This is a genomic window from Anaerotruncus sp. AF02-27, assembly GCF_003465835.1.
Classification (GTDB): Bacteria; Bacillota; Clostridia; order Oscillospirales; family Ruminococcaceae; genus Anaerotruncus; species Anaerotruncus rubiinfantis.
Map to the genome: position 1 here is coordinate 1 of NZ_QSBX01000019.1, position 56,885 is coordinate 56,885.

A 56,885-nucleotide genomic window follows, 5' to 3' on the forward strand; every position below is an offset into this window, starting at 1 on the left:
TGCAGCCCATTGGGCTGCACGCCTCTTATGCTTTTTGGAAAACCTAGCGCACTTTGCGTGCTTTGGCAAGTCCGATATAACTGGCTGCCCGGTCCCGCAGCTCGTCGAAACGCCCCTCGGCCGCAAGCTTCGGATCAAAAAGGCTCGAGCCGACGCCGACCGAGCAGGCGCCCGCCGCAAAAAATGCGGGTGTGGTATCGAGCGTCACGCCGCCGACCGGCATCATGCGGATCTGCGGCAGCGGTCCGCGCAGATCCTTGATATAGGCAGGCCCAACGCTGCCGCATGGGAACACTTTGACAATCTGCGCGCCCGCCTGCCAGGCGGTGAGCACTTCGGTTGGGGAGAAAGCGCCTGGGATGGCGAGACAGCCGTAGGTGAGACACATTTCGATCATTGGGAGCGAAAGGGTAGGCGCCAGCACAAAGTCCGCGCCCGCGATGATTGCGGCGCGTGCGCTGGCCGCTTCGAGCACGGTGCCCGCGCCGACCGCCATCCGATCGCCATAAAGCTCCCGGCTGCGTTCGATCATCCGCAGCGCGCCGGGGGTGTTCAGCGTAATTTCGACGGCGCGCACGCCTCCTTCGTAAAGTGCCGCGAGCGTTCCTTCCAGATCCTTTTCCGCGATGCCGCGCAGGATCGAAACGACGCCGGTTTCGCGTATCTGCTCAAATGCCGTCTGTCCCATAAATATCTCCTCCTTTATCGATAGATCACGGTTGCTTTTTGCCGGATGCGGTCAAACTGCTCCCGGTTGGGGAGCCCCTCCACGTCGCCGTTGGCGGAAACCGCCGCGCCGCCCATGATGGAACCCATTTCGCCGCATTCCCGCACGCCGCAGCCTTCGAGGATGCCGCACAGGAAACCGGCGTCAAACGCGTCCCCCGCGCCGACATTGTCGACGACCGGCCCGTCTACAATCGGGATCATAAAACTTTCGGACTGGTCCGCGACCATCGCGCCGCGTTTGCCCATCTTCACAGCGATCCACCGCGCGCCTTGCGCGCGCAGCGCCGCGATGATCCCCTCCGGTTCCCTTTCCCCCACCAGCATTTCGCCTTCGTCCTGCCCGATGAGTACGATGTCGCTTTGGGCGAACAGCGGCGCGAGGGTTTGTTTTGCGCGCGCGGCGTCCCAGAGCCGCAGACGGATATTGGGGTCGAAGCTGACCAGCGCGCCTGCCTCCCTGGCAATCCGCATGATGTGCGGCACGGTTTCGGCGCAGGATGCGGAAAGCGCTGGGGTGATGCCGCTCAGATGGACGATCCGCGCAGAACGGATGTAATCTGCGTCGAGATCCTCCGGACAGAGGGTGCTCGCGGCGGAATCGCGGCGGTAATAAAAGACGCTGGTCTCGCCGCCGGAACGAAACTGCTTAAACATGAGGCCAGTGGGATTGGTGCCCGAGCGGAGCACCCGGGAGGTATCCACCCCCTCGCCGCGCAGTTCACGCAGTAAAAATTCCCCGAATTCGTCGTTGCCGATCTTGCTGATCCAGCCGCTCGAATGCCCAAGCTTGGCAAGGCCGATCGCTACGTTGCTTTCCGCGCCGGCCGTCTTTTTGGTAAATTCCGAGACATAGCGCAGATAGCCGCTTTCCCTTGGAATAAAGACCACCATCGTTTCGCCAATGGTAACCAGGTCCAGCATAACAGTCCCTCCGTTTTCGCATATAAGAAAATAAAACGTATTTACGAATAACATTTACAAACGCATTGTACCAGCGTTTTCAGCAGTTGTCAATGCGCTTTTGGATGGACTCCCGGAAAAATTTTGATTGGGCGCAATTGACAAGGCCAAACCAGGCGGGCTATAATGATCTCACAATATGAAACTATATTTGTATATGAGAAAGGCTGCGAACATATGGCCAGTGAACATAAACCCACTCTCCGGGTACTTTCGGTGCTGGAGCAGGTGTCGGCGGGCACGGGAAAATATACCCTGTCCGAGCTTTCCCGAAGCCTGGATATCCCGGTGAGCACCCTTTTTCCAATCGTGCGCACCCTGCGGGAACATCAATATCTCGATTACGACCAGGCGGCCCAGACATATTCGCTGGGATACCGCCTTTTTGAAATCGGTAGCCGCATCCAAAATACCAACGCTTACGAAAGCCTTGTGGAGATGATGTGGAAGATTGTGGATGGCTGCGGAGAGACCTGCCATTTTGGGATTCTTGACAGAGGGGATGTGCTTTATCTGGCGAAGGTCGATCCCAAGCAGCAACCCATCCGGATGTATTCAATGATCGGGCGGCGGCTGGCGGCCTATGGCACGGGAATCGGCAAGGCGCTTCTGCGCGATTTTACCCTTGAGCAGCTTCGTGAGACCTATCCGGACGGGCTCAGGCCCCTGACCGCCCATACAGTTACCGACTTTTCGGAACTTTACCGGCAACTTCAGGAGATCAAAGCCACCGGTTTCGCGTATGAAAATGAAGAGTCGAACGAATCGGTCCGCTGCATTGCCGTTCCGGTCGAATCGGGTGGGCGGGTGGCCGCCGCGCTCAGCGTGGCGATGCCGGTCTTTCGTTATGACGACCGAAAGAAGCGCTGCGCCGAACAGCTTTTGCGGGACGCGGCGGGCTATGCCGAAAAAATTGTTCCGCACCTGCATTTTTAAGCGGTTTAGAAATTCCACTGGATGCGGATCTCCTGGCTTGCGTCCGTTTGGCGTTCCCCAATTTCGATCCGTCCCACCACCAGCCCGATGACTGCGCGCGGGATGGGATCAAATCCCCACAGCTTTTCGATGCGCCCGGCGATGCCGGGCGCGTTTTGCTGTTCGCGTCGTTGGGATTCAAGCGCCGTCAGACGCGCTTGCAGCGTTTCGCGTTCGGCACAGAACTGTCCGAGGAGCTCGCGGAAGGTTTCCGGGGGAACAAGCCCCTGCGCATGGTCGAGATAGAGAGAACGCACCGCCGCATCCCGCCGCGTAATCTGCCCGCGCAGGGATTTGGCGTTCCGCTCCAGTATCAGCGCTTCCCCGTCCCGCACATGCGAAAGACGGCGCCCATCCGGCATCCGGCAAAGTGAATGGGCATACCCGCGGATGCGTGCAGCCACCGCGTCCTCCAGCCGGTCAAGCCGGATCGAATGCCGTGTGCAGTGGGGGATTGCCCGATTCGCTGCATAGGCGGAGCATTGCAGATAGCTGTGTTTTTGGCCCTTGTAGACATGGGAAACCTTGATCATCGGCGCGCCGCAATCAGCGCAGAATACCCGTCCTGCCAGCAGATGGACCGATCCGCTGCCATCCGAGCGGGTACGCGCGCAGAGCAGCCGCTGTACCGCTGCGAAGGTTTCCGGCGCAATGAGCGGTTCGTGCGTTCCGGGGACCCGGACCCATTCCTCTTTTGGAACAGCGGAGCACCGGTCGGATTTGTAGCTTGGCTTGCGTTTGACCCCCTGCACCAGCGTGCCGCAGTAGACCTCATTATGTAAAATCCGACCCACAGTGGTGCGGCTCCAGCGTCCGCTGCCGGAATCGGCGCCATTCTGATAGGCGAGCCCGGCCTGCCGCTTATAAGCGGTGGGGTTCGGGACGCCGCGGCTGTTGAGCAGATCGGCGATCCGCTGCTTGCCCATGCCGGAGAGACAGTGCGAAAAGATCTCCCGCACGATGGCGGCCGCCGTCGGGTCCGGGATGAGATGGTGCCGGTCTGCGGGGTCTTTCTGGTAGCCGTAAAGCGGGAAACTGCCGATGTACTGTCCATCCCGGCGCTTCTGGTCAAGGACTGCCCGGATGTTTTCTGAAAGGTCTTCCAGGTACCATTCGTTGACCAGCCCGTTGATCTGGCGGGCTTTTTTGTTGCCGCGCGCCGCGGTGTCCGCGTTGTCCACCACCGCGACGAACCGGACGCCCCAGAGCGGGAACAGACCGTGCAGATATTTTTCCACCAGTTCCATGTCACGGGTGAAACGGGATTGGTTTTTGCAGAGCACCACTTGGAATTTTCCCGCTTGGGCATCCCGGAGCAGTTCGTTGAAAGCGGGCCGGGCGCGGTCCGCGCCGGAATAGTCCTCGTCGCTGTAAATCCGGCAGATCTCCCAGCCCTGCTTCTCGGCATAGGCGATGAGCAGGGCCTTCTGGTTCTGAATGCTTTCGCTTTCCGCCGCGCCGCGCCCCTCGTCCTCGCGGCTCAGGCGGCAATAGACGGCGCAGGTCATCTGTCCCGCCTGCTTTCCGCATCCGACTGGGCTTCAAGCATCAGGGCGAGGCAGGTCTCCAGGAGCTGCTGTAAATTCTGGGCGCGTTCGGCTTCTTTCTCGGAACGGAATTCTTCCCGGAGGATCAAGTCTGGTTGTTTCATGCTGGATCACCTCAGCGTATCCTTATGCGCTGGACAATCCCGCGTATGCGGGTTTTTGAGAACGGTCCTCCCGTCATGGGGCGCGGTACCATCCGCAATTGAGGTTTTGATATCTCCGAGGATCACGCCGTCAAGCGAATCAACGTCGGAGGAGCAGTGGATGAGTTCCACATGGGAACAGCGTCCGCCGGCATGTTCGGCGACCTTTTTCATCAAGGAAGATTTGCCGGTGCCGGGCCCGCCTTTGATGACAAATTCACGCCAGCCGTCATTCGCATCGGCAAGCTGGTCAAAGCGGGAAACAAATCCCTGCGGCGTATTCGCGCCCAGGAAGAAGTGGTAAGGTTTTGTGCTGTTATTCATAGAAAAATCCTCCCAAAACGATTGTTACCACATGGTATTCGTTTGGGAGGCGTTTGGTGAAAAGAATTGAAAAACTGCCTAAACCATAAGGAATCCGGCGTTTTTTTAGAAAGCTCAGTCTGGCAGGCTGTCCAGTTTTTCGCGCAGTTTCAGAAAATCTTCAAGTGCGGCGGGCTTGCTGCCCGGGTTTCGCAGCAGGGCCGCCGGGTGGAAGGTGCCCATCATCAGAGTACCGTTTCGGTCGTAGAACTCGCCGTGCTGCTTGGTGACCTTGAAGCCTGGGTCGATGATCGCGCAGGCCGCGATCCGGCCCAGGCAGACGATGATTTTCGGGCGGATCAGATGCACCTGGTTGCGCAGATAGCCGATGCAGGCTTCGAGCTCGTCCTTTTCCGGGTCGCGGTTTTTGGGCGGGCGGCATTTGACCATGTTGGCAATATAGACGTTTTCATTGCGTGAGAGGCCGACATGGGTGAGCATCTTGTCGAGCAGCTGTCCGCCGCGGCCGACAAACGGCTCGCCCTGCAAATCCTCATTTTCGCCCGGGCCTTCCCCAATGAACATCACCTTTGACTGCGGATTGCCCACGCCAAAGACGACGTTGTGACGGGTCTCGCAGAGCTTGCAGTTTTTGCAGGAAAGAACGGTCTGTCGCAGGGCTTCAAAATCTTCTATCATAATCTGCTCCTTTATCCGAGTTAAAACTTGTTGTCTTTTATTATACCACAAGCGCGAAGCGCGCGGTGGGATAATGGCGCATTGGGACAGCAGCGCCAAAGGCGCGGATCGTCCTGCGCATAAAAAGGTATAATAACTGCTCTGCGGTTATTATACCATACGCAGGGCAGGAATAAAGTATTGTTAATAGTTTAACAATACTTGCAAATGGCCCTCTAACATCGTAAAATAAACAAAGAAACCTAGCAAATTTTATCATATGGAGGAATACCTAAATGGCAGGAAAATTTATTGTTGAAACTTCCGCGCGGCATGTTCACGTGACAGAGCAGGATCTGGAAACTCTGTTCGGCAAAGGAGCCAAATTGACCCCGAAAAAGGATCTTTCCCAGCCTGGACAGTATGCGTGCGTCGAGCGCGTTGATGTGGTTGGCCCCAAGAAAACCATCTCCGGCGTTTCGATCCTCGGACCGACCCGCCCGGCAACCCAGATCGAAGTTTCCCTCACCGATGCCAGAACCCTCGGTGTGAGCGCGCCGGTTCGTGAATCGGGCGATATTGCCGGAAGCGCTGGCTGCAAGTTGGTCGGCCCGTGCGGCGAGGTCGAGCTCAAAGAGGGCCTGATCGCGGCCAAACGCCACATTCATCTCACTCCGGAAGCTGCCACCGAACTTGGCGTCAAGGACAAGGAGATCGTTTCGGTCAAGGTTGATCCGGCTTCCCGCCCGCTCGTTTTCGGAGATGTCGTCGTGCGTGTCAGCGAGAAATTCTCTCCGGCAATGCACATCGATACCGACGAGGCCAATGCCGCTGGCTGCGCTGGCGAAGTCTGGGGCGAAATCGTAAGATAATTGGCGCCTTGCATGCGCCGCGGCTTTGCGCTCTGTGAGCGTTGGCATTGCGCCCTCCGCGCGCCCGGGGTCCATTTCTTGCTTGTCCAAGAAATGGACGAAAGAAGACACGCGGGGACACCCCGCGGCCCCGTGCGCGCGATTTCGTTGCCTGCGGCAAAGATCGCGCGCAATCTGCTGAGACAAAACGTTGTGTCCCGCGTGATGAAAAGCACGCGGGACATATTTTTGCGCCCGGCGCAAAAATGCGCTGCGCGCAAAGCGGACAAGCCGATTTTAAATTGCGCTCCGCGCTCGATGAATTTCCCGTTGGTCGGTTCTGTTAAGGATGTAATCTGTGGGAACATCGTAAAAAATCGAAAGCTGCACCAGCTCATAGTCGTAAATGTGCCCCGTGGTTTCCATTCTGCGGTACGCGGACAGCGAAACGCCGGTCGCGCTGGCAGCCTGCCTTTGCGTCAGCCCTTTCTCCAATCGTAATTCTTTGACTCGTGGATAAATCATGACAATCACCTCTAAAATAATTATATCGGCAGTACCTATATTTGTAAATATGGGTAATGCCGATATTTTATACTAAAGTTGAGGTGATAATTATGCTAATTAGACGAATCAAAGATTTACGAGTCGATTCAGACATGAAACAAAAAGAGCTTGCGGAGTATTTGAACGTAACGCAGAGCACATATTCTGATTACGAGAATGGAAATATCAATGTGCCAATTGAGCAGTTGATCCGAATTTGTGACTTTTACAAGGTTTCATTGGATTATTTGGTAGGACGTACAGATAAGCGCTGATTAAGAAATCGCCGCCCTGCGGCGGCGATGGCGCTTTTCGCGCCAATGCCAACAACGGGAATGTTACCGGCATCGATTGATCGCGTGATCCGCCCGGATTTTGCAGCCTGCCCATAACCTGGGAGCACAATACGTTTCCATCAGTCCTGAGCTGACCGTTTCATTGGGAGCGCTTGCGATGCAAGTCTCGAAGTCTAAGGACGCGGCCGCCGCCTTTGCGAAGCAATCAGCGGCGGTGGGGTTCCAAGGGGTTCCCCCTTGGCGTGTTCTTTCCCCCATTTCTTGCACGGGCAAGAAATGGGGCCCGGGCGCGCGGAGGGCGCCAGTGATTCTCAAGCGGCAAAGCCGCTTGATTCCCGCTTCTTGCACGGGCAAGAAATGGGGCCCGGGCGCGCGGAGGGCGCCAGTGATTCTCAAGCGGCAAAGCCGCTTGATTCCCGCTTCTTGCACGGGCAAGAAATGGGGCCCGGGCGCGCGGAGGGCGCCAGTGATTCTCAAGCGGCAAAGCCGCTTGATTCCCGCTTCTTGCCCGGGCAAGAAATGGGGCCCGGGCGCGCGGAGGGCGCCGGTGATTCTCAAGCGGCAAAGCCGCTTGATTCCCGCTTCTTGCCCGGGCAAGAAATGGGGCCCGGGCGCGCGGAGGGCGCCGGTGATTCTCAAGCGGCAAAGCCGCTTGATTCCCGCTTCTTGCACGGGCAAGAAATGGGGCCCGGGCGCGCGGAGGGCGCTCGTGATTCTCAAGCGGCAAAGCCGCTTGATTCCCGCCCGCGCGGCGACACGCGTGAATGTTTGCAGGTTTTTCAGAAAAGCCGAAATTTGCACACATTGGGAACACATTTCCATCGCATACTGAAAAACAGAAACAAAAAAGATGAGGTGCGCGTATGGACAGCAAAATTTTGATTGCAGAAGACGAAGCGAAAATCCGCCAGCTCGTGGCGAGCTACCTGGTGCGGGAGGGTTTCAAGGTAATTGAAGCCGCGGACGGGGAACAGGCGATTGAAAAGTTCGAGAACAATGAGGATGTTGTGCTGGTCATGCTGGACGTTATGATGCCGAAAAAGGACGGCTATGACGCCTGCCGGGAGATTCGGGGCCGGTCGGACGTGCCGATCCTCATGCTGACTGCCCGTGACAGCGAACATGACGAAGTACAGGGTTTCCGGATGGGTGCGGATGAATATATCTCCAAGCCGTTTTCCCCGACCATTCTGGTGACAAGGGTAAAAAACCTGTTAAAGCGCACCACGGTCAACGACATGAGCGATGTGGAGGCCGGCGGGGTAAAGATCCTGTACCGGGAACGTACTGTGACGGTCGACGGGGAGAAAATTATCACCACACCGAAGGAATTTGACCTGCTTTATTACCTGCTGAAAAATGTGAATATTGTCCTTACGCGGGATCAGATCCTGTGTACAGTATGGGATATGGATTACAACGGAGACGACCGCACGGTTGACACACATATCAAATGCCTGCGCGCAAAGCTCGGAAAGTACGCCAAAAATATCGTGACCGTACGAAAGGTTGGTTACAAATTTGAGTGGCTGGAATAAATGGAGCGTCAAACGTAAGCTTTTCTCGGTCATTTTGCTCATTTTGATTTTAAATGTTATCATTCTTCTTGTGATGGGGTCTTCGCTGTTTGAAGGGTTTTACCAGACCAACAAGCTCTATGAGCTGCGGGAGAATGCACGGGATATCCAGACGGCTTATCAGAAGAACAGCGATGAAATTTATGAGGTGCTCAGCCGGACGGAAAGCAAAAACACCGAGGTGATGCTGCTTTCGCTCAGTGGGGACGGCAAGCTTCAGATCGATTACCATTCCCGCAACCAGTGGGACAATCCGCCGCTTGGCGTGCCGCTGCCGCCGGAGATTGAAAAAAAGATCCAGGAGCGGGAAACGATGCTGCTCGAACGGATCAAGCGCACCGGGACGGATTTTCTGATCGAAACGGGCGGTGAAAACGGTAAGAGAACGGGCTGGGAAGGGAAAAAAACAGAAGGCCAGGATGACAAGTATAAAGAGGATTCACTGAGTTTGTCGGTCAGACTGGACGACAATGTTTTTCTTTACATCCAGACGCCGCGCGGATATATCAAATCGACCGCCGACCTCGCGGTGAAATATACCGCGCTGCTTTCGATTGCGATTCTGCTGTGCGGTTCGGTGGTGATCTATTTTGTAGTTGGGCGGATTACAAAGCCGCTCAGCCGGATTCAGGAGGTTGCGGGCCAGATTTCCAAACTCGATTTCTCCCAGAAATGCGAAGCGCGCGGCGGAGATGAGATTTCCATGCTCGCGGCGAGCATCAACCGGATGTCGGACGACTTGCAGCAGGCGGTCGACCAGATGCGGGAAGCAAACGCGGTGCTGCAAAGCGACCTTGTCCGCCAGCAGCAGACAGACCGGATGCGCCAGCAGTTTGTGGCGAACGTCTCTCACGATTTCAAGACCCCGCTCACCCTGATGATCAGCTATGCGGAGGCGCTGCGGGAGGATGAGAACCTTTCGGATGCCGACCGGGAATACTGTGAGATCATCGTCAGCGAAGGCAACAAGCTCTCGCGGATGGTGGGCAAACTGCTTGGGCTGTCGAAACTTGAAAGCGGCATCGATAAGGTGGAATATTCCTTTTTCTGCCTGAGCGAAGTGGTGGATGCGGTCATCTATAACCACACGATCCTCACTGAAAAGCGCGGCATCGAAGTCCGGCAGGAACTGGAGGACGCCTTCATTGTCACGGCGGACTTTGCTAAAATCGAACAGGTGGTGACCAACCTGTTTGAAAATGCGGCCAAATACGTGCCGGACGGCGGCCGGGTCCTGGTGACGGCAAAGAGAATCGAAAACCGCTGCCGCGTCGCGGTGGAAAACAGTGGGAATCCGATCAGTGAGGAGGATATCGGCAGCCTGTTCGACAGTTTCTACCGCGCGGACAAGTCCCGCACGACGGGCGACAGCTACGGGCTGGGGCTTGCGATCGTTAAAGTGATTATGGAAGCGCATCATCAGGCCTACGGCGTGGAGAACACCGAAACCGGGGTCCGGTTCTGGTTTGAGTTGGAACTGGCGGATTTCGACGATGAGGAAGATGCCGAAGAGGCGGATGAAGAAAGCGCGGACGTGTAAAAAAAGTGGCCTCCGGACCGACAAACGGTATTTGCCGGTCCGGAGGTTTTTATGTTTGATTGGACTTTTCCTGGGGAATCCTGTATGATATGGTTATCTGAAAAGCGCGTGGCGAGGAGAAGGACAATGGCGGAAATGAAAAACAGCGGTGAATTTGCAACCAAGATCGGCTTTGTCATGGCGTCGGTGGGGTCGGCAGTCGGCATGGGCAACATCTGGATGTTCCCATACCGGGTCGGGCAGTATGGCGGCGCGGCGTTCCTGATTCCCTATTTTCTGTTTGTGGCGCTGTTCGGCTGGGTGGGGCTCTCGGGCGAATTCGGCCTTGGACGGCTCACGGGAACCGGACCGATCGGTTCGTACGACTATGCGATGAAGTCCCGCGGCAAGCGCGGCGGCAAATTTTTAGGGGCGATTCCACTGTTCGGCTCGCTCGGTATCGCGATCGGGTATTCGATCGTGGTAGGCTGGGTCCTGCGTTCGATGTTCGGATCGCTGACCGGCGCGATGCTCGATTCCGACGCGGGTGAATTTTTTGCCCAGATGACCGGCCCTTTTGGCAGTGTCCCGTGGCATCTGGCGGTGATCGTGATCACCGTGCTGGTGCTTGCCTGCGGCGCGGTGGAGGGGATCGAAAAGGTCAACAAGGTCATGATGCCTTCCTTCTTCATCCTGTTTTTGATCATCGCGGTACGGGTGGCGTTCCTGCCCGGCGCGGCGGAGGGCTACGCCTATCTGCTCATCCCGCACTGGGAACAACTGCTGCGGCCTGAGACCTGGATCATGGCGATGGGGCAGGCGTTCTTCTCCCTTTCGATCACCGGTTCCGGCATGATCATCTACGGCAGCTACCTTTCCAAAAAGGAGGACATTGTCCATTCGTCCGGCCTTACGGCGGCGCTCGACACGGTCGCGGCGCTGATTGCGGGATTTGCGATCATTCCGGCGGTTTTTGCGTTTGGGCTCGACCCGCAGAAGGGACCGCCGCTGCTCTTCATCACCCTTCCCAAAGTGTTTGCACAGATGCCTGCGGGGCGGCTGTTCGCGGTGCTGTTCTTTTTGTCGGTGCTGTTCGCGGGGATCACTTCGCTCGTCAATATGTTCGAGGTGGTCGGGGAAGCGGTGCAGCGTCATCTGCGTTTGGCGCGTGTCCCGGCGATGCTGCTGGTGGGCGCGGTGGCCTTCGCGGTCGGCGTCTTTATTGAATATGAGCCGTACATGGGCAGATGGATGGATATGATCACGATCTATGTGGTGCCCGCGGGCGCGGTACTCGGCGCGGTGATGATCTACTGGGTGCTGGGCCTGCCGAAAATTCGGGCGGAACTGATGCGCGGGCGTAGTAAGCCCCTCGGGAAAGCGTTCGATTTCTGTGCGAAATATCTGTATGTTTTGCTCGCGGCGGCGGTGGTGGCGTTCAGCGTCATCTATCAGGGGATCGGATGAATCCGACTATACAAAGTGAAAAGTTTGATGTATAATTATATCACAGGGGAGCCATTGAACGGCCAATACGAAAGGAGCGGTTATCATGGCAAAACGGACGGTCATCACCATCGGAAGGGAGTTCGGCAGCGGCGGCCGCGAGATCGGCAAAAAGCTGGCGGATGAGCTGGGAATCGCGTTCTATGACAAGGAGCTGCTGGAAATCGCCGCGCAGGAAAGCGGCATCTGCAGGGAACTGTTTGAAAGCAACGATGAAAAACCGGTCAGCAGCCTGCTCTACTCGTTGTCGGTCAATCCCTATTCGGTCGGAAACATCGCGGGTGCGTCCAACATCCCGCTTACCCAGAAACTGTTCCTCGCCCAGTTCGAAACAATCCAGAAGCTGGCGAAGAAATCCGACTGCGTCATCGTGGGCCGGTGCGCCGACTATGCTCTGCGCGGCGACCCGGACTGCATCAACGTGTTCATCCATGCGCCGCTGGGATACCGGGTGGCGCGGATCAAAGAGCTGCACGAGCTTTCTTCGAACGAGGCGAAGGATCTCATTGTCAAAACAGACAAAAAGCGCGCGGCCTATTACAATGCCTATTCGGACAAAAAATGGGGTGAAACGGCCAACTACCATCTTGCCATCGACAGTAGCGTAATCGGTGGGGACAACGCGGTTGAACTGATCAAACAGTTTGCCGGGATGCGCCAGGACGCCCGTTGAAGAAGAGAAAGCTTGAAAATCAGTCCGGGACGTGGCCTTGCCTCGCCCCGGATTTTATGGAGCGTGGAGAAATATGATCACAGGCGATTTTGCAAACCGGTACACGGTTGACCGTTTTGAGGGCGGATTCGCGGTCTGCCTGAACGAGGAGAACGTCCAGCGGGAGGTGCCGCTTTTGCTGCTCCCGGAGGAGGTGCGCGAGGGCGACGTGCTGATCCTCGAATACGGCATGTGGCGGATCGACGAGGATGAGACCGCCGCCCGCCGTGAGCGGATTGAAAAGAAGCTCGAAAGCCTCTGGGAAGACTGATTTTGGAAGATAGGGACGCTGCAGATGATTCGATTATTGGTACGGCTTTTTATCAAGGATTCCAACAGGACGGAGGACCCCGCTGTGCGGGGGGCGTTCGGCGTGTTGGCTGGCGGCGTGGGGATTTTTTTAAACCTGTGCCTGTTTGGCGCGAAATTTGCCGCGGGCATGCTGACCGCGTCGATTGCAATCATGGCCGACGCGTTCAATAACCTTTCGGACGCGGGCTCATCGGTGGTGACGCTGGTCGGCCTTAAAATGGCGGGAATGCCGGCTGACAGCGAGCATCCGTTCGGCCACGGACGGATCGAATACCTGACCGGCCTTGCGATCTCAATGGCCATTCTGCTGGTCGGGTTCGAGCTGCTGCGCAGTTCGTTTGGCAAGATCCTGCGGCCGGAAGAAGTGCTGTTCCGGCCGCTTTCGTTCGCAATCCTCGTTGTGTCGATCCTGGTGAAAGTCTGGATGTGTTATTTTAACCGCACGCTCGGCAATATGATCAATTCCACCGCGATGAAGGCCACCTCCGCCGACAGCCTCACCGACGCGGTCGCGACCGCGGCCGTTGCGCTCGGCGTACTGTTCACCCGCTTCACCGGCATCAATATTGATGGCTGGAGCGGCATGCTGGTGGCGGCTTTCATTCTCTATTCTGGTTTTACCACCGCGCGCGACAGCCTGTCGCCGCTTCTGGGGCAGGCGCCGGACACCGCTTTGGTACGGGAAATTGAAGACACGGTCCGCTCTCATCCGGAGGTGATCGGTGTGCACGACCTGATCATCCATGACTATGGCCCGGGCCGGCGGATCGTTTCGCTGCATGCGGAGGTGCCCTGCAATATGGATATCCTCGCCATGCACGACGCGATCGACTTGATTGAACTGGAATTGCGCCACAAATTCAACTGTGACGTCACCATCCACATGGACCCGGTTGCGACCGACGACAAGGTCACGGCTGCGGTGCGCGGTCAGGTTGAGGAGATGGTCAAGCGGATCGACCCGGCGCTTTCCATTCACGATTTCCGGATGGTGCAGGGGATGACCCACACAAATCTCATTTTTGATGTGTCGGTGCCGCACCGTTTCCATCTCTCGGATAAGCAGGTGGCAGACAGGGTGCGCGACGGCGTGCAGTTCCTCAGTGAGAAATATTACGCGGTTATCCGCGTGGAACAGAGCTTTGTATAGAGCGAAAAAAGGCCGGGGCGCGTCAGGCTGACGCATCCCGGCCCTTTTCTATTTCTTAAATTGCATTTTTCACAAATTCTTTGACTTTGGCGAAGGTTTCCTCGCTGATCACATGCTCAATCCGGCAGGCATCCCGCGCGGCGAGCGCCTCATCGATGCCGAGGGTGATGGTGAGGTAGCGGGTGAGACAACGGTGCCGTTCGTAGATGGCGTTTGCTTTTTCCCGTCCCGCGGCGGTCAGCAGGATCCGGCCGTTTTCGTCCATTGTGATCAAGCCGCTTTCCCGCAGGATGCGCATGGCGCGGCTGACGCTCGGCTTGGTGTAGTCCAGCTCATTTGCGATATCGATCGAACGGACGGTGCCGTTTTTATCCTCGAGCAAGAGGATTGTTTCGAGATAATTCTCACCGGATTCCTGCATAAAGACCCGCCTTTCGGACAAATTGTTTCCCTGATGATATCTTAACATAATTGCGCCTTGTCCGCAAGTAAAGGACATGTTAAAATGGGAAAAAGGAGTGTTGCAGATGGCGGAATATGTCCTGGCGCTCGACCAGGGGACGACCAGCTCGCGGGCGATCCTGTTTGACCGGGAACAGAACATCGTGGAGATGGCGCAGAAGGAATTTACGCAGATCTATCCGAAGGAAGGATGGGTCGAACATGACCCGATGGAGATCTATTCGTCGCAGTACGCGGTCATGATGGAAGTGATTGCGAAAAGCGGTGTAAACGTGCGGGAAATCGCGGCGATCGGCGTGACCAACCAGCGGGAAACGACCGTCCTGTGGGATCGCGAAACCGGCCGCCCGATCCACAATGCGATCGTCTGGCAGTGCCGCCGCACGGCCGATCTTGTGGACGCGCTCGTAAAGGACGGACTCGGGGATTATATCCGGGAAGCGACCGGCCTGGTTCCGGACGCGTACTTTTCCGCGACCAAGATCAAATGGATTCTGGACAAGGTGCCCGGGGCGCGGGAACGCGCCGCGCGCGGAGAAGTGCTGTTCGGCACGGTGGACAGCTGGCTGATCTGGAAGCTGACAGGCGGGCGGGCGCATGTCACCGACTACACGAACGCGTCGCGCACCATGCTCTACAATATCAAAAAGCTCTGCTGGGACGAAACGCTGCTTCGGGCGCTCGATATCCCGGCGCAAATGCTGCCCGCGGTGCGCGATTCGAGCGAGGTTTACGGCTATGCCACCGTGCAGGACGTGCAGATCCCAATCGCGGGGATCGCGGGTGACCAGCAGGCGGCGCTGTTCGGGCAGTGCTGCTTTGAAAAGGGCGAGGCGAAGAATACTTACGGCACCGGCTGTTTTCTGCTCATGAATACCGGCCAAACGCCCTGTGAAAGCAAGAACGGCTTGCTCACCACCATTGCGGTCGGGCTTGGCGGCAAGGTGCAGTATGCGCTTGAGGGTAGTGTGTTTGTGGGCGGCGCGGTGATCCAATGGCTGCGCGACGAAATGCGCTTCATCACTGAAAGCCGCGACGCGGAATACTACGCCCAAAAGGTGGACGGCACCGGCGGAGTCTATCTGGTTCCGGCGTTTACCGGCCTTGGCGCGCCGCACTGGGATATGTATGCGCGCGGCTGCATTGTGGGGATCACCCGTGGGACCCGCCGGGAGCATATCATCCGCGCGGCGCAGGAATCGATCGCCTATCAGAGCCTCGAACTTGTGGAGGCGATGGAGAAGGATACCGGCATTCCGATGCAGGAGCTCAAGGTGGACGGCGGAGCGAGCCGCGACCGGTTTCTGATGCAGTTCCAGGCGGATATCCTGGGGAAACGGGTGCGCCGCCCGATGATCCGTGAAACGACGGCGCTTGGCGCGGCATATCTCGCGGGGCTCGCGACCGGCGTCTGGAAAAGCCAGGACGAGATCCGGAAACTCTGGAGCTGCGACACTTCGTTTCAGCCGGATATGGACGAAGATCGCCGCGGACAGCTTTTAGACGGCTGGCGCAAGGCGGTTGGCAGGAGCCTCGGCTGGGCAAAAGACTGAGCCATGGACAAGAAAAAAGCGAATGCCCGGCGGACAAAGCTTTGGAAGCGGGTGCTGTTCCTTTTGCCTCTGCTGCTTCTCCTGCCGCTTGCCGGGAACCTGGCGGCGTCGGTGGCGCTGGGCCGCTATGCCGACGAAATCTATCCCGGCGCAACGCGCCAAAGCGGCTGGCTGGCAAACTATAACCCGGTCAGCGGGCGGTACGGCGCTGTGTTTGCCGTTTCCGGGGAATCGGTCAATCTGGAATTTGACCTGATCGACGGGACGATCCAGGACCCGAAACGGTCGGAGGCTTACGAGGCGCAGACTGGGCTCTCCGATAAATTGAGGATGCTGAACGCGCGGAATGCGGGAAACTGGATCGGACTTTACCATTGCGCGCACCTATCCGATTTCGGCACGTTGAAAAGCACCCTGCACGTGGATCTTTTGGAGAGCGCGGACACGCCGCTTCCATCGCAGGCCGAAATGAGGGAAAAGCTGGCGGACCGGGCGCTCGCCGCCTGGAGCGAGCTGCACCCGCTCTGCGAGATCGAGCGGGTGCGGGCGGGTTATTCGCACGAAACGGTCAACCGTAAAAAGAACAAAAATGAATGGAACATCCTTATCATTTCCCTGCCCGGCGGTCGGGAGCTGAACCGGGAGGATTTCCAAACGGGAAAGATCAAAATCCGATGAGCCGCAAAACGCCAGAAAAGCCGCGGGTATTTTTTTATCAGGCTTTTAACTCCGCTGAAAATGGGAATGCTAGAATTTGATAATGCCAGTGTAAAGGATGGACGAACGATGGCGACCTTTGAGGAACTCTATCAGACTCTGCTAGCGGCGTCGGTGCGCCGCAATCTGCCCGAAGCGGTCAAAATGATCCGTTCGCAGGAGGACTACGATCCGAAGCAGCTTGACTGCCTGCTCAATCCAAAGAAATATCCGGTTGTCTGGCGGATTGCGGAATGCGACTGCCCGGACGGCAAAGGCGCTTGCGCCGACGCCTGTGAATTCGGCGCGATCGGCCCGGATGCCCAGGGCAAGCGGGTCGCGATTGACCTGACCCGGTGCGTCGGCTGTTCGGCCTGCATCGAGGCCTGCCGCGGCCATAAATTGATCGCCAGCAAGGATGTGCTGCCGGTCACCGAGATGCTCCGCAACCACAAGGGACTGGTCTATGCGCTGATCGCCCCCGCGTTCCAGGGGCAGTTCAGTGATGCGGTCACGCCGGGCATGCTGCGAAGCGCCTTTTCACAGCTTGGATTCGACGGCATGGTCGAAGTGGCGCTCTTCGCGGACATCCTCACTCTGAAGGAAGCCTTTGAATTTGATCAGAACATCCAGCATGCGGACGACTATCAGCTCACAAGCTGCTGCTGCCCGATGTGGATCGCCATGATCCGCAAAATCTACAGCCAGCTCATGCCGCACGTGCCTGGCTCAGTTTCCCCAATGGTGGCCTGCGGCCGCGCGGTCAAGGAACTGCATCCGGACGCGGTAACCGTATTTATCGGCCCGTGCCTGGCCAAAAAAGCGGAAGCGCGTGAAACCGACCTGCTCGGCGCGATCGACTATGTGCTCACCTTTCAGGAGATGCGCGATATCTTTGAGGCCGCCGGGATTGACCTTACAAAACAGGAGGACAGGCAAAAGGATCATTCCTCCCGCGCCGGAAGGCTATACGCCCGTACCGGCGGCGTGAGCGAGGCGGTGCGCAGTACGGTCGAACGCCTGAACCCACACCGGAAGGTCGAAATCCGTGCGAGGCAGGCGGATGGCGTGCCCGCCTGCAAAGCGATGCTGAACGAACTTATTGCGGGAAAGGCCGACGCCAACTTTTTTGAAGGCATGGGCTGCGCCGGCGGCTGCGTCGGCGGGCCGAAACGGCTGATCCCGGTGGAGGAGGGCACGCGCAATGTCGACGCCTACGGTGAGGCGGCTGCCGCGCCTACCCCGATCGACAATCCCTATGTGATCGAGCTTCTGCACCGGCTGGGGATTGATACGGTCGAGCAGCTCCTGGAGCAAAGCGACATCTTCACCCGCAACCTGCACTGAAAGAAAAAAAGGCCGCCGGAAAATTTTCCGGCGGCCTTGCTGATTTGGCGGGATCAGGAATTCCAGATTTTGATCAGCCCGCGGTCCTGCAGCTCTTTGATGAGGATGAGGGTCAGCGGGAAAAGGAACATGCCGAAAATCCCCATGATGTGCAGGCCAAGATACATAAAGACCAGCGTGACCAGCGGATGCAGCCCGATACGGTTGCCGATGATCTTCGGTTCGAGGATGTTGCGGATGATGGTGATGAGGACATAAAGCGCCAGAATCCCGGCGCCGAGCCCGGTCCTGCCGATGAGCAGGCAGATGAGGCCCCAGGGGATCAGGATGGTTCCGGTTCCGAGGACCGGCAGGATATCGACCACCGAGATGAGCGCCGCGATCAGAACAGAATAGTTCACCTGCAGGAAGGTCAGGCCAAGGGCCAGCTCGCAGAAGGTGCAAAACATGATGAACAGGTAGGAGGTGAGCATCCGCACCACCGTCCGGCCAAAGGTTTCCCAGGAGTTGAGCACCAGGACCCGGTACTTTTCCGGGATCTGCAGCTTGATAAATTTCTTGATATTGTCGAACTCCACGCTCATAAAGAAGGTGGCGACCACAGTGATGATGATCGAAATGAGCAGCGACGGAAGCTGGGAGGCCTTGTTGGCGACCCACGAAAGCGCCGTGGAGGAGAAGGAGATGAGCTTTGACTGGATGTACTGGATCAGGTCGTTGGAAATCGAAATGACCTGCTGTTCCACCTCATCCGGGAGATTGGCAAGCAGCGATTCAAATTGGGTGTTGATCGCCTCGCTGACCACCGGCGCGGAGTTTTTGTACCAGCTGGGCAGGCGCGAAATCAGGTCGCCGAGTTCACCGATCGCATTGTAGGTGCCCATGACCACAAAACAGGCCACCACCGAAACCAGAATGAAAGCAAGGATCGGCGAAATGAGCTTTTTTTTGAGTTTTGTTTTTTTGCAGATCCAATTGATTGGCGGCTGCAGGCAGGCGGCCGCGATGAGACCGATTACGAAGGGCAGCATCCACGCAAGCAGATACTTAAAGGCAATGTAGGCAATCGCAACGAGGCACGCGAAGAACATGCAGTTGATAATAAAGGCGCGTTTGCGTTCGGTTGTCAAAGTTTTTCCCTCTTTCATGAGATGTCCGGGCGAATAAGGCCGCCGGCCAAAAGCGGATAGCGCCGAAAGGCCCGTATCCATTGTAAAGGACAGCCGTCACAGTGTCAACATGAATCCGGGCTTTCTGTGGAAGAAAATTCCTGCAAGAGCCGTCCTGTTTATAAAACGACGCAGCCGCCCCGCAGATTTCAGTATGGGCATAACTTTCCGAACCGATACCGGGAAATCGGGAAATCCGGATTTTTCAGGCCGGATTTTTTTAAAAACCTGTGAACCGGTCCCTTGACGGGATTTCCCGGACGCTTTATACTGGAACAAACGGAGGGATGACAATTGAAACTGCTGACCTATCAGTATTACACCGGCACCCAGGTGGGCGTGCTTTCAGAGGATGGAAAAACCGTTTATCCAGTGGAAGGCTATGACGACATGAACCAGGTGATCGATACCGTTTCGATGAACGAGCTGCGCCGCGTGGCTGAAGCTAAAATGGGCGGGATCCCGTTCGAGGCGGTAAAGCTGCTCGCGCCCATCCCGCATCCCAAGCAGGATATCATCTGCCTGGGTGTGAATTATATGGACCATGCGGCGGAATCGGCCCGCTTCAAAAAGGAAAAATTCGACGGCGAACGTCCATATGCGGTCTATTTCTCAAAGCGTGTGGACGAAGCGGTTCCCTGCGGCGGGGGGATCCCCAGCCACAGCGATATCGTCGACAGCCTCGATTATGAGGCGGAACTGGCCGTTATCATCGGCAGGGACGCGAAGAACGTTTCGCGGGAGTGTGCGTTCGACTATGTATTCGGCTATACCATATTCAATGATGTGAGCGCGCGTACCATCCAAAACCGCCACAAACAATGGTATTTTGGCAAAAGCATGGACGGCTTTTGTCCCATGGGTCCGTGGATCGTGACCGCGGACGAGATCGAAGCGCCGCCGGAGCTCGGCATCCGTTCCCGTGTGAACGGCGAATTGCGCCAGCAGAGCAGCACCGGACTTCTCATCTTCGACGTGGCCCATGTGATCCATGAGCTTTCGCAGGGGATGACCCTGCGTGCTGGGACGGTTATCTCGATGGGGACCCCAGCGGGCGTCGGTATGGGTTTCGATCCGCCCAAATACCTGAAACCGGGCGATGTGGTCGAATGTGAGATCGATGGAATCGGCACGCTGAAAAATACCGTCAGGTGAGAACGGAAGAAAAGAAAACGCGCGGCCCGCAGGGCCGCGTGTTTTTTATTGGTTTGTCCGTTTTGCGCGCAGCGCATTTTCGCAAGATTGCGAAAATATGTCCCGCGTTTGGCAGCCTGCTCGCCTGACGGCGAAGCGCGCATACGCGCGACGGCTGCTCACGGGGGCTTTCCGCCCCCGTGTCCCCCGGCAAAGAGTCGTCTGCGACGACCCGCCGCCTTTGGCGGTGGATTTGGGATAAGGAGCGCGGGGCGCCGCGCTTGGCAGCCTGCTCGCCTGACGGCGAAGCGCACAAAAAGCAAGCCGTGCCGGGAGCCGTCAATCGAGCAGATCCACGTCTCCCGCAAGACCATTCCGATAGAGATCCCAGAAATGATGGGTTGGGCCGCAGCCGTTGCCAATAGCAAGCGAATGCCGGATGGCGGTGGTGACGTAATCCTTCGCTTTTTTGACCGCTTCAGGCATGGCGAGTCCCAACGCCAGGTTCGAGGCGATCGCGGAGGAATAGGTACATCCGGTGCCATGGGTGTTTTTGGTATTGATCCGTTCGGTGGCAAAGCGGTGGAACTGTTTGCCATCGTAGAGTACGTCCACTGCGTCTCCGATTGCATGCCCGCCCTTGACCAGCACATTTTTGCAGCCCATGGCGTGGATTTTTTTCGCGGCCTCCTCCATATCGTGAATGTCATGGATCGCCACGCCCGAAATTTTTTCCGCCTCAGGGATATTCGGGGTGAGCAGATCGGCCAGCGGGATGACCGTTTCAATGAGCGCGCCGATTGAACCGGGATCCATCAGCGGGCAGCCGTTTTTGGCGTACATGACCGGGTCAATGACAACATTGGCCGGATGATATTCCCGCAGTTTCTCCGCCACAGCGGCCATGCATTCCGGCTGGGAGAGCATCCCCACCTTGACCGCGTCCGGCACAATGTCCTCAAAGACCGCGTCAATCTGTTTTCTGATCATGTCCGGGGTCACGTCCATGATATCGATCACGCGGGCGGTGTTTTCCGCCACGACCGAAACGATCGCGCTCATGCCAAAAACGCCGTGTGCTGAAAAAGTTTTGAGATCCGCCTGGATTCCCGCGCCGCCGCTGCAGTCGCTGCCGGCGATGGTCAGACATTTTTTCATAACGATTCTACCTCACATTCCGCGAACGAGCGGCAATACCGGTCCGCGATTTCTTTGATCTCCTCCGCGTCCTCGGCGGCGGAGTCGTCATACAGCGCGACCACCCGAAAACCCGCTTTCTTGGCGGTGCGGATGGCATGGACAGCGTCCTCGAATACCACGGTTTCATCCTTCGCGGTGCCGAGCCTTCGCAGAGCCTCCTCAAAAATGGCAGGCTCATCCTTGCCCGAACCGAGCTCGGTGCAGGTGAGGACGAATTCGAAATAATCCCGTATGCCGAGCCGCGTGAGCGCGGCTTCGACCATGTATTTTTCCGAAGCGGTCGCCACACCGCATCGAACGTCCGCCTCGCGCAGCTTTTGGAGAAATTCTCCGGCGTGCGCCTTGAGCGGAATCTCATAAAAATACCGGTGCTCGACAAGCTGGTTGGTGCCATTCATGATCTCCTCGGCGGAAAGGGGAATCCCAAGGTCGTGCTGATAATAGGCGACCATCTGCAGAAAGCTGAGCGGCTTGACAGCTTCCCGCAGGCCGGGCGGCACCGGAAATCCATGCTGCTTCATGAAGTCGATGGCCACCGTGTCCCAGATCCACATCGAGTCGGTCAGGGTGCCGTCCAGGTCAAAGATCGCGCCTTTTATCATGCTGTTGTAACCTCTTTCGAAAGATTGTAAAGCTCCCTGGCCGCAGCATAGATATCCGGCTGGGCGAAGATCGCGGAGATCACCGCCACACCGCCGATGCCGGAGCCCTTGAGCTTTCTGATATTGTCCCGGCTGATGCCGCCGATGGCTACCACCGGGATCGAAACAGCCCCGCAGATCTCCCGCAGCGTTTCAAACGGGAGGGTATTCACGTCCAGTTTGGTGGAGGTGGAAAAAACCGCCCCGACGCCGAGATAGTCCGCGCCGCGCGCCTCGGCAAGCCTGGCCTCCTCCATTGTGTGCGCGGAAACGCCGAGGATCTTGTCCGGGCCGAGCAGTTTTCGCACATCGCCGGCCTCCATGTCCTCCTGTCCGACGTGCACGCCGTCCGCGCCGCAGGCGAGCGCCACACGCACATTGTCGTTGATGACGAACGGAACCCCGTAACGGTCGGTGACCGCCTTGATGCGGCGGGCTTCGGCCAGGAAAGCCGCGTCATCGAGCTGTTTTTCCCGCAGCTGCACAAAAGTCGCTCCCGCGCGCAGGGTGTCCTCCACCTGCGCGGCCAGGTCGTTTTTCCCGAGCCAGGAACGGTCGGTCACGACATAAAGGAGCATGTCCTTTTTAGAAATGTTCAAGCTTTGCGGCCTCCTTCAAGGTTTTGGCATCGAGCCGGCTCATTGCGTCGATGAGCCCCATGCGCAGGGAAGCGGTACCGCCGCCGTCTTTGCGCATCCGGGTATAAGCAGTTTCCCCGCAGATTCCCATCGCGGCGACAGCGGTGGCCGCCGCGTCAAGCGGGTTTTGCGGATTCGCGGCAACAAAGGCGGCGATCACACCGGTGAGCATGCAGCCTGTGCCGGTGATGCGGGACATCATCGGATGTCCGTTTCGGATGATATAGGCGTCCTTCGCGTCCGCTGCCACGTCGATCGCGCCGGTGATTGCGATGATTGCGCCGGTCTTTTCGGAGAGCGCTTTCGCGTAGGAAATGACCGACGGCAGATTTTCGTCGGTGGTGGCGTCGGCGGCATTCGCGTCGACGCCGCGGGTTTCGCCGCTGCCCGCGGCGACCGTTTTGATCTCGGAGGAATTGCCGCGGATAACGGTGAATTTTACCTGCCGCAGCAACTGGACGGTGGTGTCGGTGCGCAGCTTCGACGCGCCCGCGCCAACCGGGTCGAGCACGACCGGGTGCCCGAGCGCGTTCGCCCGGCGCCCGGCTTTTAACATCGACTGGACGGTGCGGCTGTTGAGCGTCCCGATGTTGAGGGCGAGCGCATCGCAGATGGAGGTGATCTCCTCCGCTTCGTTTTCATCATCCGCCATGATCGGGCTGCCGCCGCAGGCGAGCAGGATGTTCGCCACGTCGTTGACCGTGACGTAGTTGGTGATGCAGTGGACGAGCGGCGTTTTTGCCGCGACGTTCGAGAGGATTTTTTCAAACATAGGGATCACTCCTGTCAGTTTGCGCCCTGCGGCGCGGGGTGTTTGCAGGTGACCTTGTGGACTACGACACAGAGAAGGCCGGTAAACAGCATGATCGGCAGGGAGGTGCCGAGCGGGAAATCAATCCGCATCAGCAGACGGTAGCCGGCGAAGCCGACCGCCCAGATGAGGATGTTTTTGATGTTCAGAAGCTGCGCTTCTTCCACCCTGGTGTTCCTGAGGATGAAATAATCGGTGATCAGCACGGCGAAGAGCGGGGCAAAGACCGAGCCGATGAAATAGAGGAAGTTTTCATACTGGTTGATGTTGATGAAGATGGCCATCAGGGTGCCCGCCGCGCAGACGACAAGCGCCGCGGCTTTTTCGTTCCATTTGTGGTTGAGGTTGACGATGCTCACGCCGCCCGACCACGCGTCAAGAAAGGTTGTGGTGACGGTCGAGAGGATGACGATCAAAAGAGCGACCGCGCCCAGCCCCGCCGCGACTAGGATCTGCGCGATGTCGTCGGTGCCGGTGTAGATCGCCGCGCCCAGCCCGATCACATACATCAGGCAGCTGCCCAGGAAATACCCCGCCGCGCTCATGACAGTGCCCATTTTGGGGTTCTTCGCGCTGCGGGTGTAATCGGAAATGAGCGGCAGCCAGGAGAGCGGCATGGTGACGCTGAGTTCCACCGCTGCGCCGAAACGCATGGCGTTTGGATCGCCCGGCGCGCCGAACGAGAAATTTCGAAAGACCACCCAGCCGAGCACCAGCGTAAAGAGGAAAAGCGCGGAGACGACGAAGGCGTTCAGCTTCGAGAGATTTTTGAGCCCGACCAGGATCCAGACGCAGATGAGCCCGCCGATCACCAGGCACCAAATGGCTTCGTTCTGGACATTCGGGGTGACAACGTTCAGCGCCTTGGCGCCGTTTATGATCATGACGGCGGTCCAGCCGAGCAGCTGGACGACATTCAGCAGCGAAAACCAGAAGGAGCCGTATTTTCCGAACGAGATGCGGGTGGATTCGATGGCGGAGAGGCCGCTCTTCGCGCCGATAAAGCCGGTGAAGAAGAGCACAGCACAGCCGATCAGGTGCCCAATGAGGATGGCCCACACCGCCCTCCAGAAGCCGAGCGGCGCGAGCAGCGCGCCGGTGAGGATTTCCGCGATCGACACCGCCGCGCCGAACCAGAGCAGGCCTTGTCCAAGGCTGGAAGTCTTGTTATCCATAATCTTTCTCCATTCTATCGTTTTTCCAGTTTGTTGTAAAGCTTATTTGCTGCCGAGCGCAACCTTGACATCGCCGAAGACATGGGTCTTCTGCAACGCCCCGAGCGCGAGCACCGAGATGGTCGCGCCGCCGAGCGTGCTGACCAGGAACGGCAGCACATAGGCGAACAGCGCCGCCTCCTTGCCCATCAGCAGAGTCGCGACCGGATAGCAGGCGAGGCCGCCGAGGATTCCGGTGCCAGCCACTTCGCCGAGATAGGCCAGCGGCAGGCGGCGGGTGTGTTTGTAGAGCATGCCACAGCAGAACGCGCCGATCATGCTGCCCGGGAAGGCGAGCAGGCTGCCGGTGCCCATGAGGTTGCGGATGAGCGAGGTGCCGAAAGCCATGCTGACCGCGTAGCCCGGCCCGAGCAGCACACCCGCGATGACGTTGACCATGTGTTGGATCGGGAAGCATTTGGAGGCGCCGATCGGGATGTAAAAGGCGGAACAGACGACGCCCAACGCAATCAGCAGGCCTGCGGTGGTGAGTTTTTTGACATTTTGGTTCATACTTGACAACTTCTTTCTTGATGGAATAAAAAACAGCGGGACGCGCCAACCGGCGCGTCCCGCTGAAACTTTCATTTCTGCATACGATCCCTACGTTGGCATTATCCAAATCAGGTGTGCGGGTCGAAGTTGGATGACTTCCTCTCAGCCTGCGTCACAAGCTCCCCGTGCTATTCAATTCGTTCAGATTTTAACACAGGCGGAAAAGTTTGTCAATGTTCGTGAAAACACCATTTGCCGCAAAACGGGTGGGAAAAGTGGAAATTTAGCCATTTCTTCTGTTGACACGCTAGCATGCCAGTGGTAAAATTTAGGCATAGGATCGATTCCCTCCGGTAAAATCCCGCGTGGGAAAGATCTGCCCGCGTTTCGCCCGCTTATATGGCTGTGCGGCGCGGGGCAAACTATCTTCTGGGACTTTGGAAAACTGCTGACAATAAACCGCGGCGCCCATTTAAAAAGCTGCGCGGCGGTACGGAAAAGAAAACAGGAAAGAGGGATTCTGGTGTTAAAACTGACAGCACAAAGCCTACAGGACCGCAAGGCGTGGGAAGCCGCCGGCGTCAAGCTGCCCGGATTCGATTACGCCGCCATGTGTGCGCACACCAAGGAGCATCCTGTCTGGGTGCACTTCGGCGCGGGCAACATTTTCCGCGGGTTCATCGCCCGCCTGCAGCAGGAGCTGCTGAACTCCGGCAAGGCCAAGAGCGGCGTGATTGCCGCAGATACCTTTGATTTCGGGATCATTGACCAGATCTATGCCCCGCATGACAACCTCACCATGCTTGTCAGCCTGAAGCCGGACGGCTCCACCGACAAGGAGATCGTCGCAAGTATCGCGGAAGGCATCAAAGCGGACGGCGCGGATGAAAAACAGATGGCGCGTCTCAACGAGCTTTTCACCAATCCGGAATTGCAGATGGCCAGCTTCACCATCACCGAAAAAGGCTATGCCCTAACCGACCTTGCGGGAAATTTCTTCCCGGTCGTGCAGGAGGACATGAAAAACGGCCCGGACCATGCGCGCCATGCAATGAGCATTGTAACCGCGCTGATGTTCCGCCGCTACAAGGCCGGCGGTTATCCGTTTGCGCTTTGCAGCATGGATAACTGCAGCCACAACGGCCAGAAGCTGCAGGATTCGGTCCTTACGGTCGCCGAAGCCTGGCAGAAAAACGGCTTTGTGGACGAAGGATTTGTCGCCTACCTCAAGGACGCGTCGAAGGTATCCTTCCCGTGGAGCATGATTGACAAGATCACCCCGCGCCCATCTGAAATCGTGGAAAAACAGCTCGCCGCGGCCGGCATTGAAGATATGGCGCCGGTCGTCACCGCGAAGAATACCTTTATCGCGCCGTTTGTCAACGCCGAGGTCCCGCAGTACCTTGTTGTGGAGGATCGCTTCCCGAACGGCCGCCCGCCTCTTGAGGAAGCGGGCGTCTACTTCACCGACCGCGACACGGTCAACAACACCGAGCGCATGAAGGTCACCACCTGCCTCAACCCGCTGCACACCGCGCTGGCGGTTTACGGCTGTCTGCTCGGCTACACGAGCATTGCGGCTGAGATGCAGGACGCCGACCTCAAAAAGCTGGTTGAACGCATCGGCTACGATGAAGGCATGCCGGTCGTGGTGGACCCGAAAATCCTGAGCCCGATGGACTTCATCCACGAGGTCATCGATCAGCGCCTGCCCAATCCGTTCATCCCGGATGCGCCGCAGCGTATCGCTACCGACACGAGCCAAAAGCTGCCGATCCGCTTTGGCGAAACGATCAAATCCTATCTCTCGCGTCCGGATCTCGATGTGCAGGATCTCGTCTGCATTCCGCTGGCACTGGCCGGCTGGTGCCGCTATCTGCTCGGCGTGGACGACAAATGCGAACCGATGCAGGTGAGCAGCGACCCGATGCTGGCGGATCTGCAGAAGATGCTCGCTGGGGTTAAGGTCGGCGAGCCCGCAAGCGTCGGCAGCGCGCTTCAGCCAATCCTCTCGAATCCGGCGCTCTTCGCCGTGGATCTCTATGAGGCAGGTCTCGGCGGGAAGGTCGAAGGCATGTTCAAGGAGCTCATTGCGGGTCCGGGCGCGGTGCGCACGACCCTGCAAAAATACGTGAACGCGTAAAATGGTGTTTCCATGGAAAGGGCCGCGCTAAAAGCGCGGCCCTTTTTGCCGCTTTTCAGACGGGAAAAACTGTGCTATACTACACAAAAACAAACCGGCGCGGGCGGCGGGGCCCTCCGGACGGAAAGGGGTGGTATGGTTGGATAAAAACACAAACGAATCGTTTGCCACGGTAAAGGCGGTACAGGAAAAGCTGGAAGCGGTCCTGGGACATGAAACGGTGAAGGTGGGGATCGCCGACAATCAGGGGATTGTGGTGATTTTCACCGATCCTTCCAGCGCGGGGAAATTTTCCGAACCGGCCTATAAGGCGATTCAGACCGGACGCCCGGTTGTGGTGGACAGGACAAACGAATTCCTGTTTGTGGCAAGCCAGCAGGGGGTGTATGTGCCTTTTTTTCATGAAAAAGAAGCGGTCGGGGTGATCCTGCTGGTCGGAGACCCGGAACTTCTCGCAAAATATGCGGGCATGGCTGCGCTGACCGCCCAGTCGGTTTATGACCTCGAGAGCTACAAAGCCTCCTACTGGGGCAAGCTCGATCAGCGCAACATCTTCACCAAGGTGCTGCTCTACTATTCGGAAGATCCCTATCCGGCGGAGGCCTACAACATCGCGGACAAATACGGATACGACACCGACATGGTGCGGATACCGCTATTGTTTATCCTGCGGTACAGCTACTACCGGGAGGACCGGCAGATTTCCGAGTTTGAACGCAACCCCTACCATGACAAGCAGGATATCATCTGCATCACCCGCGGGCAGAATGCGGTCGTGTTCAAAGCGGTTTCAACAAACCCTGCGGAGGCGGTCGGCCGCTACCGCGAGGTGGTTGAGCAGTATGTCGAAGGGATGCAGGCCCTCAATATCAACGGCGGGCGCCCGTTTATCTGCAACGTGGGGACTTTGCAGAACAAGCTGATCAACTATCAGAAAGGATACCATCACAGCCTGTGGGTTTCGAACAATTCGGCGGATGTTATCGGCGACGACGAAACGCGGATCTATTATTTTTATGACAGCGTCCTTCCATACCTGCAAAGCCAGGTGCCGATGGAGGAGTTCAGCATGATCTTCAACGTTTTCAAGGATGTGCTCAAGGGCGGGGAACGGCAGCGTTTCCTTGATAATATGGGGATGCTCTACCAGCGGAACATGAATGTTTCCGCAAGCGCAAAGGCCCTTTTTCAGCACAGGAACACCTTGATTGCCTGGATTAACCGGATGAAGGAACTGTTTTGTATCGATCCGGTGAACGATGAGATCGGCCGGGAATTTTTCCAGCAGCTGCTTTACTATTACAAGAACACCGAGGATTGAAAACGGATGCACGCACGGGTTTCCCCGTGCGTGCATCCGTTTATGAGTTCCTATGCGCTGAGCAGGCTAGGCAGGAATAGGGTGATCTGCGGGACAAAGGACAAAAACAACACAACCGCGATCAGCGTGAATATATAAGGTACCATACACTTGGATATTCGCTCAACACTGACGCCGGAGATGCCGGAAAGGACATACAGCACCATCCCGACCGGCGGGGTCAGCAGGCCGATCATCAGGTTGATGGTCATGAGCACGCCGAAATGGACCAGATCCATGCCGTAGCTTGCCATCAGCGGCACGAGAATCGGAGTCAGGATGATGAGCGAGGCGGTGCCGTCCATGAACATCCCGACGATCAGAAACAGCAGGTTCACCAGCAGGATTGCGAAGATCTTGTTCGGCACGACCGAGGAGATGAACTCCGCCGCCATTTTGGGGATCTGCTCCTTGGTGAGAATCCAGCCGAACAGCACCGAGGAGGCAGCGATCGCCATGACCATCGCGGTGGTTTTCACCGTGTCGTCAATGAGAGCCGGCAGTTCCGTTACCTTGATCGAACGGGTGGCAAACGCCAGGATGAGCGCGTAAACCGACGCCACGATGGCCGCTTCGGTCGGGGTGAACACGCCGCCCACAATGCCGCCGATCAGGATGACCGGCGCGAGCAGCGCAAAGAAGGATTCCTTGAAGCATTTCCACATGGCGGAAAGCTTCGCGCGCGGTTTTTTAACGTAACCGCGCCGCTTGGCCTGCACATAGACCACAATGGCCATGGCAAACGCCATGACAAGTCCGGGGACTACGCCCGCCAGAAATAGCTTGCCGATCGAGACGCCCGCGATGACGCCGTACATGACGAACGGGACGCTCGGCGGAATGACCGGGCCGATGCAGGAGGACGCGCCGGTGACAGCGAGCGAGAAGCCGTCGTCATAGCCCGCGTCCTTCATCGCTTTGAGTTCGATTGCGCCGAGGCCGCCGGTGTCGGCGATCGCGCTGCCGGACATGCCGGAGAAGATAACGCTGGCAAGGATGTTGGCGTGGCCCATACCGCCGGTGATGTGTCCGACGAGCATATCGGCGAATTTGAAGATACGCTGGGTGATGCCGCCGGAATTCATGACCGCGCCAGCGAACATGAAGAACGGCACCGCCAGCAGGGTGAAGGAGTCGCCGATCGACATGATCATCCGTTGGGTGACGATGTTGAGCGAGACACCGGTCGTTAAGAAATACGAAAGGCAGCTGAGGAAGAGGGAAAACGCGATCGGCATGCCACAGAAAATGAGAATCACAAGGGAAACGACCATTGCGATCATGACAGCGCCTCCTCTCCGGGAACATCCCTATTGGTGCCTCTCAGCATACAAGCGGTGGAAAGCGCCATATGTATGCTGGTCAGCAGACAGCAGACCGGCATGGCAAGGAAAAGAAAGCTCATGGGCATCTCCATGCAGCCCGAGAGCAGCTTGTGCTGGGAAAGCGCGTACCGAAAAGAGTGAGGCAGCAGGTAGAGCATCGCCGCAATCACCAGGAGGTTTCCGGCCACTTTCAGGATTTTCTGCACAGCCGGCGGCATGCGGTCAACCGCGAGCGTCACCGCGACGTGTTTATCCTGCGTCACGCAGTAGCCCATCCCCAGAAAGACGAGCCACACATAGATATAACGGGAGAATTCCTCACTCCACACCAAGGGGGTATTGAAAAAGTAGCGCAGAATGATCTGGATGGTCAGCATAATGAGCATGGTGGAGAACAGGACGATGAGCACCCAGCGTTCGACCCGTTCGAGCCCTTGTATCAAACGATTCACATAAAAACCTCCAGTCCGGTACTACCCGGATAATAGATGCCATGCCGGGCCCCAGGGGATCAGATCCCCTGGACGGCAGCGTAAAGATCGGGGTCTGCGGCGCTGAGCTCATCGATGACGCTCTGCAGGGAAGCGCGGAAGGCGTCCGCATCCACGTCGACCAGCTCGATGCCAAAGTCGTCATGGAAGCTCTGGATGAGTTTCGCTTCGTCGTCTTCAGTCTTCTGATTGCCCCATGCGGCGGCTTCGTTTACAACTTCGAGGAGGATCTTCTGGTTTTCCGGGGTGAGCTTGTCGAGCGCGGCCTGGGAAATGACAGTGAAGGTGACTTCACGCGCGTGGCCGGTGAGGGAGAAGTATTTGCAGACCTCCTGGATATTCCAGGCTGCCATGCCGGACGGTGTGTGCTCCGCGCCGTCGATGACGCCCTGCTGCATCGCAAGGTACTGCTCGGTCGGGGCCATCGGGGCGGGTTCCGCGCCAAGGCCGCGGATGATCGAGATGATCGCGGGCATGTCCGGGCAGCGGATCTTGAGACCCTTCATTTCTTCCGGATTGGAAGCGGCGGCTTTGGTGTTGATCACATAACGGGCGCCCATCGTCTGGGTGCCGGCCACCACGGCGCCAAGCTCGTCCTGCGCCTTTGCAAACAGGCCGGCCTCCGCGTCGCTGCCGACGAATTTCGAGAAGTGGTCATAATCCCGGAACAGGTATGGGGTCTGGAAAACGTTGAAGCTTTCCATCCGCTTTCCGAGCTCGCCGGAACCGGAGTTGCACATATCGATCGCGCCGTCGATGACATTGCTGGTCACATCGGTTTCGTTGCCGAGCTGGCTCGAGTGGAACACTTCGATATGAACCTTGCCGCCGGTGCGCTCCTCCATGAGCTTGCCCATCATTTCGAAAGCTTCCACAAAGGTGGTGCCGGGGGTGGAGGTGGTGCTGTACTGGAGGGTGACTTCCTCCTGTTCGTCAGCGGCGGGCGCGGAAGAATCCGCGGCGGATGCGGCAGGTGCGGCAGGCGCGGAGGAGGACGGAGCGGAGGAACCGGAAGAGCAGCCGGTTGCGAGCATTGCGGCGGTGAGAAGGAGTGCGATTGCACAGCGTTTAACCGAATGAGTTTTTTTCACAGGGAATGCCTCCTAATTCTTTTTTGGTTTATTGTTTCAGATACTGATCAAGGAATGCGAAAATCTTTTCGGTGTTTTCCGGAGTGCGGAAAAAGCTTTCCGCATGATTGATGCCGGGGCAGAGTTCCAGGGTTACCTTTTCAGTGCCGATGGCCTGCTCCAGCTTGTCTGCAAACAGGATGCTCTGCTGGAATGGGACAACGGTGTCGGCGAGCCCATGCTGCAGGAAAAAGGGAGGGGCCTTGGCGGTTATGTAAGTCTCGGGGTTTGCGAAGCGCACCAGCTCCGGCACTTTGCAGGGAGCCTTGCCAAGCAGCATGCCGCCCATCGACCGGTCGTTGCTGCAGGCTTCGTTGGGATCCACGCCGTATTCGGCGTGCTGGCGCTCCAGCTTACCGATATCCATGATGCCGTAGAGGGCAACCACGCACTGGACGTCCGAGGTGTATTGGGCGTTGCCCATTGTGAGATCCTCCAACTCCCGGACGTTTGCAGAGGTGCCAGCCAGCGCGGCGAGGTGCGCGCCTGCGGAGAGCCCCCACAGGCCGATCCGCTGGGGATTGAGGTGATATTCTTTTGCGTGCGCCCGCAGAAAGCGGATCGCGGCTTTGACGTCATAGATCTGCGCTGGGAAGGGCGCGTGGACGCTCAGGGTGTAAGCGAGGGAAACAACCGCGTAACCGCGTTTCAGCCCGGTGAGAACAGGCGCGACCTTGAGCGAACTTTTCACACCGTAATACCAGCCGCCGCCATGCAGATCGATGATGACCGGGAACGGCCCGTCGCCTTCCTCGGGAAGGTAAAGATCCAGGGCCTCGTCTTCGTTTCGGTCGGCGTAGCGGATATCCAAAAACTTTCGTTTGATATCCGGCGTTTCCAGTACAGTATAGGTTTCTGGGCTTTCTTCCAGGACCAAATTTTGATTCCTCCATTTCAAGGGATGCTGTCCGGCCGGGGACATCTCAAAATCTTTAAATTAATCTTACACGTTCGCTTGCGATTTTTCCATATTCACTGGGCAAGGAATTTTTTGAAAATCATGTGCACACTGCACATTTCAAAACTTGTGGCGATTTTTACGATTTATTTTTGAGGTATTTTCAAATAAATTGATAAATTGACTAAAATACATGCTGGCGTTTGCACAATATTAACATTATTTTCATGAAAACAGCCTGAAATCAGAACGAAAGAAAAGATTTCTGCATTTAAATAGGGCAATGTGCTGAAGGGGACGGCGCATTTCTGGGCAGAGAAAAAGGGCCTCCTTCAAGAGGCCCTTTTTCGGGGATGGAAGCGGAACATCACTGCTTTCAGCCTTTTTCGAGCGCTTCCCAGATACCGGTCAGATAGCTCGCGCCCAGCGCACGGTCATAAAGCCCGTAGCCCGGGCGGCCGGTTTCGCCCCAGATCATACGCCCGTGGTCGGGCCGCAGATAGCCGTCAAACCGGTTTTTGTGCAGCGCCTTCATGACCCCGTAGATGTCCAGTGAACCAGCTTCGGTATAGTGGGCGGATTCCTCAAAGCTTCCTTCGCCGACCAGTTTTACATTCCGCACATGCATGAAGTGGATGCGGCCCATGGAGGAATATTTATCCACCAGGCGGACCACATCGTTTTGTGGGGAAGATCCGAGCGAACCGGTGCAGAGAGTCAGCCCGTTCTGAGGCCTGTCGGCCAGTTTGAGCAAGCGGTCGAGCCCCGCTTCGCCGGTGATGATGCGCGGCAGGCCGAAAATCGGCCACGGCGGGTCATCCGGATGGATCGCCATATTGACGCCGCATTCGGCGGCAACCGGGATAATTGCCTCGAGGAAATACTTCAGGTTGGCCCAGAGCCCTTCCTCGCCGAGCGCCTGGTAGGCGGCGATAAGCCCGCTCATCTCGCCGGTGGAATAGGAGGAATCCCAGCCGGGCAGGGCCAGCTTTGTGGGGTCCATTTTATCCACATCCTCCTTATAGTAGACCAGGGCGTTCGAACCGTCCGCAAGCTGCTGGTCAAGGCGGGAACGGGTCCAGTCAAAGACCGGCATAAAGTTATAGCAGATGCACCGGACGCCTGCCTTCCCAAGTTGGCGGATGTTTTCCCGGTAGGCTTCGATGTACCTGTCGCGGGAGGGCTTGCCGAGCTTGATATCCTCATGCACGGGCACACTTTCTATAACTTCAAAATGAAGGCCGGCATTCTCGACCTCCGCTTTAAGCGCCCGGATCTTCGCAGCCGGCCAGGCCTCGCCGACCGGCACGTCATAAATTGCGGTGACGATGCTGTGCATAGTGGGGATCTGGCGGATGTATTCGATTTTCACCGGGTCGTCCGCGCCGTACCACCGGAATGAAAGTTTCATGAAAATTCCTCCAGTTTTTAAAGCTTCAAGAAAATTTTGCCCGGGATCGCCCGCTTGATACGTGTGCCGAGCACATTTTTCGCTCTGTGGGAAAATATCAAAATGAAACCATGATGTCATTTTGAATGTCATTTTTCCGGCAGGGAATCAATTTTTAAATTCCTGATGGTAAAATAAATATGATTGGCGGGATGCGCAAAGGACCGGCCCATCCCGGAAACTGATGTGCCAAAAAAGGAGGAAGCCATGGAATCATTGCTGATGAGCATTCAGGAACATGTCTCGAAATATGTGGAAATGGTCACCACTGTGTTCGATGTGCATGTGGATATCTCGGACAACCGCCTGCTGCGCGTGGCGGGCACCGGACGTTTCAACCGCATGATCGGCAGCCCGATGCTGCATAATGGCAACCTTTTCACCAAATGCATGGAGACCGGCGAACGGATCTTTGTCAAGGACCCGGAAACCGACCAGATCTGCCGCGACTGCATCAACCGCCCGGTCTGCAAGGGGCAGTGTGAAATGGGCTTCCCAATCAAGCTTGACGGCGAAGTGCTCGGCGTGATCAGCATCGCGTCCTCCTCCCCGGATCAGTATGAGACGATCATGCGCAGCGCCGACAAGCTGACCCTTTTCATGGAGAATATCACCGACCTGATTGCCCTGAAAGCGCGGGAATACCAGGATCAGCGGCTGCAGGTCTACAACACCAAACTGCGGGAGAAACTGATCAACCTCATCAGTGACGGTGTCATGATTTTAAACGACAAGAATAAGATTTTATATATGAACAACCGCTGTGAGAAGATCCTCGACTGCAATCTGGCGCAGATTCAGTACCTGACCAAGATCAAGCAGTTTGCGATTGTCGAAAAAAGCGGACACAAAACCGATTCGGCTGATTTCATGGTGCGTATCCGTGCAAAACGGATCCGTCTGACCGGCGTCATACATAATGTAAACGGTGTGAACGAAGGGGAGATCAATAAGGTATTCATCTTCACAGATATCAAGACGCTGCATGAAAACCTTACTCAGAGCGATATGCAGCAGCAGTATAATTTTGATTACCTGATCGGGGAAAGTCCGTCCTTCCTCGAAGCGGTTTCCGCCTGCAAGGCGACCGCCTACAGCCCGAATCCGGTGCTGCTGATGGGCGAGCCGGGGTCCGGCAAGGAGATGTACGCCCGCGCCATCCACAATGAAAGCATCCGCCGCAACAACCAGTTTATCCGTCTGACGCATGGATCGGCGGTCGAGGAGCTGATTGAGAAAGCGGTCTTTGACCGGGAACAGGTTCAGGCGGGCGACGTGCAGGTGAAAAATGAATTGCTTGAGGGCAATACCTTATATATAGATGAGGTCGGAGACCTGAGCCTTGCCAATCAGGTGATCCTGCTCACCGTTATCCAGAACAGCAAATTCAACAACACCAAGGTCATCTGCGGCTCCTCTAAGGATCTGCGGCAGATGTCCCAAAAGGGCGAATTCAAGCCAGAACTTTTTTACGCGCTGGAGGTTTACACCGTCCAGATCCCGCCGATGCGCACCCGCGGCCGGGATATCCTGCTGTTTGTGGACTACTATCTTGAAAAATGCAATGCGGACGCGAACAAGCGGATCACCTTTTCCAAGGAAGTGCGCGGGATGTTCCTCGATTACTCCTGGAAAGGGAATATCCGTGAGATCGAAAACGTGGTGTCCTATGTCGTGGAACAGATGGACAGCCAGGCCACCGAAGTGACGGCGGAGAATATGCCGCCACTGATCCTGCAGCGGCTGCGCGACGACAAGAAAGACGCCTACAACCTTGCAAACGCAGAGAAGGAACTGATCCTCAAAGCGCTCAACGACTTCGGAAACTCCTCACGCTCAAAATCACGGGTGGCCAAGGAGCTGGGTATTTCCAACGCGACCCTTTACCGCAAGCTCAAGCAGTACCGCATCCAGCAGAACACACTGTTTGAATAGCGGGAATCCATTTTATCGGGGGAACGACGATTGACAACGGTTTATCTGGTTCGCCATGGGACGACGGACTTCAATGTATACGGGAAATTCCAGGGCTCGATGGATGTGCCGCTCAACGCGTTGGGGCTCGAACAGGCCCGGTACCTGGGCGTTCGCTTCCGGGAGGTTCCGCTCGACGCGGTTTATTCGAGCCCGCTTTGCCGGGCGCTGCGGACGGCGGAAGGAATCTGTGCGCACCACGCCCTTTCCCCAATCCTGTGCGAGGGACTCAGGGAGATCGACGGCGGTTTGCTTGAGGGCCGTACCGGCGAGGAGAATCTTCGGCGCTTCCCACTGGAGATAGCCGCGCTGCGCGACCGGCCGTCGCGCTTCGCGGCGCCGCAGGGGGAAAGCGCGCGGCAGGTCTATGACCGGGTGGTCGCCGCAATCACTGGGATCGTGGCGGAGAACCCGGGCGGAACATTGGCGGTGGTTGCGCACGGGTTTGTCATCCAGACCTATATCAGCTACGCCCGCAGGGAACCGTTTGAAACTTTCCGCCGGTTTATTGTGGGCAACACGGCGGTGAGCAAGCTTTGCTATGAGCGGCCGGAGGAACCGGAGCTGCTTTACTGCGGGGACGACAGTCATCTTCCGGAGCAGCTGCGGTTTGTGGTGGCGACCAATTTCCTCAAAAAGTGAGCGCGGATGGAGGACATCTGTTCTTTCATGAAATCCTCTGTATGAAACAATTTGTGGAAAGCGGTGTGGAGCCATTTTATGAAAACCGCAGTCTTTTAGCAAAAATGTAAGATGCTGGTTGCTTTTTCATCACATTTGTATTATAATTTAGCTAAATCCAAAAGCAGGAACCGATACAATGTCTGGGAGTCTTGTTGACTCTCAAGGGTGGGCCTGATGAAAACAATTGTACAGAGAAAATGAAATGGATTGGCAAAGGCGCTATGATGGGGGAATTTTATCATAACGCCTTTCTTTGTATATAGTGCCTGCATTGGGCATATGGATTTGTACAGGTCGCTGTGCACGGTTGTATCAAAATGATATGGTCATTTCAAATCCGAAAGATTTCAGAAGGGTAAATCGGAATTTTGCCAGATTTAGGATTGACGATTGCAAATGGCTGGCTGCATTTTATATAATATCGTTGTTGAAAGCGGAAAGTTTTTTGTGAGGAATGCAGGTTTGTTTTGTAGCGTATGATACAAAAATACAAAACTGTAGGAAACCATGCACGAATCCACAGCTGCTGATGGCAACGAAACGGTATCCTTGATTTCCGAAGAAATCCCCGTCCCCCAATAACGTACCGGCGTGGGGCGGCGGTTTTCCGATATCAGCATCCGCTTAAGATCTTGCGCGTCCGGCGGCTACGCCCGTCGGGAGATCCCATCCAATTCCGGAGAGGAGGGACTAGATTTCAATTCGTTTTTGTGTCCGCCGGCCCGGCAGTTCGGGAGCGGAACGCCAATAAAGCGAACGGGGATGGGCGCGCAGTGCATCCAAAAAATCTGGCCGACGGTATGCGGCCGCTCCTTGCCGCGCGAACGCACAGGAAGGCGGAAGGCCGCTTGGGCCTGAAGTCTGAAATTAGGTGCAGGTTCGCGTGCTTGGCCGGAAACCGGAGGGGCTTGTGCTTCCGAGGGCGTACCGGCAATTACGGGGTGTAGAAAAAATATGGAGGTGTTTTCATGGAATTGACCGTCCTGATTTGTTGCTTCTTTTTCCTCATGATCATTGGACTTCCAATCGCTTACAACCTGATTATCAGCTGTCTTGCGTACCTGCTCGTATCAAACCTGCCGATCATCCTGATCGTCCAGCGTATGTACGAGGGTATGAGCAGCTTCTCTTTCCTGGCTGTCCCGTTCTTTGTTTTGACCGGGCAGTTTATGCTGAAGGGCAGGCTGCTGGAAGCGCTGATTGATTTCGTCAATGTGTTTTTCGGACGCGCCAAAGGCGCGATTGCGATCGTCACCATCGGCGCGAGCCTGCTGATGGGTTCGATCGTTGGACTTGCAGTTGCGTCGGCAGCTTCGCTGGGTGTTTTCCTGATCCCGATGATGATCAAGGAAAAATACAGCCCCGCGTTCTCCGCTGCGGTCATGTCCTCAGCTTCCCTGCTCGGCCCGATCATGCCGCCGAGCGTTTTGATGATCATGTACTGCATGGCGGTCGGAAGAACGTCCATCGCAGGCGTCTTTATGACCGCGATCGTCCCGGCGATCATGATTGCCGGCGGCGAAATGATCATCGCATGGTTCATTTCCAAGAAACGTAATTACCCGAGCTACCACAAGACCACCGGCAAAGAGAAGATGCAGGCAACCTGGAAAGCGCTGCCTTCGCTGCTGCTGCCGGTCATCATCCTTGGCGGTATCTTCGGCGGCGTGTTCAGCATCACCGAAGCTTCGGCGGTTGCGGCGCTGTACAGTGGTTTCTTGGCGTTCTTCGTCAACAAAGCTGCAAAGCTTCATGATATCCCGGAAATTTTCCGCGAGGCGGCGCTTACCTCCGGCCTGGTCCTGCTTTTGGCGGGCGCCGGAAGCGTTATGTCCTGGGCAATCGCGAGCGAGCGCGTGCTCGATTACATCATTGGACCGCTTTCCCAGATGCCTCCGTGGGTATTCCTGCTGCTGGTCAACGTTGTGCTTTTGATCTGCGGATGCTTCATGGATGACTATGCGTCCATCGTCATCCTGGCCCCGATCATCGCGCCGGTTGCATGGCAGCTTGGCATCCACCCGCTGCACATTGCGGTCATCGTCTGCATCAACCTGGTGGTTGGTCTTGCGACGCCGCCGTTCGGCATCACGCTCTTTGTCACCAGCCCGATTGCGGGCGTAAAACTGGAGGAGACGGTAAAGGAAGCGATTCCTTTCCTGGTCGTAACGATCGGATCATTGCTCTTGGTCACGTTCGTTCCGGATATCTGCCTCTTCCTGCCGCGCCTGACAGGGTATGCATAAACCCCCAATATTCAAGAGTCCACCAAATTCCGATGTAAATTTAAGGAGGTTGCTTCATGTTGAAGGGTAAAAAAATGTTCGTTCGGGTTCTCTGCCTGACCATGTGCCTTGCGCTGGCGCTCCTGGCCGGCTGCGGCGGCAGTGAGAATGCGTCGTCGGCTGCTCCTGCGGGTGATTCCGCTGCTCCTTCCACCACTCCGGACCTTGGAAAGGTCAGCATCCGTATTTCCGCGTGTAACTCCCTCGAGCATCCCCAGACCCTGGGCCTGCTGGTTATGAAAGATTATGTTGAATCCAAGACCGGCGGCAACGTTTCGGTTGAAGTTTTCCCGAACTCTCAGCTGGGCGCGGAGCGCGAGTCTGTTGAGCAGGTTAAGAACGGCACGCTGGAAATGGCGACCGCTTCGATCGGCCCGATCACGACTTTCTGCGATAAGTTCATGGTTCTGGATATCCCGTTCATGTTCGACAGCTATGAAGAAGCTTGGATGGTTCTTGACAGCCAGGCTGGCTGGGATCTGTTCAATCAGCTTGAGGCTGAAAACCTGAAGGGCCTTGCCTGGATGGAAAACGGCTTCCGCCATGTCACCAACTCGGTGAAACCGATCAACTCGGTCGCAGATTTCAAAGGCCTGAAGATCCGTACCATGGAAGCTCCGATGCACATGGCCAACTTCCAGGCGCTCGGCGCAAACCCGACTCCGGTTCCGTTCTCCGAACTCTACATGGCGATGAGCCAGAAGATCGTTGACGGCCAGGAGAACCCGCTCGCCAACATCTGGGACCTCAAGATGAACGAAGTCCAGAAGTATGTCACTCTTTCCAAACATCTGTATGACTCGATGCCGCTGGTTACCAACCTTGAGTGGTACAACAAGCTGCCGAGCGAATATCAGACTGTTATTTCCGAAGGCGCTCTGTTGGGCCAGAACTACAGCCGCTTTGTCAATGCTGCCCGTGAAGAAGCGATCATTGCGAAGCTGACTGATCTTGGCATGGAATTCAATGAGCTCTCTCCGGAAGCGAAAGCTGAGATGGTTTCGATCTCCCAGACCACCGTTTCGGATAAGGTCAAAGCGGAAATCGGTGAGGATTATGTCAACAAGTTCATGGATGCCATGAATGCCGCGAAAGCGGAAATCCTGCTGGGCGTTGAATAATTAATCGCAAGGAAGACCAATTTCGGTACTCCCGCGCGGATAGGAGGGGTTTGTATGGTGACGAAATTAGATCCTATTGTCAACAAGATTGGCAAGTTCATCCTTGCCATTATCACAGCGATCGGCTGTGTTATGCTGGTGGTTTCCTGGACACACGTTTTTTGCCGGTATGTGCTTGGAAGCTCGCTGACCTGGTCGGAGGAGTTCCTGAAGATCACGCTGGTGTGGTTCTGCATGCTGAGCGCGACCGTTATTTCCCAGAGCAGGGAACATATCGGAATCGTTATCTTTAAGGAAATGATGCCGAAAAAGATCCAGAAAATGTGTGAATATTTCTCCCAGTTTTTAATGCTGGCCGCCTCGATTCTGGTTTGCATTGTGGGAATCGTCCTGCTGATTAAAACCGCAGGACAGACCACCCCGGCTTTGCGTTGGCCGATCGGCATTGGCTATTCCGCCGTCCCGATTTCCTTTGGACTGATGGCTTTCTATGAGGTTCGCAACCTCTGGGCGGACATCAAGAGCAAAAAAGCGGAAGCCTGACAAAACCAACATAAAATCCTCCCAAAGCGAATTTCGCTTTGGGAGGATTTTTCTTTTAATTTATGATAGAATGAAACAGGAAGGCGGGTTGAAAGATTCACGTGTTTTCTCAAAATGATTCGATTGAAGCGAAGTGAGAACAAATTGGAAAGCGGCCTGGTGCGATTCGCGGGTTTCCAGAGCATTTCATTGCAGACGGCGGACAGCTCTGATAAAATGAAAGTGGAAAGTCGTCTGCGACAGATTGAAATGCAAGGAGGAGATCAACTATGTATGAGATTCAAGTGAAGGATGGAATGGCCCGTTATCTGGACGATGTGGAGGGGATTTCGCTTTCGGTTCCCGCAAAGAACTGCCTTGGGATGGCAGCCATCAAGCCGATTCCGCCCATCACCGACCCGGCGGTCTATGAACAGATTATCCAGAACCCGGTTTCCGGAAAACGGCTTTCGGAGATTGCCCGGGAGCGGGGCGCCAAAAGCGCCTGCATCATCGTATCGGATTCCTCCCGCCGCGTCCCAACCGATAAGGTTTCCGGGCATCTCATCCGGGAGCTGACGGAGGCGGGCGTCCCGCTTGAGGGGATTCTTTTTATCGTTGCAATCGGTGTGCACCGCCCGGCGACCGAGGCGGAGATGCGCTCCTTCGTGGGTGAGGAATTCTATGGCAAGGTGCGCATTGAGAACCATACGCCGTTTGACAAGGACAGTTTCGTCTATCTGGGGGACACTTCCTACGGCACCCCTGTGGAGGTGAATCGCCGCGCTTATGAATGTGACCTGCATATCTCGGTCGGTAAATGTGAACCGCATGAATTCGCGGGTTTTTCCGGCGGGCGTAAATCGGTGCTACCAGGGATCTCGTCCGAACGCACCATCGTCATCAACCACAAGCCGGAGCACCTCTATTCCGAATGCGCGGTGCCGGGCGTGCTGGAAGGCAATCCGACCCATCTTGATATGCTGGAAACGGCCAAGATGTTCCGGATGGATTTCACCGTCAACTTTGTTGTAAACGACAAGCTTGAGCCCTCCGCGGGGTTTGCGGGCGGTCTGGAGGAATCACACGCGGCTGCGGTGGCCTATATCCGGCAGTTCTGCAACGTGCGGCTCGAGACAAAGCCGGACATCATTGTCACCACGCCGGGAGTGCCTCTGAACCTCGATTTTTATCAGTCTATGAAGCCGCTCATCGCGCTGACAGACGTACTGGATGAGGATATCACCGTTGTGCTTTATAGTGACTGCCCGGAAGGCGTGCAGTCGGTGGATATGCTGCGTCCATTTGAGAACACCGATAACCTGGCGGATATGGAAAAATATCTGCTGGAGAATTACGAGATTCAGATGGATCACGCACTGCTGCTTTCCAAGATCTTCAAAAAGCATGTGAAGATTGTGGTCTACTCCCCGAATGTTTCGGACGATGTTATCTCGAAGATGTATATGGTTCCCTGCAAGGACCCCGAAAAGCTGATGGAAACAGCCTATCAGCTCTGCGGCAAGGAAGATCCGAAGGTTCTGTTCTATCCGCAGCCGCAGAAGGGGCTGCCGGAACTGGCAAAATAGTTTATAAAAGCCCAGGGGAAGGGACCGGTATGCGGATTCCAGCTGAATGAATCATGGGAGATTGAACGAATGGATCGATATAAAGGTGCAGTCTATACGGCGCTTTCCGCAATTATTTTTGGTTTCACACCGATTTTTGCCAGGCTTGCCTACGACGGCGGCGCGAACGGCATCACTGTGACCTTCCTGCGGGCGGCCCTGTCGCTGCCGATCCTGTATGTGATCCTGCGCATGAAGAAGGTACCGGTCGCGGTGAATGAGCGGGAGTTCAAAAGCCTTGCGCTAGTGGGGATACTCGGTTCCGCGCTCACGACGATCACCCTTTACGCTTCCTACAGCTTCATTTCGGTCGGAATGGCCACCACCATCCATTTCATCTACCCGGTGCTGACCGCATTGAGCTGCATTCTGTTTTTCAAAGAGCGGATCGACAAATGGAAGGCGCTGGCGCTTATACTGGCCACGGCCGGCGTGCTTTTCTTCATGGACCGCTCGTCCTCCGCCGCGTTTATTGGGATCGTTTTGGCAGTGGTTTCCGGTTTTGCCTATGCCTTTTATGTCGTGGGGGTTGATAAGACCGGCCTCAAGGACATGTATTATTTTAAGCTGTCATTTTATCTGTGCATCTGTACCGGCGCCAGCGCGGGACTGTTCGGCTTGGCAACCGGCAGCCTGACCCTGTTCGAGATGACGCCGCTTGCCTGGTTTTACAGCTTTTTGGTGTCCATTTTCGTATCGATCGGCGCGTTGGCGCTTTTCCAGTTGGGTATCCGGTATATCGGGGCCTCGACCGCGGGAATCCTTTCCACTTTAGAGCCGATCACCAGCGTGATCCTGGGGGTTTTGATCCTGCATGAGGAACTCTCCTGGGCAAAGCTGGCGGGGTGTATCCTGATCATTCTGGGTATCCTGCTCATCACCGTTTCTCAGGCGCGGTCGCCGTTGCTCAAAGAGATCCATGTGGAGCCGGTCGAAGAAACTGAATAAAACTTAAAAAATACCATCTGTTTTTTACAGATGGTATTTTTTGTTGCGTAAATAACAGATGTATGGGGAATTTCATGTTATTTTCGTTCCGGGCGCAGCGCGTATTCAAGCTCCTCCTGACTGGCGAGCAGACCGCGCACACGTTCTGCAAATTCCCGCTGCAATTTGAGCGGCGGAAGAATATAGGAGAGTTCAAGCAGATCGGCCTGGGAAATCTGCGGCGAACAGGAACCGTACTTGAGGCTGTTAAAATCCATATGCCGCATCAGGCAGAGCAGGAAAGTCCGATCGATCTCCTGCTTGAGCGTATCAAGATAAAAGGCGTTTTCATCGATCCAGCAGGGCTCGCTGACCCGGCGCACCGACCCGCAGTAGGTGCCGACCCGCCCGATGATGAACAGGGCGGATTCGGGTCCCGCGAAAGCGCTGCCGATCCAGCCTTTGACACCGTTTCCACCATAGACCGGAAAATCCCTGCCGGGGCTGTCTTTGGGCAGGCGGCGGCCGGAACGCAGGCTGAACAGCATATGCCCCTCGGCGGTGGGCCATTCGGTTTTGCCTTCAAACATTTCACAGAAGATCTGTTCCATCAGCGCCTGGCAGTCGCGGCAGAGCTTCCGCAGCTGCGCGCGCCGTTCCTTGAGATGCTTATCGGGCACGGGCGGATCGCCAAAAAAGCTGAGCTGGACATTGTCCTGCTGCGCCGCTTGGGGAGATATCTGCTGCAATGCACGGATTTGCGCGTACAGCTCTGTTTCTGAGATTGCGCCGGTCGGTTTCCCCTGGCGGATATAACGCGCCGGGTCAAGGCAGAACTGTTTTTTCGCAAGCGTTTCGGGCGAAAGCCACAGCGCGTTCGGATCGGCGGTATCCTCCAGGAGCCGTGCTGCAAACGCCCGGAGGACGGTCTGGGTAAACCGATCGTCGAGCGGAAGGGAACGCGCGTCATACATCCAAACCGGGCCGGACGTCCCCTCGCCGGTTTTGACAAAGGACAGGACGGCGGTGTAGACGTTGGCATACGGCTGATAGGTGTGCAGCGGCAGCAGGATGACCGCTTCGAGCCGTTGGTGTTCGACCAGTTCGCGGCGCAGGGCTTTATCCATTGCGCGGGAGAGCAGACCATCCGGCACGATGGCCGCGCAGCGCCCCCCAATGGGAAGCCGTGAAATCGTGTCGTAAAGAAAGAGGGACTCCAGGCGTTTCGCGCCGTAAGGGTTGGCCGGAGGATTCTCAAATCCGGAGATTGGACCGAACGGCGGGCTCAGGAGGGCAGCGTCGGCCGCGAAGCGGGAGGTCCCGGTCACACAGGTGATCGGGAAGGGGACGAACGTCTCGTCCGTTCTCCCCGGAACGGGGTTCAGCCGCTGTGTGCCGGGCGGCGTCTGGAGCAGTCCGGCGGTGGTGAGCATAAAATCGGAGTCGCTCCGATGGATCATCCGGCTGATGACCGCATGCACCGATTCGAGCATTGCGGCGGATTCAAGCAGAAGATCCGCTGAACCGGCGGGCATATCAGGCATGGAATCCCTCCTTTAGCTTTCCTGGTTTAAGGATACCATTTTTCGACTGGGATCGCAACCGCGGGAATCGCGACAGCAACAAAAAAATACCCGCCCGGTTCAGATGCCGGACGGGAGTGCGCAGCCGGTTTCAGGGTCGAAAAGATGCAGTTTGACACAGTCGAAAAAGATGCGGAAGAAATCGCCCGGCTGGGCGGCTTCGCGCGGAGACACCCGGGCGACCAGCTTTTCGCCGCCGCAGGAGAGGTGCAGATGTTTTTCGCTTCCCATCGGTTCAACCAGCTCGATGACCGCGTTTACCGGATGTGGCGCGCTTTCGCCCGGAAACGCCGCGCTGCTATGTAAATCTTCCGGCCGGATGCCAAGGATAAGTTTTCTGCATCCGGCGTTTTCCAGTACGTGTGGTGAAAAGCGTTTTGCAGGGATCGGGAGAGCGTTTTCCCCAAAGACTGCGTAGAATTCTCCTTCCCGCTGTTTGAGCGCCGCGGGAAGGAAATTCATCTGGGGCGAACCGATGAAGCCCGCTACAAACAGGTTACAGGGATGGTCGTAAAGCGCCTGCGGAGAATCGACCTGCTGGATGAAGCCGTCCTTCATCACGACAATCCGGTCGCCCATGGTCATCGCTTCGGTCTGGTCGTGGGTGACGTAGACGAAAGTGCTTCCCAGCCGCTGGTGCAGCCGTGAGATCTCCGCGCGCATCGCGGCGCGCAGTTTCGCATCGAGGTTGCTGAGCGGTTCGTCAAGCAAAAAGACCGCTGGGTCGCGCACCATCGCGCGCCCAAGCGCGACCCGCTGGCGCTGGCCGCCGGAAAGCGCCTTTGGTTTGCGCGGGAGCAGTTCCGTGATCTCAAGCTGGCGCGCGGCATCCTCGACCCGCCTGTGGATCTCGGCTTTGGGGATTTTACGCATTTTGAGACCAAAGGCCATATTGTCGTAGACAGTCATGTGCGGATAGAGTGCGTAATTTTGAAAGACCATGGCAATATCCCGGTCGCGCGGCGGCGTTTCATTCATCCGTCTGCCACCGATTGCAAGCTCGCCGCCCGAGATCTCCTCCAGTCCGGCGATCATCCGCAGGGTGGTGGATTTGCCGCAGCCGGACGGCCCGACCAGGATGATGAACTCCCGGTCTTCGATATCAAGATTAAAGTCCTGCACAGCGGCCACCCCTCCGGGATAGACCTTGCAGATATTTTGCAGTGTAACACCTGCCATTGGATTTGTCCTCCTGCATGGTGGAATAAGTGTTGTGCATACGCCAAGGGCGGATCAGCGCTGCCGCGAACTGTGAAAAAGAGTTCCTTAAAGAATCCGCTGCGGCAGCGTCAGGACGAAACGCGCGCCGCCTCCGGGCGCATCCTCTAAGATGAGACTGCCCTTGTGCAGATGCGCGATCTCTTTTGCGATCGAAAGCCCAAGCCCATAGTGCTCCCGTTTGCTGCGCGACGCATCCGCCCGGTAGAACCGTTCAAAGACCCGCGCTTTCTGTTCATCCGGGATGCCCGGCCCATTGTCGGTGACGGTCAGGCAGACTGCCCGCCCGCAGCGCACGGCCGCAAGCTGAATTTTCCCGCCTGACGGGGTATAGCTGACGGCGTTGTCTATGAGGATCGACAGCACCTGTTCAATCCGGCTGGCGTCCCACCGGCAGCGTGGGAGCGGTTCGTCCGGCAGCATGGCGGTAATTGAGAGCCCGTGCTGCCGCGCGACGGGCTCGAACCGTTCGCTCACCGAAAGCAGCAGGGTTTCCGGTTCGACAGGGGCGGTCTCAATCGTCCAGCGATGGATATCCGCTCCCGCCAGGGTGAGCAGGTCGCCGGTCAGCCGGGAGAGGCGGGTGCATTCGCTTTCGATGGTGCGCGCAAACCGGCGCGCTTCCTCGAGCGGCGCCGACTGGATCGCGCCTGCGCTCGCCTGCATCACCGCGAGCGGAGAGCGCAGCTCGTGCGAGGCGGCGGAAACAAATTCGTCCTGCCTGCGGCGGTTCTCCTCCACCGGTCGGATCGCCCGGGCGGTGAATACCCAGGCGAACAGGCCGAGGCAAAGGATTGCGGCCGCGGTGAAGCCGGCGAAAATCCAGCAGAGGTTTTGGATCTGAAGCTGTTCCTGTGTTGCGGATTTGAGCACCGTCACGCCGAGCCAGCCTTTTGCCACGGGTACGGTACAGACCGCCGCATGGTAACGGACCCCGCCCGTATCGAGTGTGAAAAGCACCTTGTCCGGCATGAGGCTTGTGGAAGGGGGCTTTGTGCAGTCGAAGCCGTAAAGCGCAAGCGCCTGTTGCTGCGCCAGGCTGGTGAGCGCTTCGCGCTGCGGGTCCTGGTAGGTATAAAGGAAGGGGCGGCCGTTATCTTCCACACGGATCAACAGGCCGCCCGCTGCTTCGGTTTGAGAAAGCCAGGTGTGGTCGATGGCGGTCTGGCCTCGCAGATAGAAAAAGATCGCGTTCAGGTTGCCCTGGAACGCCTCGTCGGCACGCTGGGAGAGCTGCTGTACTGAGAAATGCAGTGAGGCCAGCGCCATGACGAGCAGCACCAGCCCGGTCACAGCGGTGCAGACAAGGGTGAGCCGCCGCCGCAGTTTTTCAAACATCGTCTTCCTCCAGACGGTATCCGACACCGCGCACGGTTGCGATCTGAAGCCCGCTGCCAACCGAGCGCAGGCGGCGGCGCAGGAAATGGATATAATTGTCGAGGTTGCCTTCCTCCACACCCGCGTCAGGACCCCAGACACGGGCCAGCAGCACGCCGCGCGGCAGCGTCTGCCCGGGATTTTTAAAAAATGTTTCCAGCAGGTCGCTTTCGCGCTTCGAGAGAGAACATTCGCCCTCCCGACCGCGCAGGAGCTTCTGCATTGGGTCAAAGTCCACGCCCGCGTAAGAGAGCGTCCCGCTCTGCTCCCATCCGCGCGGGCGCCGGCACATTGCCCGTACCCGCGCGCGCAGCTCTTCGATGGCGAACGGCTTGACGAGATAGTCGTCCGCACCCGCGTCGAGTCCTTCGACCCGCTCGCCCACGCCGCCCAGCGCGGTCACGAGCAGCACCGGCGTGCCGATGCCTTCGGCGCGCGCCTTTTTCAGAAGCGACACGCCGTCGAGCTTCGGCAGCATCCGGTCGAGCAGCACAAGGTCATGGGCGCGTTCGCGCATCCATCTGAGGCCGTCGTCCCCTTCGCGGCAGGCATCCACCGTATAGCCGTCCGCCGTCAGTGCGAATGAAACAGCCTCGCAGAGCTTTTCGTCGTCTTCAATCAGTAAAATCCGCATGCCGTCCTCCAGAAATTCCATTGCATTCTAAAGGTAAGTATACCACAGCTTTCTGGAAAGTTTCTTTAAAGCATCCCCGAAACCGGAAATCTTTTTTCCAGAAAGTTTAGAGATTCGCGTGGTATCGTTAAAGCAGGGCGGGCGCGGAAACTTGCGCCAGCCTGATTTTTGGAGGTAACGACAATGAAACAGATTCTGAAACGCCTGGCGTCCGGGATGCTCGCCTGCGCCATGCTCGCGCTTACTGCCTGCGGGGGAACCGCAGACCCGTCTGGCTCTGCTCCGGAAAGCGGCGGGGACGCCGCGCAAACAGCCAAAGGGAGATATATCGAGGAGCAGATCGCGCTTCCGGAAGGTGTGGGGACCATCCGTACGATCAATCAGCTTGCGGATGGAAGCTATCGTATGGTTGCAAACGAGAACGCAGACAACAATCTCGGCCCATGGAAAATCTGGGGCAGCGCCGATAATGGCGCAAGCTGGCAGCCGGTGGATGCGCCGTATCTCGCGGCGTTTGAACAGGCATCAATCAGCTTTGCCTATTTTGCGCCGGACGGACGGCTCTATGCGAGCTATTCGATCATCACGCCGGAATTCATGGAACAGGCGATAAACGATCCGGAATCCATCACCGAATATCCGGAGGAGATTTTTGCCTATGCCGATCCGGATGCGGCCGAGCCCACCCGGCTTGATATCCCGCTGCCAGCCGATGAAAACGGTTCAGGTACCAACGCGGTCAAGGTCACGCCGGATGGTGACCTGCTGTTCGGCACCTATTTTTCGATCCACCAGGCGGACGCCGCGACCGGTGAAGTGAAGAACGTTTACGAGGGGCTGGGCGTGGTCGCGGAGGGCAATTTTGCCATCGCGGGTGAAAAGTTGCTGATTGCCGGCGCGGATAAGGTGCAGGCATACGACCTTGCGACCGGGGAGCGGCTGTCGGAGCTTTCCGCGCCGAAAGAAAGCGGCGTGGAGGACAGCGATCTCAACTGGAGCCGCCCGGCGCGGGTACTGACCGCGGCGCCGGATGGTGAAACCTTTTATTATTGCGACCGAGGCGGCATCTACCGCGCGTTTGTGGACGGAAGCTCGGTGGAACGGCTGGCTGACGGCGAGCTGCTCTCGCTCGGAATGCCGTCGGTCTGGGCGAGGGGGATTTTCCGCAACGCGGACGAAAGCTTCCTCATCTGGGCGGGAGATGACAGCGGCGAGAATTTACTGCTGCGCTACCGTTTTGACGCGGAAATTCCCACGGTCCCGTCGACAGAACTCAAGGTCTATTCACTTGAGGATAACAAAACAATCCGGCAGGCGATCGGCATGTTCCAGCGCAGGAACCCGGATGTGCGCGTAAATTACCAGATAGGGCTTTCCGGCGGCGAAGGGATCGCTGTTTCCGACGCGCTGCGCACACTTTCAAATGCCCTGCTCGCCGGGGATGGGCCCGATCTGCTGGTGCTCGATGGCATCCCGGTCACAAGCTATATTGAAAAAGGCGTGCTGGCCGACCTTTCCGCGCTCGCGGACCCGCTCATCGCGGACGGCAGCCTGCTTCGCAATGTGGCGGAAACCTACCGCCAGGACAGCGGGCTCTATGCGGTGCCGGCGCGGTTTTCTACGCTGATGCTGCAGGGGGACGACGGCGCGATGGCCTCGGTGAAGAACTTTGTGGATATGGTGGATTGGGTGGAAAAGCAGGAGAACCGGCAGCTCGAATGCACCGTGCCGCAGTTTTTGCTCCGCCAGTATTATCCGCAGCTCGCGCCGGGATGGTTCGGCCAAGACGGCACGCTTGACACGGCGGCCTTCTCCCGCGATCTCGAAGCGCTGGGGCGGCTTTCGAAGATCCCGGGCGCGTGGAACGAACGAATGCAGTACGACGAAAGTTATACGGACGACCTGGTGTTCAGTGCAATCTGGTGGAAAGCGAAGATGCTTTCGCTCAATGTTGGCACACTGAACGCGGTCAAGGATCTGGCGCCGCCCGACGCAGCGATTAAAGAGCGTGGGGAGGGCGGAATTGGGCTTTTCCCAAGCGAAAACGGGCCGGTATTCATGCCGCGCACCGTGCTCGGGGTGAACGCGGCGGGCAAGCAGCCTGAACTGGCGCAGGACTTTTTGCGGTTTGTCCTTTCGGAAGAGGTGCTCAGCTTCAATTTCGACGATGGAATACCGGTGAATGCGGCGGCGCTCAAAAAGAACGCCGAGAACCCCTATTCCGAAATGGACGATGGGATGTATTATTCCACAGTCACCTCGACCACCAATGAGGAAGGGATTGAAACCGAACAAGTGATGGTGGAGATGCGGGTACTCTGGCCGGAGGAGAATTTTATGGATGGGATGCTCGCACAGTTCGCGGCGATCGAAACCGCTTCTCCCGTGAACCTGGTGATACGGCAGATCCTGATCGATGAGACCGCGCCTTATTTTACCGGGGAAATGACCCTTGATGAGGCGGTTTCGGCCTTCGAACAGAAGGTAAGCCTTTACTTGGCCGAATGAAACCGCGCGAAAGGAACTCTAAAAGCTTTTGCAGTACCCGCAGGCGCTGTGGGGTCCTCTTTCTGCTGCCAAGCCTTCTGGGCGTAATGATATTTGTATTAATCCCATTTATGGATGTTGTGCGGCGCTCGTTTACCTCTGCGCTCGGCGGCAATTTCGTCGGACTGCAAAACTACCGCACTGTGCTCGGGAACAAGGCGTTTTTGCTCGCGGCGGGCAACACCGCGAAATTCCTGGCGGTCTGCATGCCGCTGCTGCTGGGACTTTCGCTTCTGGTGGCGCTCATCCTCTACGGCGCGCCGGAGAAGGCCGGGCCGTTCAAGACAGCGTTTCTCATCCCGATGGCAGTGCCGGTGGCTTCGGTGGCGCTGCTCTGGCAGGTGCTGTTCGACCGGCACGGACTGCTCAACGGCTGGATTGTTTCCCTGGGCGGGCTTCCGGCTGACTGGATGCAGGACATGCGGGCCTTCTGGGTGCTGGTTGGCAGTTATATCTGGAAAAACCTCGGTTATGATGTGGTGCTGTGGATGGCGGGGCTTGCGGGGATCAACCCTTCTCTGTTCGAGGCTGCCCGGGTGGATGGGGCGGGCAGTTTCACCGTCTTTTGGCGGATCACGCTGCCGAACCTTCTGCCGTCGCTTTACACCATTCTGGTACTGTCGCTTTTAAACGCCTTCAAGGTTTTTCGGGAAGCTTATCTTGTGGCGGGCGACTACCCGGCGGACACGATCTATCTGCTGCAGCACCTTTTCAACAACTGGTTTCGGGAACTGTCGATGGATAAGCTGGCGGCGGCCGCCGTGCTGGTGGCGGCCGCGGTGCTCATACTCATCCTGCTTTTGCAGAGGGCCTGGGAGGAGGACGCGTGATGGCGAAGCTTCGAAGATATCTGCCGCTTTCCCTGCCGTTTGCGCTTTCGCTGGCGGTGTGGCTGCCGCTTGTATTTCTGGCGGGCGGGTCGCTGATGGGTTCGCTGGAGCTTTCGGAAAACCTCGCGCCGGTGCTTTCGGACGGGGAAGGGTACGCCGCATGGGATCTTCTTCCGCGTTATCCGACTTTGCGGCCTTATGTCGAGCTGCTGTTCGATTCGCCGCAGTTCTTCGTGATGTTCTGGAATTCGGTCAAGCTCGCATGCGGCGCGCTGCTCGGGCAGCTTGTGACCGCCGTGCCGGCCGCATGGTGGTTTGCACAGTACCGCGGCCGCGTGAACCGGGGGCTGTTCACCGTCTATATCGTGCTGATGCTGATGCCGTTCCAGGTGACGATGGTTTCGAGCTACCTTGTGCTGAACGCGGTGGGGCTTTTGGACACGCACTGGAGTATTCTGCTGCCCGCGGCGTTCTCGACCTTTCCGGTCTTTCTCATCTACCGTTTTTTCAGAGCGATCCCGCGCGCAGTGATTGAATCCGCCGAAATCGACGGCGCGAACGCCTTCCAGGTATTTTGGCATATTGGGCTGCCGCTTGGCAAAGCGGGGATCGCGTCGGCGTTGGTGCTCGGTTTTCTCGAGCTCTGGAACCTGATCGAACAGCCGATGACCTTCCTTGAGACGAAAAGCCTTTGGCCGCTTTCGCTCTACCTGCCGCAGATCACGGCGGGAAAGGCGGGACTCGCGCTGGCGGCTTCGGTGGTGACGCTGCTGCCCGCGATCCTGGTGTTCCTCTATGGGCAGAGCTATCTTGAGCAGGGGATCATCGCGGCGTCGGTCAAAGAGTAAACCCACAGGGAGATTGAATTTATGGAATTTCTCAAACGCATCTGGAACCACCGCCCCTCGCCGGACAGCATGAAAACGGTCAAGGCGCGGTCGCTGCGGTCGCTTTTCGTTTTCTTTACGGTGATGCTCTGCTGTACCGTTGTTTCGCGCGCGGCGGATTCGATGACCGTCGCGCGGGTGCAGGCGCAAAAACCCAGCCGCGGCGCGATCACCCATACGGTAGAGGCTGACGGGAGGCTCGAGGCGGCGAACCAGCTCGCTGTGACAGCGCCGGAGGCGCTTGTAAAAAGCGTGGCGGTGGCCGAGGGCGACCGGGTCAAAACGGGCGATTTGCTTTTCACGTTCGACACTGCGGAGCTTGAAAAACAACTCGCGCAAAAGCGCCTTGAACTGCAAAAATTGCAGCTTGGGCTGCAAGAGCAGCAGGAGAAGGATGCACTGGCTGAAACGGAAGGCGAAACGAAACGCGAACGGGCTGAAGAGGATTTGAAACTCGCGCAGGAGAAAGCGGACCTCAACGTGCGGCAGACGGCGGAGGAGATGCGTCGTGCGCGCAAGGAGCTGCGGGACTATAACGGCTCAGTCGAGGATGATGCGGACTATGACGAGGACGAATATGATGAGGATGAGGACCCGACCTACATCGCCTTGCGTGACAGTTACCGTGAGAAGAAGCGCCAGTACGATCAGGCCCGCCACGACAAGGAGGAGCTGCTCCTCACGGCGCAGCGCGCTCTGGAGGACGCGGAAAGGGCCGAGCCCGACACCCAGGCGCGCCAGCTCGCGCTCGACTGCCAGCTAAAGCAACTGGAAATTTCGGATATCCAGGAGTCGCTCGCGGCGAACGGAGAGGTGCTTTCCCCGGCGGATGGGATTGTCAGCGGGCTTTCTGCCGCCGTCGGAAAGCGTGCCACCGGCGAAGCGGCCGTCTATCTCACCGGTACGGGCGGACTGCGTTTTTGCGGGGAAATCTCCGCGGACGAGAAAAAATACCTGTCCAAAGGGGACCCCGTGATCCTGAGCCTGCCAGATCTGCGCCAGCCGCTGGACGGACTCAAGGTTTCGGCGGTGAAGCCGCTGAGCGGTGAAAACAACGGGCGGTTTTCCTTCACGGTGGATCTGCCGGATGGGCAGGGTGCGCTCGATATGGCCGGTTCGGCCAAGGTGCGCCAGAAATCGCAGAACTATGATCTGCTGGTGCCGCTGTCGGCCCTCTATGCCGACGGTCCGCAGACCTACCTCCTTTTGGTGCGGGAGCGGGAAACGGCACTGGGACTTGAACAGACCGCCGAACGGGTGGATGTAACTGTACTTGAACAAAATGAATCGCAGGCGGCGGTATCAGGCGCGGTTTCGTCCGATGACCTTGTCGTAACCGATACGGATAAACCGCTTTCGTCGGGCGATCGTGTCCGCCCGCAGGGGACGGCATGAACGCGCGGGTTTTTTGCAAAGGTCTGCGCAGCGGCTTTCGCCGGGGAGTGACGCTGGCGTTGCTTCTGGTTTCGCTGTTCTGCGGGCTTCTCGGCGCGGACGGATACCGGCAGGCGGCGCTGCTGGGCGGCGGCGCAACATTTTGCTGCGAAAGCGCGCCGCTTTTGGCGGAGGATTTCCCGGCGTTTCAAAAGCTTGAACAGCGCGCTGAAAACCCGGCTGTGCTTGCCGCGTGGAGCCAACTGAACGGCCAGCGGGTGCAGAGCCCGCTCACCGGACGGGAAAGCAAAGCTGCGGTGCTCTTTTTTCGCGGGGATTCCCGGCAGGCGCTTCCGGTGGCGCAGGCGCTTTCTAATGCTGACCAGACGGGCTGCCTCATTGACCGCGAGACAGCTCGTCAGCTTTTTGGCAGCGAAAACGCTGTGGGGAATGAAATCGCCTACGCACAGAAAAACTATATGGTGCGTGGGGTGTTCGGAGCCCCGGCTGGGACGATGATTCTGCGTGCGCCGGACAGCACGGCGCTTACCAGCCTGACCATTGCGGACGGCGCGCAAAGGCAGGCTTTTTTGACGCGGCACGGCCTGTCGCCGGATCTTTGGATTTCACATAAGGTTTATGCTTATGCCGCGAAATTTCTGTGCCTTACGCCGGTTGTGCTGCTGGCGGCCTGGACGCTCCAGGGGCTTTTGCGCACAGTCCGGCGGCAGCGGGACTATCCGGCGCGCTGGGCGCTTTTGTTTTTCTTGTCCGCAGCGGCGGTGACGCTCCTGATGCTGGGAATTTTTCAGGTGCTTCCGGTTGAATGGATTCCTTCACGCTGGTCGGATTTTTCCTTTTGGAGCGAGACCGTCTCCGTCATACGGGTTCAGGCAGTGGAATTTCTGGCGGCGCAAAAGACCAGGCAGGATCTGATTTTGCTGCGGTTTACGGGCCAGGCGGCTTGGGGAATTCTTTCAGCCGCGGCTTTGGGCGCGGCAATACGGCTTGGGGCAGGCAGATAAAAACAGCGGCCTTTCGCAAAAGAAAGGCCGCTGTTTTTGGAGAGGAAAATGATTGGGAGTTCCATGGGGCAACCACGAAATTGGGCGGGACGCATTGCTTTTTGCCGGCGTGGGGGATATAATAGACAAAACTGAAAAATAGATAAGGAGTGATCCGATCCATGGAGTTTAAAGAGGTTATCGGACACATCAACCTAGATGAAAATGCGGTATTGGAGCGCTTTTCGGGAAACCGCGCGCTGATGGAGCGGTTTATCCGAAAGTTTCCGGAAGATAAGACTTATATGGAACTGTGCGCGGCGGTGGATGCCAATGATGCGGAAGAAATTCTGCGGGCCGCTCACACGCTAAAAGGGGTTACCGCAAACCTCGGCCTTCAAATGCTTTACGCAGACTGCTCCAAAATGGTGGAAGATCTGCGTGCCGACCGCGACCAGGCGGTGCAGGAGAATTTTGCGCGAATCAGCAAAGAATATCAGTCAGTTGTCGGGTGGCTTTCCCGGTTGGGCTGACAGGAAGGAAACGGACGCAATAGAACGGGAGCGAGAACTGGTCATTCACATCAAGGAATAGATGAAAGGGGCTGCCAACGGCGGCCCCTTTTTATTTTGTGTTTCCATCAATTCTTGACGCCCGGAAATCAGGGCTGTTCAGGAGAATGCGCCTTCCTTTTCAAATTTGGTGCGCAGAACGTTGATGGCTTTTTTTTCAATGCGCGATACATAGGAACGGGAGATATCCAATTTTTTGGCAACTTCACGCTGGGTAAGCGGACAGGTGCCGCCAAGCCCATAACGCATAATGATGATTTGCTGTTCCCTTTCATCGAGCGCGTCAGCGATGAAGGTGTGGAGCTGTTCGGATTTGATATGCAAATCAATGCAGTCAATGATATTGTCGTCCTCGGCCATGATGTCCTGCAAAGTGAGAGAATTGCCGTCTTTATCGGTGTCGATGGGGTCGCTTATGTATACGTCCTGAGCGGATTTTTTCTTGTTGCGGAAATGCATCAGGACTTCGTTTTCAATGCATCTGGAAGCATAGGTGGCAAAGCGGGTCCCTTTTTCGGATTTGAAGGTTGAGACAGCCTTGATCAGCCCAATGGTGCCGATCGAGATGAGGTCATCCTGATCCTTGAAGGCGGAGTAATATTTCTTTATTGAAGCAAGCAAAAGGAAAGATTTTAGAGGTTGGGGGGACAGGCTGCCTTCGGACTTTTTCGGAACAGGCCGGTCGGTTCGCATATGCAGAGGAAAGCTGAAACGGAAAGAGGCCTCAGTGTTCGGATGGTATAATGATTTTTAGAGATGGTTTTTAAAAATATAATTTTAGTATTGAAATACTAAAATATAGATGATATAATATCATTATTCTGAGGAAACTTTAAAAGGAGACGCGGCTATGAACAGAGGCTTCCAGGAAGCGCAGGCGTTTGACTATGCAAGTTCCGGCGAGTCCTACGCCAACCTGTACCGGGTGTGGAAAACAAAGGCGGCTTTGAAAGGACGGGAGGCGGACCCGGATACCATCTATGAAACGATGCAGTCGGTGACCGCTGATCTGGATCGCCGCTTTCCTGGAGATGCCGCGTTGTTTTATCGTCTATATCAGGCGCTGCGGGACATCCGGGCGGAAGAAATACCCGCTTATTTGAAAAATATTTCCAATGGGAAGGAACTGTATGTGCCGAAGGTGCTGTCGGCTGAATTCCAAAAACATCTCGATCGCCATATGGTGCGCCGCGTCCTGATTGCAGAGTGTGAAAAGTATGGGGACGCCATCTTTGATATGATACGCAAACACAGCGACATCCATTTTACATTGTCCTGTCAGGATGAGCAGATCTCCCGGGTCCTGCGCTGCGCCTATGAAGCCTTTTTCAATGTTTCCTTCCTCACCGCCGATATTTATTCCGATGGTTTCACAGATCAGAAATTCGACCTGATCTTTGCCGTCCCCGCGTTCGGTGTCCGCGATTTAGCGGATGGCCAGGATTTCATCTGCCGGGAACTGGATCTGGCCGCCACACAGAATCTGCTTTATCATCTGAATTTTGAGGGCGAACTGGTCATTTCCCTTCCCGCAAGGATCACCTTCGCGGGCGGCAATACGGAAATATTGCGGACCTATATCGAGAACAACTACAGGATCAAAGAAATCGCAGAACTGCCCTCGGGGCTGTTTTTTCCATACACCACGATGAACGCGTTTCTCTTTACCTTTTCAACCGGTGTGACAGACGATGTCGTTTTAAAGCGGTATATCTCTGATAAGCCCGTCCGGAAGGGTTCGTCCTGCGGAGAACTGA

General features: G+C 56.9%; 55 protein-coding genes and 1 riboswitch (1 of these 56 running past the window's edge). Of the genes, 30 read left to right on the forward strand and 25 right to left on the reverse strand.

What is annotated here, in order from left to right; translation table 11 throughout:
* Positions 1-43 precede the first annotated feature (43 nt).
* Positions 44-688, reverse strand: coding sequence for a bifunctional 4-hydroxy-2-oxoglutarate aldolase/2-dehydro-3-deoxy-phosphogluconate aldolase (locus DWV16_RS13320; RefSeq protein WP_066457589.1), 645 nt, complete (start codon positions 686-688; stop codon positions 44-46).
* 14 nt (positions 689-702) lie between these two features.
* Entirely contained in the window at positions 703-1,650 is a 948-nt protein-coding gene (locus DWV16_RS13325) for a sugar kinase (protein ID WP_066457598.1), read from the reverse strand.
* A gap of 216 nt (positions 1,651-1,866) precedes the next feature.
* Between DWV16_RS13325 and DWV16_RS13330 the strand changes: the two genes are divergently transcribed.
* Positions 1,867-2,625, forward strand: a complete 759-nt coding sequence (locus DWV16_RS13330; RefSeq protein WP_158572885.1) for an IclR family transcriptional regulator — start codon at positions 1,867-1,869, stop codon at positions 2,623-2,625.
* Positions 2,626-2,630: 5 nt separating this feature from the next.
* Here DWV16_RS13330 and DWV16_RS13335 read toward each other — a convergent pair whose 3' ends face one another.
* The 4 genes from DWV16_RS13335 to DWV16_RS13345 all read right to left on the reverse strand — a co-directional run bounded on the left by DWV16_RS13335 (position 2,631) and on the right by DWV16_RS13345 (position 5,356).
* Positions 2,631-4,172: a recombinase family protein gene (locus DWV16_RS13335; protein WP_118479701.1), complete on the reverse strand. Its 1,542-nt coding sequence runs from the start codon at positions 4,170-4,172 to the stop codon at positions 2,631-2,633.
* Positions 4,169-4,315 (reverse strand): hypothetical protein, encoded by a 147-nt coding sequence (locus DWV16_RS19105; protein WP_158572887.1) that lies wholly within the window; start codon positions 4,313-4,315, stop codon positions 4,169-4,171. The genes DWV16_RS13335 and DWV16_RS19105 overlap by 4 nt, the downstream gene beginning before the upstream one ends.
* A 6-nt stretch (positions 4,316-4,321) precedes the next feature.
* On the reverse strand, positions 4,322-4,678 hold the full coding sequence (locus tag DWV16_RS13340) for an ATPase (RefSeq protein ID WP_187116824.1): 357 nt from the start codon (positions 4,676-4,678) through the stop codon (positions 4,322-4,324).
* A 114-nt stretch (positions 4,679-4,792) separates the two neighbouring features.
* Positions 4,793-5,356: a uracil-DNA glycosylase family protein gene (locus DWV16_RS13345; RefSeq protein WP_066457603.1), complete on the reverse strand. Its 564-nt coding sequence runs from the start codon at positions 5,354-5,356 to the stop codon at positions 4,793-4,795.
* A 275-nt stretch (positions 5,357-5,631) separates the two neighbouring features.
* Here DWV16_RS13345 and pduL point away from each other — a divergent pair, with 275 nt between their 5' ends.
* Positions 5,632-6,207 (forward strand): phosphate propanoyltransferase, encoded by a 576-nt coding sequence (gene pduL / locus DWV16_RS13350; protein WP_118479703.1) that lies wholly within the window; start codon positions 5,632-5,634, stop codon positions 6,205-6,207.
* A gap of 276 nt (positions 6,208-6,483) precedes the next feature.
* Here the strand turns inward: pduL and DWV16_RS13355 are convergent, their stop codons facing one another.
* Positions 6,484-6,711 carry a helix-turn-helix domain-containing protein gene (locus tag DWV16_RS13355; protein ID WP_118479705.1) on the reverse strand — a complete coding sequence of 76 codons (228 nt, stop codon included), beginning with the start codon at positions 6,709-6,711 and terminating at the stop codon, positions 6,484-6,486.
* A gap of 92 nt (positions 6,712-6,803) precedes the next feature.
* On the opposite strand from DWV16_RS13355, the gene DWV16_RS13360 reads away from it, so the two are divergent.
* From DWV16_RS13360 to DWV16_RS13395, 8 genes are all read left to right on the forward strand, one after another.
* The gene (locus tag DWV16_RS13360; RefSeq protein ID WP_066457610.1) at positions 6,804-7,007 is read left to right on the forward strand and encodes a helix-turn-helix domain-containing protein; all 204 of its coding nucleotides are present in this window, start codon (positions 6,804-6,806) and stop codon (positions 7,005-7,007) included.
* Between the two features lie 487 nt (positions 7,008-7,494).
* A complete protein-coding gene (locus DWV16_RS18895; RefSeq protein WP_147349471.1) occupies positions 7,495-7,860 on the forward strand; it encodes a hypothetical protein in 366 nt (121 codons plus the stop codon).
* Between the two features lie 31 nt (positions 7,861-7,891).
* Entirely contained in the window at positions 7,892-8,566 is a 675-nt protein-coding gene (locus DWV16_RS13370; protein WP_066457614.1) for a response regulator transcription factor, read from the forward strand.
* Positions 8,550-10,145 (forward strand): cell wall metabolism sensor histidine kinase WalK, encoded by a 1,596-nt coding sequence (locus tag DWV16_RS13375; protein ID WP_118479709.1) that lies wholly within the window; start codon positions 8,550-8,552, stop codon positions 10,143-10,145. Before DWV16_RS13370 ends, DWV16_RS13375 begins: the two co-directional genes overlap by 17 nt.
* Positions 10,146-10,271: 126 nt before the next feature.
* Positions 10,272-11,591 carry a sodium-dependent transporter gene (locus tag DWV16_RS13380; RefSeq protein ID WP_066457618.1) on the forward strand — a complete coding sequence of 440 codons (1,320 nt, stop codon included), beginning with the start codon at positions 10,272-10,274 and terminating at the stop codon, positions 11,589-11,591.
* Between the two features lie 85 nt (positions 11,592-11,676).
* Complete coding sequence (locus DWV16_RS13385) at positions 11,677-12,303, forward strand: AAA family ATPase (protein ID WP_066457621.1); 627 nt, start codon at positions 11,677-11,679, stop codon at positions 12,301-12,303.
* A gap of 73 nt (positions 12,304-12,376) precedes the next feature.
* Positions 12,377-12,613, forward strand: coding sequence for a DUF3006 domain-containing protein (locus DWV16_RS13390; RefSeq protein ID WP_066457624.1), 237 nt, complete (start codon positions 12,377-12,379; stop codon positions 12,611-12,613).
* 24 nt (positions 12,614-12,637) lie between these two features.
* Positions 12,638-13,804 (forward strand): cation diffusion facilitator family transporter, encoded by a 1,167-nt coding sequence (locus tag DWV16_RS13395; protein WP_118479711.1) that lies wholly within the window; start codon positions 12,638-12,640, stop codon positions 13,802-13,804.
* Positions 13,805-13,859: 55 nt separating this feature from the next.
* Here the strand turns inward: DWV16_RS13395 and DWV16_RS13400 are convergent, their stop codons facing one another.
* Positions 13,860-14,225 (reverse strand): metal-dependent transcriptional regulator, encoded by a 366-nt coding sequence (locus DWV16_RS13400; protein WP_066457629.1) that lies wholly within the window; start codon positions 14,223-14,225, stop codon positions 13,860-13,862.
* A 106-nt stretch (positions 14,226-14,331) separates the two neighbouring features.
* Here DWV16_RS13400 and glpK point away from each other — a divergent pair, with 106 nt between their 5' ends.
* The 3 genes from glpK (at position 14,332) to DWV16_RS13415 (ending at position 17,862) form a co-directional block, all read left to right on the forward strand.
* A complete protein-coding gene (gene glpK / locus DWV16_RS13405) occupies positions 14,332-15,819 on the forward strand; it encodes a glycerol kinase GlpK (RefSeq protein ID WP_066457640.1) in 1,488 nt (495 codons plus the stop codon).
* 3 nt (positions 15,820-15,822) lie between these two features.
* Positions 15,823-16,497, forward strand: a complete 675-nt coding sequence (locus DWV16_RS13410) for a hypothetical protein (RefSeq protein WP_066457643.1) — start codon at positions 15,823-15,825, stop codon at positions 16,495-16,497.
* 108 nt (positions 16,498-16,605) lie between these two features.
* Complete coding sequence (locus DWV16_RS13415; RefSeq protein WP_066457646.1) at positions 16,606-17,862, forward strand: [Fe-Fe] hydrogenase large subunit C-terminal domain-containing protein; 1,257 nt, start codon at positions 16,606-16,608, stop codon at positions 17,860-17,862.
* A gap of 53 nt (positions 17,863-17,915) precedes the next feature.
* Here DWV16_RS13415 and ytvI read toward each other — a convergent pair whose 3' ends face one another.
* Positions 17,916-18,992 carry a sporulation integral membrane protein YtvI gene (ytvI, locus tag DWV16_RS13420; RefSeq protein ID WP_158572889.1) on the reverse strand — a complete coding sequence of 359 codons (1,077 nt, stop codon included), beginning with the start codon at positions 18,990-18,992 and terminating at the stop codon, positions 17,916-17,918.
* Between the two features lie 333 nt (positions 18,993-19,325).
* Between ytvI and DWV16_RS13425 the strand changes: the two genes are divergently transcribed.
* Entirely contained in the window at positions 19,326-20,186 is an 861-nt protein-coding gene (locus DWV16_RS13425) for a fumarylacetoacetate hydrolase family protein (RefSeq protein WP_118479715.1), read from the forward strand.
* Between the two features lie 318 nt (positions 20,187-20,504).
* Here the strand turns inward: DWV16_RS13425 and thiD are convergent, their stop codons facing one another.
* The 6 genes from thiD to thiW are packed head-to-tail and all read right to left on the reverse strand — an operon-like array spanning position 20,505 to position 25,182.
* The gene (gene thiD, locus DWV16_RS13435) at positions 20,505-21,323 is read right to left on the reverse strand and encodes a bifunctional hydroxymethylpyrimidine kinase/phosphomethylpyrimidine kinase (protein ID WP_066457654.1); all 819 of its coding nucleotides are present in this window, start codon (positions 21,321-21,323) and stop codon (positions 20,505-20,507) included.
* Complete coding sequence (locus DWV16_RS13440; RefSeq protein WP_118479719.1) at positions 21,320-21,967, reverse strand: HAD family phosphatase; 648 nt, start codon at positions 21,965-21,967, stop codon at positions 21,320-21,322. Before DWV16_RS13440 ends, thiD begins: the two co-directional genes overlap by 4 nt.
* Positions 21,964-22,605 (reverse strand): thiamine phosphate synthase, encoded by a 642-nt coding sequence (thiE, locus tag DWV16_RS13445; protein ID WP_118479721.1) that lies wholly within the window; start codon positions 22,603-22,605, stop codon positions 21,964-21,966. The genes DWV16_RS13440 and thiE overlap by 4 nt, the downstream gene beginning before the upstream one ends.
* Positions 22,592-23,416: a hydroxyethylthiazole kinase gene (gene thiM / locus DWV16_RS13450; RefSeq protein WP_118479723.1), complete on the reverse strand. Its 825-nt coding sequence runs from the start codon at positions 23,414-23,416 to the stop codon at positions 22,592-22,594. Before thiM ends, thiE begins: the two co-directional genes overlap by 14 nt.
* A gap of 14 nt (positions 23,417-23,430) precedes the next feature.
* Positions 23,431-24,630, reverse strand: coding sequence for a putative hydroxymethylpyrimidine transporter CytX (cytX, locus tag DWV16_RS13455; protein WP_118479725.1), 1,200 nt, complete (start codon positions 24,628-24,630; stop codon positions 23,431-23,433).
* Between the two features lie 42 nt (positions 24,631-24,672).
* A complete protein-coding gene (gene thiW / locus DWV16_RS13460) occupies positions 24,673-25,182 on the reverse strand; it encodes an energy coupling factor transporter S component ThiW (RefSeq protein WP_066457663.1) in 510 nt (169 codons plus the stop codon).
* A gap of 70 nt (positions 25,183-25,252) precedes the next feature.
* A riboswitch (TPP riboswitch) is annotated at positions 25,253-25,360 on the reverse strand.
* A 327-nt stretch (positions 25,361-25,687) separates the two neighbouring features.
* Between thiW and DWV16_RS13465 the strand changes: the two genes are divergently transcribed.
* On the forward strand, positions 25,688-27,307 hold the full coding sequence (locus tag DWV16_RS13465) for a mannitol dehydrogenase family protein (protein ID WP_243007330.1): 1,620 nt from the start codon (positions 25,688-25,690) through the stop codon (positions 27,305-27,307).
* A 139-nt stretch (positions 27,308-27,446) separates the two neighbouring features.
* On the forward strand, positions 27,447-28,628 hold the full coding sequence (locus DWV16_RS13470) for a sugar diacid recognition domain-containing protein (RefSeq protein WP_066457666.1): 1,182 nt from the start codon (positions 27,447-27,449) through the stop codon (positions 28,626-28,628).
* 50 nt (positions 28,629-28,678) lie between these two features.
* Here DWV16_RS13470 and DWV16_RS13475 read toward each other — a convergent pair whose 3' ends face one another.
* From DWV16_RS13475 to uxuA, 5 genes are all read right to left on the reverse strand, one after another.
* Positions 28,679-29,950, reverse strand: a complete 1,272-nt coding sequence (locus DWV16_RS13475; protein WP_118479729.1) for a TRAP transporter large permease — start codon at positions 29,948-29,950, stop codon at positions 28,679-28,681.
* On the reverse strand, positions 29,947-30,444 hold the full coding sequence (locus DWV16_RS13480; protein ID WP_066457671.1) for a TRAP transporter small permease: 498 nt from the start codon (positions 30,442-30,444) through the stop codon (positions 29,947-29,949). The genes DWV16_RS13475 and DWV16_RS13480 overlap by 4 nt, the downstream gene beginning before the upstream one ends.
* Positions 30,445-30,503: 59 nt before the next feature.
* Positions 30,504-31,574, reverse strand: a complete 1,071-nt coding sequence (locus DWV16_RS13485) for a DctP family TRAP transporter solute-binding subunit (protein ID WP_118479731.1) — start codon at positions 31,572-31,574, stop codon at positions 30,504-30,506.
* Between the two features lie 28 nt (positions 31,575-31,602).
* The gene (locus DWV16_RS13490) at positions 31,603-32,490 is read right to left on the reverse strand and encodes an alpha/beta hydrolase (protein ID WP_158572891.1); all 888 of its coding nucleotides are present in this window, start codon (positions 32,488-32,490) and stop codon (positions 31,603-31,605) included.
* A gap of 397 nt (positions 32,491-32,887) precedes the next feature.
* Positions 32,888-33,922: a mannonate dehydratase gene (gene uxuA, locus DWV16_RS13495; protein ID WP_118479733.1), complete on the reverse strand. Its 1,035-nt coding sequence runs from the start codon at positions 33,920-33,922 to the stop codon at positions 32,888-32,890.
* Between the two features lie 246 nt (positions 33,923-34,168).
* On the opposite strand from uxuA, the gene DWV16_RS13500 reads away from it, so the two are divergent.
* The 7 genes from DWV16_RS13500 to DWV16_RS13530 all read left to right on the forward strand — a co-directional run bounded on the left by DWV16_RS13500 (position 34,169) and on the right by DWV16_RS13530 (position 43,123).
* Positions 34,169-35,896 carry a sigma 54-interacting transcriptional regulator gene (locus tag DWV16_RS13500; protein ID WP_079988210.1) on the forward strand — a complete coding sequence of 576 codons (1,728 nt, stop codon included), beginning with the start codon at positions 34,169-34,171 and terminating at the stop codon, positions 35,894-35,896.
* 30 nt (positions 35,897-35,926) lie between these two features.
* Positions 35,927-36,577 (forward strand): histidine phosphatase family protein, encoded by a 651-nt coding sequence (locus DWV16_RS13505; protein WP_158572893.1) that lies wholly within the window; start codon positions 35,927-35,929, stop codon positions 36,575-36,577.
* Positions 36,578-37,587: 1,010 nt separating this feature from the next.
* Positions 37,588-38,865, forward strand: coding sequence for a TRAP transporter large permease (locus DWV16_RS13510; RefSeq protein WP_066457686.1), 1,278 nt, complete (start codon positions 37,588-37,590; stop codon positions 38,863-38,865).
* 56 nt (positions 38,866-38,921) lie between these two features.
* Entirely contained in the window at positions 38,922-40,025 is a 1,104-nt protein-coding gene (locus DWV16_RS13515; protein ID WP_079988211.1) for a TRAP transporter substrate-binding protein, read from the forward strand.
* A gap of 54 nt (positions 40,026-40,079) precedes the next feature.
* The gene (locus DWV16_RS13520) at positions 40,080-40,568 is read left to right on the forward strand and encodes a TRAP transporter small permease (RefSeq protein WP_066457688.1); all 489 of its coding nucleotides are present in this window, start codon (positions 40,080-40,082) and stop codon (positions 40,566-40,568) included.
* 269 nt (positions 40,569-40,837) lie between these two features.
* Positions 40,838-42,136, forward strand: coding sequence for a nickel-dependent lactate racemase (larA, locus tag DWV16_RS13525; protein ID WP_066457690.1), 1,299 nt, complete (start codon positions 40,838-40,840; stop codon positions 42,134-42,136).
* A 69-nt stretch (positions 42,137-42,205) separates the two neighbouring features.
* Positions 42,206-43,123, forward strand: coding sequence for a DMT family transporter (locus DWV16_RS13530; protein ID WP_066457692.1), 918 nt, complete (start codon positions 42,206-42,208; stop codon positions 43,121-43,123).
* Positions 43,124-43,200: 77 nt separating this feature from the next.
* Here DWV16_RS13530 and DWV16_RS13535 read toward each other — a convergent pair whose 3' ends face one another.
* The 4 genes from DWV16_RS13535 to DWV16_RS13550 form a co-directional block, all read right to left on the reverse strand.
* Positions 43,201-44,646, reverse strand: a complete 1,446-nt coding sequence (locus DWV16_RS13535) for an N-6 DNA methylase (protein ID WP_118479737.1) — start codon at positions 44,644-44,646, stop codon at positions 43,201-43,203.
* A 99-nt stretch (positions 44,647-44,745) separates the two neighbouring features.
* A complete protein-coding gene (locus DWV16_RS13540) occupies positions 44,746-45,864 on the reverse strand; it encodes an ABC transporter ATP-binding protein (protein WP_118479739.1) in 1,119 nt (372 codons plus the stop codon).
* 87 nt (positions 45,865-45,951) lie between these two features.
* The gene (locus DWV16_RS13545) at positions 45,952-47,241 is read right to left on the reverse strand and encodes a cell wall metabolism sensor histidine kinase WalK (protein ID WP_118479741.1); all 1,290 of its coding nucleotides are present in this window, start codon (positions 47,239-47,241) and stop codon (positions 45,952-45,954) included.
* On the reverse strand, positions 47,234-47,914 hold the full coding sequence (locus tag DWV16_RS13550) for a response regulator transcription factor (RefSeq protein ID WP_066457712.1): 681 nt from the start codon (positions 47,912-47,914) through the stop codon (positions 47,234-47,236). The genes DWV16_RS13545 and DWV16_RS13550 overlap by 8 nt, the downstream gene beginning before the upstream one ends.
* A 183-nt stretch (positions 47,915-48,097) precedes the next feature.
* Here DWV16_RS13550 and DWV16_RS13555 point away from each other — a divergent pair, with 183 nt between their 5' ends.
* The 6 genes from DWV16_RS13555 to DWV16_RS13580 all read left to right on the forward strand — a co-directional run bounded on the left by DWV16_RS13555 (position 48,098) and on the right by DWV16_RS13580 (position 55,089).
* The gene (locus tag DWV16_RS13555; protein ID WP_118479743.1) at positions 48,098-50,422 is read left to right on the forward strand and encodes an ABC transporter substrate-binding protein; all 2,325 of its coding nucleotides are present in this window, start codon (positions 48,098-48,100) and stop codon (positions 50,420-50,422) included.
* 86 nt (positions 50,423-50,508) lie between these two features.
* Positions 50,509-51,291 (forward strand): sugar ABC transporter permease, encoded by a 783-nt coding sequence (locus DWV16_RS13560; RefSeq protein ID WP_341472917.1) that lies wholly within the window; start codon positions 50,509-50,511, stop codon positions 51,289-51,291.
* Positions 51,291-52,139 (forward strand): carbohydrate ABC transporter permease, encoded by an 849-nt coding sequence (locus DWV16_RS13565; RefSeq protein WP_118479747.1) that lies wholly within the window; start codon positions 51,291-51,293, stop codon positions 52,137-52,139. Before DWV16_RS13560 ends, DWV16_RS13565 begins: the two co-directional genes overlap by 1 nt.
* A gap of 21 nt (positions 52,140-52,160) precedes the next feature.
* Complete coding sequence (locus DWV16_RS13570) at positions 52,161-53,573, forward strand: efflux RND transporter periplasmic adaptor subunit (RefSeq protein ID WP_066457719.1); 1,413 nt, start codon at positions 52,161-52,163, stop codon at positions 53,571-53,573.
* Complete coding sequence (locus tag DWV16_RS13575; protein ID WP_118479749.1) at positions 53,570-54,577, forward strand: ABC transporter permease; 1,008 nt, start codon at positions 53,570-53,572, stop codon at positions 54,575-54,577. Before DWV16_RS13570 ends, DWV16_RS13575 begins: the two co-directional genes overlap by 4 nt.
* 161 nt (positions 54,578-54,738) lie before the next feature.
* A complete protein-coding gene (locus DWV16_RS13580; protein ID WP_066457724.1) occupies positions 54,739-55,089 on the forward strand; it encodes an Hpt domain-containing protein in 351 nt (116 codons plus the stop codon).
* Positions 55,090-55,227: 138 nt separating this feature from the next.
* Here DWV16_RS13580 and DWV16_RS13585 read toward each other — a convergent pair whose 3' ends face one another.
* Positions 55,228-55,749 (reverse strand): sigma-70 family RNA polymerase sigma factor, encoded by a 522-nt coding sequence (locus DWV16_RS13585; protein ID WP_341423433.1) that lies wholly within the window; start codon positions 55,747-55,749, stop codon positions 55,228-55,230.
* A gap of 229 nt (positions 55,750-55,978) precedes the next feature.
* Here DWV16_RS13585 and DWV16_RS13590 point away from each other — a divergent pair, with 229 nt between their 5' ends.
* A protein-coding gene (locus tag DWV16_RS13590; RefSeq protein ID WP_118479751.1) for a restriction endonuclease subunit S crosses the window boundary here: on the forward strand, positions 55,979-56,885 show its 5' portion. It continues 677 nt past the right edge of the window; only the first 907 of its 1,584 coding nucleotides appear in the window; its start codon is at positions 55,979-55,981; the stop codon falls past the right edge of the window.

Excerpts from the sequence above, each read along its gene's own strand:
- DWV16_RS13550 (WP_066457712.1), bottom strand. The coding sequence starts at position 47,914 with ATGCGGATTTTACTGATTGAAGACGACGAAAAGCTCTGCGAGGCTGTT.
- DWV16_RS13565 (WP_118479747.1), top strand. The coding sequence starts at position 51,291 with ATGGCGAAGCTTCGAAGATATCTGCCGCTTTCCCTGCCGTTTGCGCTT.
- DWV16_RS13330 (WP_158572885.1), top strand. The coding sequence starts at position 1,867 with ATGGCCAGTGAACATAAACCCACTCTCCGGGTACTTTCGGTGCTGGAG.
- DWV16_RS13325 (WP_066457598.1), bottom strand. The coding sequence starts at position 1,650 with ATGCTGGACCTGGTTACCATTGGCGAAACGATGGTGGTCTTTATTCCA.
- DWV16_RS13415 (WP_066457646.1), top strand. The coding sequence starts at position 16,606 with ATGGCGACCTTTGAGGAACTCTATCAGACTCTGCTAGCGGCGTCGGTG.
- DWV16_RS13320 (WP_066457589.1), bottom strand. The coding sequence starts at position 688 with ATGGGACAGACGGCATTTGAGCAGATACGCGAAACCGGCGTCGTTTCG.
- DWV16_RS13530 (WP_066457692.1), top strand. The coding sequence starts at position 42,206 with ATGGATCGATATAAAGGTGCAGTCTATACGGCGCTTTCCGCAATTATT.
- DWV16_RS13395 (WP_118479711.1), top strand. The coding sequence starts at position 12,638 with ATGATTCGATTATTGGTACGGCTTTTTATCAAGGATTCCAACAGGACG.
- DWV16_RS13580 (WP_066457724.1), top strand. The coding sequence starts at position 54,739 with ATGGAGTTTAAAGAGGTTATCGGACACATCAACCTAGATGAAAATGCG.
- DWV16_RS13335 (WP_118479701.1), bottom strand. The coding sequence starts at position 4,172 with ATGACCTGCGCCGTCTATTGCCGCCTGAGCCGCGAGGACGAGGGGCGC.
- DWV16_RS13510 (WP_066457686.1), top strand. The coding sequence starts at position 37,588 with ATGGAATTGACCGTCCTGATTTGTTGCTTCTTTTTCCTCATGATCATT.
- DWV16_RS13515 (WP_079988211.1), top strand. The coding sequence starts at position 38,922 with ATGTTGAAGGGTAAAAAAATGTTCGTTCGGGTTCTCTGCCTGACCATG.
- thiW (WP_066457663.1), bottom strand. The coding sequence starts at position 25,182 with ATGAACCAAAATGTCAAAAAACTCACCACCGCAGGCCTGCTGATTGCG.
- DWV16_RS19105 (WP_158572887.1), bottom strand. The coding sequence starts at position 4,315 with ATGAAACAACCAGACTTGATCCTCCGGGAAGAATTCCGTTCCGAGAAA.
- larA (WP_066457690.1), top strand. The coding sequence starts at position 40,838 with ATGTATGAGATTCAAGTGAAGGATGGAATGGCCCGTTATCTGGACGAT.
- uxuA (WP_118479733.1), bottom strand. The coding sequence starts at position 33,922 with ATGAAACTTTCATTCCGGTGGTACGGCGCGGACGACCCGGTGAAAATC.
- DWV16_RS13500 (WP_079988210.1), top strand. The coding sequence starts at position 34,169 with ATGGAATCATTGCTGATGAGCATTCAGGAACATGTCTCGAAATATGTG.
- thiM (WP_118479723.1), bottom strand. The coding sequence starts at position 23,416 with ATGTTTGAAAAAATCCTCTCGAACGTCGCGGCAAAAACGCCGCTCGTC.
- DWV16_RS13560 (WP_341472917.1), top strand. The coding sequence starts at position 50,509 with ATGATATTTGTATTAATCCCATTTATGGATGTTGTGCGGCGCTCGTTT.
- DWV16_RS13540 (WP_118479739.1), bottom strand. The coding sequence starts at position 45,864 with ATGGCAGGTGTTACACTGCAAAATATCTGCAAGGTCTATCCCGGAGGG.
- DWV16_RS13520 (WP_066457688.1), top strand. The coding sequence starts at position 40,080 with ATGGTGACGAAATTAGATCCTATTGTCAACAAGATTGGCAAGTTCATC.
- DWV16_RS13555 (WP_118479743.1), top strand. The coding sequence starts at position 48,098 with ATGAAACAGATTCTGAAACGCCTGGCGTCCGGGATGCTCGCCTGCGCC.
- DWV16_RS13370 (WP_066457614.1), top strand. The coding sequence starts at position 7,892 with ATGGACAGCAAAATTTTGATTGCAGAAGACGAAGCGAAAATCCGCCAG.
- DWV16_RS13535 (WP_118479737.1), bottom strand. The coding sequence starts at position 44,646 with ATGCCTGATATGCCCGCCGGTTCAGCGGATCTTCTGCTTGAATCCGCC.
- thiD (WP_066457654.1), bottom strand. The coding sequence starts at position 21,323 with ATGAAAAAATGTCTGACCATCGCCGGCAGCGACTGCAGCGGCGGCGCG.
- DWV16_RS13400 (WP_066457629.1), bottom strand. The coding sequence starts at position 14,225 with ATGCAGGAATCCGGTGAGAATTATCTCGAAACAATCCTCTTGCTCGAG.
- cytX (WP_118479725.1), bottom strand. The coding sequence starts at position 24,630 with ATGGATAACAAGACTTCCAGCCTTGGACAAGGCCTGCTCTGGTTCGGC.
- DWV16_RS13385 (WP_066457621.1), top strand. The coding sequence starts at position 11,677 with ATGGCAAAACGGACGGTCATCACCATCGGAAGGGAGTTCGGCAGCGGC.
- DWV16_RS13570 (WP_066457719.1), top strand. The coding sequence starts at position 52,161 with ATGGAATTTCTCAAACGCATCTGGAACCACCGCCCCTCGCCGGACAGC.
- DWV16_RS13355 (WP_118479705.1), bottom strand. The coding sequence starts at position 6,711 with ATGATTTATCCACGAGTCAAAGAATTACGATTGGAGAAAGGGCTGACG.
- DWV16_RS13345 (WP_066457603.1), bottom strand. The coding sequence starts at position 5,356 with ATGATAGAAGATTTTGAAGCCCTGCGACAGACCGTTCTTTCCTGCAAA.
- DWV16_RS13390 (WP_066457624.1), top strand. The coding sequence starts at position 12,377 with ATGATCACAGGCGATTTTGCAAACCGGTACACGGTTGACCGTTTTGAG.
- DWV16_RS13545 (WP_118479741.1), bottom strand. The coding sequence starts at position 47,241 with ATGTTTGAAAAACTGCGGCGGCGGCTCACCCTTGTCTGCACCGCTGTG.
- DWV16_RS13575 (WP_118479749.1), top strand. The coding sequence starts at position 53,570 with ATGAACGCGCGGGTTTTTTGCAAAGGTCTGCGCAGCGGCTTTCGCCGG.
- DWV16_RS13340 (WP_187116824.1), bottom strand. The coding sequence starts at position 4,678 with ATGAATAACAGCACAAAACCTTACCACTTCTTCCTGGGCGCGAATACG.
- DWV16_RS13360 (WP_066457610.1), top strand. The coding sequence starts at position 6,804 with ATGCTAATTAGACGAATCAAAGATTTACGAGTCGATTCAGACATGAAA.
- DWV16_RS13410 (WP_066457643.1), top strand. The coding sequence starts at position 15,823 with ATGGACAAGAAAAAAGCGAATGCCCGGCGGACAAAGCTTTGGAAGCGG.
- DWV16_RS13440 (WP_118479719.1), bottom strand. The coding sequence starts at position 21,967 with ATGATAAAAGGCGCGATCTTTGACCTGGACGGCACCCTGACCGACTCG.
- DWV16_RS13380 (WP_066457618.1), top strand. The coding sequence starts at position 10,272 with ATGGCGGAAATGAAAAACAGCGGTGAATTTGCAACCAAGATCGGCTTT.
- pduL (WP_118479703.1), top strand. The coding sequence starts at position 5,632 with ATGGCAGGAAAATTTATTGTTGAAACTTCCGCGCGGCATGTTCACGTG.
- glpK (WP_066457640.1), top strand. The coding sequence starts at position 14,332 with ATGGCGGAATATGTCCTGGCGCTCGACCAGGGGACGACCAGCTCGCGG.
- DWV16_RS13475 (WP_118479729.1), bottom strand. The coding sequence starts at position 29,950 with ATGATCGCAATGGTCGTTTCCCTTGTGATTCTCATTTTCTGTGGCATG.